Origin of the sequence: Methylopila sp. Yamaguchi (assembly GCF_002897035.1) — a bacterium.
In the GTDB taxonomy this organism is placed as follows: Bacteria; Pseudomonadota; Alphaproteobacteria; order Rhizobiales; family Methylopilaceae; genus Methylopila.
On the sequence record NZ_BAUX01000007.1, the window covers coordinates 57,271 to 114,941 of the forward strand.

50 protein-coding genes (2 of these 50 only partly in view) are annotated in these 57,671 nt (G+C 69.8%); 33 read left to right on the forward strand and 17 right to left on the reverse strand.

Annotated elements, in window-relative coordinates; translation table 11 throughout:
* The 8 genes from METY_RS09795 to METY_RS09830 form a co-directional block, all read left to right on the forward strand.
* Positions 1-165, forward strand: partial view of a c-type cytochrome gene (locus tag METY_RS09795; protein WP_103121208.1) — the end only. It extends 228 nt beyond the left edge of the window; only the last 165 of its 393 coding nucleotides appear in the window; its start codon lies off the left edge, out of view; it ends in the stop codon at positions 163-165.
* A 656-nt stretch (positions 166-821) separates the two neighbouring features.
* Positions 822-3,491, forward strand: coding sequence for a phosphoenolpyruvate carboxylase (locus METY_RS09800; RefSeq protein WP_103121209.1), 2,670 nt, complete (start codon positions 822-824; stop codon positions 3,489-3,491).
* A 31-nt stretch (positions 3,492-3,522) separates the two neighbouring features.
* The gene (locus METY_RS09805) at positions 3,523-4,419 is read left to right on the forward strand and encodes an intradiol ring-cleavage dioxygenase (RefSeq protein ID WP_103121210.1); all 897 of its coding nucleotides are present in this window, start codon (positions 3,523-3,525) and stop codon (positions 4,417-4,419) included.
* Positions 4,420-4,444: 25 nt separating this feature from the next.
* A complete protein-coding gene (locus tag METY_RS09810) occupies positions 4,445-5,587 on the forward strand; it encodes an FAD-dependent monooxygenase (protein ID WP_103121211.1) in 1,143 nt (380 codons plus the stop codon).
* 46 nt (positions 5,588-5,633) lie between these two features.
* On the forward strand, positions 5,634-7,034 hold the full coding sequence (locus METY_RS09815; RefSeq protein ID WP_103121212.1) for a 3-deoxy-7-phosphoheptulonate synthase class II: 1,401 nt from the start codon (positions 5,634-5,636) through the stop codon (positions 7,032-7,034).
* Between the two features lie 29 nt (positions 7,035-7,063).
* Positions 7,064-8,947: a bifunctional sugar phosphate isomerase/epimerase/4-hydroxyphenylpyruvate dioxygenase family protein gene (locus METY_RS09820; protein ID WP_103121213.1), complete on the forward strand. Its 1,884-nt coding sequence runs from the start codon at positions 7,064-7,066 to the stop codon at positions 8,945-8,947.
* A 536-nt stretch (positions 8,948-9,483) separates the two neighbouring features.
* Positions 9,484-9,954, forward strand: coding sequence for an MgtC/SapB family protein (locus tag METY_RS09825; protein ID WP_103121214.1), 471 nt, complete (start codon positions 9,484-9,486; stop codon positions 9,952-9,954).
* A 289-nt stretch (positions 9,955-10,243) separates the two neighbouring features.
* Positions 10,244-12,340 (forward strand): catalase, encoded by a 2,097-nt coding sequence (locus tag METY_RS09830; protein WP_103121215.1) that lies wholly within the window; start codon positions 10,244-10,246, stop codon positions 12,338-12,340.
* 87 nt (positions 12,341-12,427) lie between these two features.
* Here the strand turns inward: METY_RS09830 and METY_RS09835 are convergent, their stop codons facing one another.
* Both METY_RS09835 and METY_RS09840 read right to left on the reverse strand, forming a co-directional pair.
* Positions 12,428-12,640 (reverse strand): substrate-binding domain-containing protein, encoded by a 213-nt coding sequence (locus METY_RS09835; RefSeq protein WP_244593585.1) that lies wholly within the window; start codon positions 12,638-12,640, stop codon positions 12,428-12,430.
* Positions 12,641-12,724: 84 nt separating this feature from the next.
* Positions 12,725-14,062 carry an LLM class flavin-dependent oxidoreductase gene (locus tag METY_RS09840; RefSeq protein WP_103121216.1) on the reverse strand — a complete coding sequence of 446 codons (1,338 nt, stop codon included), beginning with the start codon at positions 14,060-14,062 and terminating at the stop codon, positions 12,725-12,727.
* Positions 14,063-14,764: 702 nt separating this feature from the next.
* Between METY_RS09840 and METY_RS09845 the strand changes: the two genes are divergently transcribed.
* Entirely contained in the window at positions 14,765-15,577 is an 813-nt protein-coding gene (locus METY_RS09845) for a TorF family putative porin (RefSeq protein WP_103121217.1), read from the forward strand.
* A 63-nt stretch (positions 15,578-15,640) separates the two neighbouring features.
* Entirely contained in the window at positions 15,641-15,982 is a 342-nt protein-coding gene (locus METY_RS09850; protein WP_103121218.1) for a DMT family transporter, read from the forward strand.
* Between the two features lie 9 nt (positions 15,983-15,991).
* Here METY_RS09850 and betI read toward each other — a convergent pair whose 3' ends face one another.
* The gene (gene betI, locus METY_RS09855; RefSeq protein WP_244593586.1) at positions 15,992-17,881 is read right to left on the reverse strand and encodes a transcriptional regulator BetI; all 1,890 of its coding nucleotides are present in this window, start codon (positions 17,879-17,881) and stop codon (positions 15,992-15,994) included.
* Positions 17,882-18,130: 249 nt separating this feature from the next.
* Between betI and METY_RS09860 the strand changes: the two genes are divergently transcribed.
* The 5 genes from METY_RS09860 (at position 18,131) to betA (ending at position 24,683) form a co-directional block, all read left to right on the forward strand.
* Entirely contained in the window at positions 18,131-19,078 is a 948-nt protein-coding gene (locus METY_RS09860; protein ID WP_103121220.1) for a choline ABC transporter substrate-binding protein, read from the forward strand.
* Positions 19,079-19,187: 109 nt separating this feature from the next.
* The gene (choW, locus tag METY_RS09865; protein ID WP_103121221.1) at positions 19,188-20,045 is read left to right on the forward strand and encodes a choline ABC transporter permease subunit; all 858 of its coding nucleotides are present in this window, start codon (positions 19,188-19,190) and stop codon (positions 20,043-20,045) included.
* A complete protein-coding gene (choV, locus tag METY_RS09870) occupies positions 20,042-21,271 on the forward strand; it encodes a choline ABC transporter ATP-binding protein (protein ID WP_200819645.1) in 1,230 nt (409 codons plus the stop codon). Before choW ends, choV begins: the two co-directional genes overlap by 4 nt.
* Positions 21,268-22,776 (forward strand): betaine-aldehyde dehydrogenase, encoded by a 1,509-nt coding sequence (gene betB, locus METY_RS09875; protein ID WP_103121222.1) that lies wholly within the window; start codon positions 21,268-21,270, stop codon positions 22,774-22,776. The genes choV and betB overlap by 4 nt, the downstream gene beginning before the upstream one ends.
* 206 nt (positions 22,777-22,982) lie before the next feature.
* On the forward strand, positions 22,983-24,683 hold the full coding sequence (betA, locus tag METY_RS09880) for a choline dehydrogenase (protein ID WP_103121346.1): 1,701 nt from the start codon (positions 22,983-22,985) through the stop codon (positions 24,681-24,683).
* Here the strand turns inward: betA and METY_RS09885 are convergent.
* Positions 24,629-25,087 (reverse strand): winged helix-turn-helix transcriptional regulator, encoded by a 459-nt coding sequence (locus METY_RS09885; RefSeq protein ID WP_200819646.1) that lies wholly within the window; start codon positions 25,085-25,087, stop codon positions 24,629-24,631. The two genes, betA and METY_RS09885, sit on opposite strands and share 55 nt — an antisense overlap.
* An 87-nt stretch (positions 25,088-25,174) precedes the next feature.
* On the opposite strand from METY_RS09885, the gene METY_RS09890 reads away from it, so the two are divergent.
* Positions 25,175-26,029, forward strand: coding sequence for an SDR family oxidoreductase (locus tag METY_RS09890; protein ID WP_103121223.1), 855 nt, complete (start codon positions 25,175-25,177; stop codon positions 26,027-26,029).
* 343 nt (positions 26,030-26,372) lie between these two features.
* Positions 26,373-26,918: a response regulator transcription factor gene (locus METY_RS09895; protein WP_244593587.1), complete on the forward strand. Its 546-nt coding sequence runs from the start codon at positions 26,373-26,375 to the stop codon at positions 26,916-26,918.
* On the opposite strand, the gene METY_RS09900 is transcribed toward METY_RS09895, so the two are convergent.
* From METY_RS09900 to METY_RS09925, 6 genes are all read right to left on the reverse strand, one after another.
* Entirely contained in the window at positions 26,876-29,419 is a 2,544-nt protein-coding gene (locus METY_RS09900; protein ID WP_255400862.1) for an HWE histidine kinase domain-containing protein, read from the reverse strand. The genes METY_RS09895 and METY_RS09900 overlap by 43 nt on opposite strands.
* Before the next feature lie 239 nt (positions 29,420-29,658).
* A complete protein-coding gene (locus tag METY_RS09905) occupies positions 29,659-30,408 on the reverse strand; it encodes an FAD-binding oxidoreductase (protein ID WP_103121226.1) in 750 nt (249 codons plus the stop codon).
* Positions 30,405-31,013, reverse strand: coding sequence for a sulfite oxidase-like oxidoreductase (locus tag METY_RS09910; protein ID WP_103121227.1), 609 nt, complete (start codon positions 31,011-31,013; stop codon positions 30,405-30,407). Before METY_RS09910 ends, METY_RS09905 begins: the two co-directional genes overlap by 4 nt.
* A 68-nt stretch (positions 31,014-31,081) precedes the next feature.
* On the reverse strand, positions 31,082-31,720 hold the full coding sequence (locus METY_RS09915) for a response regulator transcription factor (protein ID WP_103121228.1): 639 nt from the start codon (positions 31,718-31,720) through the stop codon (positions 31,082-31,084).
* A complete protein-coding gene (locus METY_RS09920) occupies positions 31,629-33,164 on the reverse strand; it encodes an ATP-binding protein (protein WP_103121229.1) in 1,536 nt (511 codons plus the stop codon). The genes METY_RS09915 and METY_RS09920 overlap by 92 nt, the downstream gene beginning before the upstream one ends.
* Entirely contained in the window at positions 33,161-33,670 is a 510-nt protein-coding gene (locus METY_RS09925) for a hypothetical protein (RefSeq protein WP_244593589.1), read from the reverse strand. The genes METY_RS09920 and METY_RS09925 overlap by 4 nt, the downstream gene beginning before the upstream one ends.
* Positions 33,671-34,130: 460 nt before the next feature.
* On the opposite strand from METY_RS09925, the gene METY_RS09930 reads away from it, so the two are divergent.
* From METY_RS09930 to METY_RS09990, 13 genes are all read left to right on the forward strand, one after another.
* Positions 34,131-36,023: a methanol/ethanol family PQQ-dependent dehydrogenase gene (locus METY_RS09930; RefSeq protein WP_103121230.1), complete on the forward strand. Its 1,893-nt coding sequence runs from the start codon at positions 34,131-34,133 to the stop codon at positions 36,021-36,023.
* A 156-nt stretch (positions 36,024-36,179) separates the two neighbouring features.
* Positions 36,180-37,025, forward strand: coding sequence for a methanol oxidation system protein MoxJ (gene moxJ / locus METY_RS09935; RefSeq protein WP_103121231.1), 846 nt, complete (start codon positions 36,180-36,182; stop codon positions 37,023-37,025).
* 42 nt (positions 37,026-37,067) lie between these two features.
* Entirely contained in the window at positions 37,068-37,646 is a 579-nt protein-coding gene (gene moxG, locus METY_RS09940; RefSeq protein WP_200819647.1) for a cytochrome c(L), periplasmic, read from the forward strand.
* 109 nt (positions 37,647-37,755) lie between these two features.
* Positions 37,756-38,061, forward strand: a complete 306-nt coding sequence (locus METY_RS09945; RefSeq protein ID WP_200819648.1) for a methanol dehydrogenase [cytochrome c] subunit — start codon at positions 37,756-37,758, stop codon at positions 38,059-38,061.
* 208 nt (positions 38,062-38,269) lie between these two features.
* Entirely contained in the window at positions 38,270-39,325 is a 1,056-nt protein-coding gene (locus METY_RS09950; RefSeq protein WP_244593590.1) for an AAA family ATPase, read from the forward strand.
* The gene (locus METY_RS09955; RefSeq protein WP_244593591.1) at positions 39,322-40,200 is read left to right on the forward strand and encodes a DUF58 domain-containing protein; all 879 of its coding nucleotides are present in this window, start codon (positions 39,322-39,324) and stop codon (positions 40,198-40,200) included. The genes METY_RS09950 and METY_RS09955 overlap by 4 nt, the downstream gene beginning before the upstream one ends.
* 176 nt (positions 40,201-40,376) lie before the next feature.
* Positions 40,377-41,285: a hypothetical protein gene (locus METY_RS09960; protein ID WP_244593592.1), complete on the forward strand. Its 909-nt coding sequence runs from the start codon at positions 40,377-40,379 to the stop codon at positions 41,283-41,285.
* The gene (locus tag METY_RS09965) at positions 41,282-42,448 is read left to right on the forward strand and encodes a vWA domain-containing protein (protein WP_244593593.1); all 1,167 of its coding nucleotides are present in this window, start codon (positions 41,282-41,284) and stop codon (positions 42,446-42,448) included. Before METY_RS09960 ends, METY_RS09965 begins: the two co-directional genes overlap by 4 nt.
* Positions 42,445-43,005 carry a hypothetical protein gene (locus METY_RS09970; protein WP_103121234.1) on the forward strand — a complete coding sequence of 187 codons (561 nt, stop codon included), beginning with the start codon at positions 42,445-42,447 and terminating at the stop codon, positions 43,003-43,005. Before METY_RS09965 ends, METY_RS09970 begins: the two co-directional genes overlap by 4 nt.
* Positions 43,002-43,994 (forward strand): vWA domain-containing protein, encoded by a 993-nt coding sequence (locus METY_RS09975; protein ID WP_103121235.1) that lies wholly within the window; start codon positions 43,002-43,004, stop codon positions 43,992-43,994. Before METY_RS09970 ends, METY_RS09975 begins: the two co-directional genes overlap by 4 nt.
* On the forward strand, positions 43,994-44,527 hold the full coding sequence (locus METY_RS09980) for an SRPBCC family protein (protein ID WP_103121236.1): 534 nt from the start codon (positions 43,994-43,996) through the stop codon (positions 44,525-44,527). Before METY_RS09975 ends, METY_RS09980 begins: the two co-directional genes overlap by 1 nt.
* Positions 44,524-45,489: a YncE family protein gene (locus METY_RS09985; RefSeq protein ID WP_103121237.1), complete on the forward strand. Its 966-nt coding sequence runs from the start codon at positions 44,524-44,526 to the stop codon at positions 45,487-45,489. The genes METY_RS09980 and METY_RS09985 overlap by 4 nt, the downstream gene beginning before the upstream one ends.
* Complete coding sequence (locus tag METY_RS09990; protein ID WP_103121238.1) at positions 45,486-46,502, forward strand: TraB/GumN family protein; 1,017 nt, start codon at positions 45,486-45,488, stop codon at positions 46,500-46,502. Before METY_RS09985 ends, METY_RS09990 begins: the two co-directional genes overlap by 4 nt.
* A 156-nt stretch (positions 46,503-46,658) precedes the next feature.
* On the opposite strand, the gene METY_RS09995 is transcribed toward METY_RS09990, so the two are convergent.
* Both METY_RS09995 and METY_RS10000 read right to left on the reverse strand, forming a co-directional pair.
* Positions 46,659-47,234 carry a TetR/AcrR family transcriptional regulator gene (locus tag METY_RS09995; RefSeq protein ID WP_103121239.1) on the reverse strand — a complete coding sequence of 192 codons (576 nt, stop codon included), beginning with the start codon at positions 47,232-47,234 and terminating at the stop codon, positions 46,659-46,661.
* Complete coding sequence (locus METY_RS10000) at positions 47,231-50,620, reverse strand: acyl-[ACP]--phospholipid O-acyltransferase (protein WP_103121240.1); 3,390 nt, start codon at positions 50,618-50,620, stop codon at positions 47,231-47,233. Before METY_RS10000 ends, METY_RS09995 begins: the two co-directional genes overlap by 4 nt.
* A 225-nt stretch (positions 50,621-50,845) precedes the next feature.
* On the opposite strand from METY_RS10000, the gene METY_RS10005 reads away from it, so the two are divergent.
* Complete coding sequence (locus tag METY_RS10005) at positions 50,846-52,162, forward strand: MFS transporter (RefSeq protein WP_200819649.1); 1,317 nt, start codon at positions 50,846-50,848, stop codon at positions 52,160-52,162.
* A gap of 9 nt (positions 52,163-52,171) precedes the next feature.
* Here the strand turns inward: METY_RS10005 and METY_RS10010 are convergent, their stop codons facing one another.
* Entirely contained in the window at positions 52,172-53,026 is an 855-nt protein-coding gene (locus METY_RS10010; protein WP_160147339.1) for a LytTR family DNA-binding domain-containing protein, read from the reverse strand.
* Positions 53,027-53,190: 164 nt separating this feature from the next.
* Between METY_RS10010 and METY_RS10015 the strand changes: the two genes are divergently transcribed.
* Positions 53,191-54,027: a MipA/OmpV family protein gene (locus METY_RS10015; RefSeq protein ID WP_103121243.1), complete on the forward strand. Its 837-nt coding sequence runs from the start codon at positions 53,191-53,193 to the stop codon at positions 54,025-54,027.
* 166 nt (positions 54,028-54,193) lie between these two features.
* Here the strand turns inward: METY_RS10015 and nth are convergent, their stop codons facing one another.
* A complete protein-coding gene (gene nth, locus METY_RS10020; RefSeq protein ID WP_103121244.1) occupies positions 54,194-54,985 on the reverse strand; it encodes an endonuclease III in 792 nt (263 codons plus the stop codon).
* A 20-nt stretch (positions 54,986-55,005) separates the two neighbouring features.
* Here nth and METY_RS10025 point away from each other — a divergent pair, with 20 nt between their 5' ends.
* On the forward strand, positions 55,006-55,524 hold the full coding sequence (locus METY_RS10025) for a DUF2244 domain-containing protein (protein ID WP_103121245.1): 519 nt from the start codon (positions 55,006-55,008) through the stop codon (positions 55,522-55,524).
* 40 nt (positions 55,525-55,564) lie between these two features.
* On the opposite strand, the gene METY_RS10030 is transcribed toward METY_RS10025, so the two are convergent.
* The 3 genes from METY_RS10030 to dapB all read right to left on the reverse strand — a co-directional run.
* A complete protein-coding gene (locus METY_RS10030; RefSeq protein WP_244593594.1) occupies positions 55,565-56,701 on the reverse strand; it encodes a TraB/GumN family protein in 1,137 nt (378 codons plus the stop codon).
* Positions 56,702-56,798: 97 nt separating this feature from the next.
* Entirely contained in the window at positions 56,799-57,425 is a 627-nt protein-coding gene (locus METY_RS10035) for a 2,3-bisphosphoglycerate-dependent phosphoglycerate mutase (RefSeq protein WP_103121246.1), read from the reverse strand.
* A 121-nt stretch (positions 57,426-57,546) separates the two neighbouring features.
* Positions 57,547-57,671, reverse strand: the 3' portion of a protein-coding gene (gene dapB, locus METY_RS10040) for a 4-hydroxy-tetrahydrodipicolinate reductase (RefSeq protein ID WP_103121352.1). 682 nt of this gene lie beyond the right edge of the window; the window shows 125 of its 807 coding nt (coding positions 683-807); its start codon lies beyond the right edge, outside the window — the gene reads right to left on this strand; it ends in the stop codon at positions 57,547-57,549.

Here is a 57,671-nt window from a genome sequence, read left to right on the forward strand (position 1 = left end):
AAGCGGAGCGGCCTGACCTGGACCGAAGACACCCTCGACCGCTTCCTCGCGAATCCGCAGGGCGTCGTCCGCGGCAACCGGATGCCATTCTCTGGCGTCGGCGACGCCGCCGAGCGCGCGGACCTGATCGCCTATCTGGCGCGTGACGCCGCCCCCGCTCGGTAAGCCGCGCCGCGTAAAGCCGCCAGGCCGCCGCGCCTCCTGAAGCGGCTCCGCAAGCCACGTACACCAATCCGAGAATGTCGCCCACGCCGGCTTCCGACCGACGCGGGTTTCGCTTCGAGCGGTTTCCGCGTCGATCGGCGCAAAGGACGCCGCCCGGCTTCGAGGCGCCATAAGCCCGCAAACGGCGCGGGCCGCGCCGTCCGCCGGCGGCGCTGATACGCAGAAGCTCGCTTGCTTTAATATTGCATCGCACAAAATCTCGAACCCCATGCCCATATGATGAACCGGTTCACCAATCATCAAGCTCAACCGACAGGCACATGGTCATCGAGAGACAATGCGCAGTGCCCCGAGGCAGACTCCGCCGATTACTATGTCATCTTCCTGCATATTTATTGATCTGACGGACAATCAACAGAGTTTCGAAGTAAATGTTAGATTGCTGATGTACGTCGGAAACCTCCCTAGATGACGCCAAAGACCGTTGACGCAGCGCACCATTATGATATCGATTCATTAATGGCTGACGAGGTTGGGCTCGGAGAGGGCTTCCGCTGCAAACGCGGCCTGACGCCTGCCCAAGCTCGCCGACGCTCTGCTCGTGCATCGTTTTCTCGAATACGTCCGCGCCCCCGCCGGTCGAAGAGAGGGACGTCATGTTCGCAACCACCGACACGTCGATCTGGGCCTCCGCTCAAAGCGAGCGCGCCGTCGCGCGCCAACTCGAACCGGCGCCGCACTCCGACCCGCGGCTGTGGCGTGCGGGAAGCACGCCGAGACAGGTCTTGGACGCGCTTTGGGCGTCGTTCCAGCGCGCGGTCAAAGTTCACGGCGAGCTTTCGGCGCCGATCGGCGAGACAGCCACCTCGACGGAAATGCGGTTGAAACTGCTGCTTATGCGACAGCTGCTGATCGACGTGGCGCTGAACGCGCAGTTTCTACGCAATGACCCGAACCGACCGCCCGCCGCCGCGAGCGGAGCCGAACCCATCGAGCTTCCGCTTCGGCTTGAACTTGGCGTGCACTGCCAGGAGACCGAGTATCTCCGGGCCAACGTCATCGAGGGTCAGCAACGGGTGCTTTCCGCGCTCGGCGAGGAGAACGAAACCACCCGCTCAGTGGTCTTGGACGAGGCGCTTGGCGCGCTCTGGGCGGCGCTATGGCGTCAGGAGGACGTCGACCTCGTCACGACGCAGATCCTCTACGCCAACCGCGTCTACGACGCCCTCCCACGAGGTCTCGACCGGGCTCTCGGGGCGCTTGCGGCGGCGGGAGTGCGGCCCAGCCGGCCGGAGCGCTGGTTCGCCGGCTACACATGGCTTTACGGCGACCGCGACGGTCGGCCTTACGACACCAACGCCCACACCGAACGCGTGGCCTTCGCGCTCGAAGACGTTATCCGCAGCAACTACCGGCGCGACGTCGCAGCGCTCCGCGTGGCCTTTCCCGACGAACCGCTGTACGCGGCGTGCCTGCGCAGGCTTGATTCTGGCGATCCGGACGCATTCTCGAGCCCCGACCAGTTCTCCGCCACGCTCCGCGCCAGCGCCCAGGCCTCGGATCGTCGCGTGCAGGATCTCCTGCGGCGCGTAGCGGCCTTCGGCTTCCACTTCCTCAAGGTCGAGTTTCGGCAAAACGCGCTAAAGTTCGAAGAGGTCGTCGACATCATGCTGCCGCCGGCCACGATCGAACGCTGGCTGGGCGAGCGCGTCGCCTACGCCAAGTTGTCCGCGCCCAAGCGGTTGCGCTTGCTGACCGCTCTCCTGCAAGACGAGGATCGCAATCTGCCCGCGCGCATCTGGGAGGACTACTGGTCAGCGACGGAACCTGGCTTCCGCGCCAAACAGGACGCCTACGCCGGCGGCGACTACATCGAGCTTCTCAAGTCGGACCCCGACTACATCCGCGCGCACGACGCCCGAATGACCTACGACTGCCTGCAGATGATCGCGCGGTACGGCGACCGCATGACGATGCACGGCATCGCGGAGCTTGAGGACATAGACGCCGCTCTGGCTCTGCTCTTCCTCTTTGCTGCGGCCGGCGCCCGCCACGCCGTCGACATCGCGCTCCAGCCCGAGGACATGGACGGCGCCGTGGCGCTGGAGGACGCGGTCGCCCGGCTCTACGAAAACCCCGCTTACCGCGAGCATCTGCGCGTCCGGGGCGACGTGCAGTACATCACCTTCGGCCCGAGCGACACCGGCAAGGCCGGCGGCAAGGCGATGCACAAGGCGAACATGAAGATCGCCCGCCGCCACCGGCAGATCGCCGGGGCTTACGGGATCGAGCTCGTTCCGAACATCGTCATCGGCCACGAGCACGCTCGGTGCAACGGACCCCAGGGCGAGATCCTGGAGGAGTACGGGGCGGCCGACGGCGACGTCGTCCGCTATATGCTCTCGGGCTGCATCGAGATGCGTAGCTTTCTGCTTACCCCGCGCTTGGCGGAGCAGTCGATCGCCAACATCCTGACTGCGCAGGGCCTGCGCGCGGCCGAGGCGCGACGCCTTGGGCCGGCCGGGCGCGAGTCGCGCGCGGCGGAGGGGCGCGAGATCGACTGGCTCGCGATCGTCCGGCACTACAAGAGCCGCTTCTTTGACCACCCTTCGCTTCCCGCGCTGCTCAAAGCCGTAGCCCGCTTTGACCTCGTGCGTGCGACCGCGAAGGGCACGCGCCCGCCCACGCGCAATTTTCTGATCAAGGACTTGGAGTCCGATCCGGCCTCGATCCGCGCGATCCCCTGGACTCGCGCCATCATGCTCTGCGGGCTGCACCACGAGCTAATCGGCGCCTCGACGCTTGCCGGTCGGGAGGCGAGCGAACTCGCGGGCCTCGCCAAGGCCGACCGCACCTTCGGCCGTTATGTGAAGAACCTGGCCTACGCCGCGGCCCGCTCGAACCTTGATCTCGCCTGGCGCACCCTGCGCGGGGCGCCTCTGAGCCGGGCCGACATCGAAGCGTTGGGAGCCGAGGACGCGGCCGGCGCCGCCGACCCGGCGGCCGCCCTCCTCGCCTTCGTCCATCTCGAGCACGTCGCCGCCAAGCGCGTCGTCTTCAAGGCGACTCGCGGGCGCGAGCCGGACGACGCCTGGGCCATCCGGACAGACGAGGTGCTCGCGGACTGGCCCGAGCTGCGCGCCGAGGTCGCCTGGAAGGAGGCCGCGCTAGCGCCGTACCACGAAGTCCTCGTGGCGACCCGACGCGATCCGAACGCGCTCTCCCGGAGCGCGATCCACGACCTCTACTCCGGCTACCTGCTGTCGGCGAACACCGACCTGTCATTGATCCATCCGGAGACCGCCCGCGCCCTGAACTGGAGCTGACCGCCGCCGCGCGCCCACCAAGGAGACCGCCATGCAACGCCTCGCTCTGCGCCCGTCCTCCGAACCGGATGTCGACCCCGCCGGCCATCGCATCACCGACGCCGTCGTCGCGAGCTTCGCGAACGCGCCGGACCCCCGGCTCCGGAGCCTGATGACCGTGCTGGTCCGCCATCTGCACGACGCGGTGCGCGAAACCGGGCTTACGATGGAAGAGTGGCGCTTCGCGGTGGACTATCTCACCCGGACCGGCCTCACCTGCACCGGCACGCGCCAGGAGTTCATTCTCCTGTCGGACGCGCTCGGCGTTTCCATGCTGGTGGACGCGATCAACCACGAAGCGGCCGGCGCGACCGAGACCACGGTGCTCGGCCCCTTCTACGTGGCGGACTCGGCCGTGATGCCGCTCGGCGCCGACATCTCGCGCGGCCTTCCAGGCACGCCCCTGCTGGTCGAGGGAACGGTGCGCTCAAGCTTCGGCGGCCCGCTCGCGGGCGCCTCCGTCGAAGTCTGGCAATCCGACGCGGACGGAACCTACGATGTCCAGAAGGACGACGGTGAAGGCTACGCGCTCCGGGCCCACTTTAAGACCGACGGCCAGGGCCGCTTCCATTTCTGGTCGATCACGCCGTGCAGCTACCCTATCCCCAACGACGGGCCGGTCGGCGACATGCTGGCGGCGACCGGGCGCCACCCCTACCGGCCGGCGCACGTGCACTTCCTGATCTCGGCGCCCGGCCACGCGCCTCTCGTTACGCACGTCTTCGCCGAGGGCGACCCCTACCTCGCGGACGACGCCGTGTTCGGCGTGAAGCCTTCACTCGTCCGGCCCTTCGCGCTTCAGCATCCCGACGACGCTCCCGCCGCCCGCCGTGACGGCCGGGCCTGGCGACGTCTGTCCTACGACTTCGCCCTCAACCCCACGCGCTGACCCGCGGCCCGAGGAGGCATTCCGCATGGACGAAATCCTTATCATCGGCGGCGGCATCGGCGGCCTCACGCTCGCCCTCGCGCTTGAGAAGGCGGGAGTTCCGAGCCGCATCTATGAGGCCGCGGCCGAGATCCGGCAGATCGGCGTCGGCATCAACGTGCTGCCCTACGCTACGGAGGTTCTTGCAGGACTGGGTCTCGAGCCCGCGCTCGCCGAACGGGCGATCGCCACCCGTGAGGCCGCCTACTTCAGCCGGTCCGGGGCTCTCATCCACCGCGAGCCGGTCGGCCGCTTCGCCGGCCTCGACGCCCCGCAGTTCTCGATCCACCGGGCGGATCTGGTCGACGTTCTGCTCGGCGCCGTGTGCGAACGGCTGGGCGCGGACCGGATCACGTTGGGCGCCCGCTGCGTCGGCGCGCGGCAGACGGCGGACGGCGTCACGGCGGACCTCGTCGACCGACGGTCCGGCGCGCCTCTCCCGCCCGCGACCGGCGCGGCGCTGGTCGGTTGCGACGGCATCCACTCGACAATCCGGGCCCTGTTTTATCCGGACGAGGCCCCGCCGCGGTACTCGGGCGTCTTTATGTGGCGCGGCGTTTCGCGCGGCCCCCGCCTACTGACGGGGGCGAGCATGGTCCGCGCCGGCGTCACGAGCGTCGGCAAGATGGTCGTCTACCCGATCAAGGACCTCGACGACGGTCGTCAGCTCCTGAACTGGGTGGCGGAGCTGGACCTGCCCGACAGCGCATCCGGCTTCACCCGCGACCGGGACTGGAACAAGACCGGCGACGTCGCTGACTTCGCCCACGTCTACGCCGATTGGCGTTTCGACTGGCTCGACGTGCCTGCGATGATCCGCGACGCGGAGATCGTGCTTCGTTTCCCGATGATGGACCGCGACCCCGTCGACCGCTGGAGCTTCGGCCGCATCACGCTGCTCGGCGACGCGGCGCACCCGATCGTGCCTCTCGGCTCCAACGGCGCCGGGCAGGCGATCCTCGACGCGCGGGCGCTGGCGGACAGCCTCTCGCTCGCGCCGCCGAAAGCCGCCTTCCTCGCCTACGAACGCAACCGTCTCCCGGCCACCACGACGCTCGTGATGTCCGATCGAGCCGGCGTCCCCGACGAGCGCCTGCGCGCGGCGCACGCGCTCGAAGCCGCTTCCTGATCCCCCGATCCCTGCGCTGCAGGGCGCCGACGTGGAGAACGCAGCAATGGCTTACCACTGGTCCCCCGACAGCTGGCGGTCGAAACGCGCGCGCCAGATGCCGACCTACGCCGACCGCGGCGCGCTCGAGCGCACTGAACATGGCCTGAAATCGCGGCTTCCCCTGGTCTCGATCGCCGAGACGCGGCGTCTGAAGTCGCAGCTCGCTCGCGTCGCGGCGGGCGAGGCCTATCTGCTGCAGGGAGGCGATTGCGCGGAGAGCTTCTCGGAATGTGACGCCGAGTGCCTGCGCGCCACCGTCGCCACGCTGATGCAGATGTCGGCGGCATTGACGCTCGGCGCGCTCGCGCCCGTGGTGAAGATCGGCCGCCTGGCCGGGCAGTTCGCTAAGCCGCGCTCGGAACCGACCGAAGTCCGTGACGGCGTCGAGCTGCCTTCCTACCGCGGCGACATCGTCAACGACGCGGCCTTCAGCCAGGACGCCCGCGACGCCGATCCCAGCCGCATGCTCGCGGCCTACGCACAGTCCGCCTCGACGCTGAACCTGGTCCGGTCACTTTCGCAGAGCGCATTGGCGGACTTCACCCGCATGGGCGCGGGCGCCTGGGGCGCAGGCCGCGGCGACCACGACGCCCTCAGCGCGCGTTTGAGCGAAACCGCGGCCTTCATGTCGGCCGCCGGACTGATCGCCGGCCCCGGCCTGCAGATGACCATGAGCGAGATCTATTCGAGCCACGACGCCGTGCTGCTGAACTACGAGGAGGCGATGACCCGCTTCGACGCCGACAGCGGGGACTGGTACGACGCCTCCGCCCACATGCTTTGGATCGGCGAGCGCACCCGCGATCCCGCCGAAGCCCATGTCGAGTACCTCCGCGGCGTCGGCAACCCCGTCGGCCTGAAGTGCAGCGCAACGCTGGGACGCGACGAACTGCTCAAGCTGATCGACATCCTGAACCCTGCGAACGAACCCGGACGGCTGACGCTCATCGTCCGCATGGGCGCGGACGCGATCGAGGCGCGCTTGCCCGCCTTGGTCCGCACGGTGCGGAGCGAAGGCCGCGCGGTGGTCTGGGCGAGCGACCCGATGCACGGCAATACGGTGAAGCTCTCGAACGGCATGAAGACGCGGCCGTTCGAAGCCGTGTTCGCCGAGGCGAGCCGCTTCTTCGACGTGCTCTGGAGCGAAGGCGCGCACCCGGGCGGCCTGCACTTGGAGATGACCGGCAAGGACGTGACCGAATGCACGGGCGGGCGCCGCGGCGTGACCGAGGCGATGGTTCCCGAGCGCTACCACACCGCCTGCGACCCGCGGCTCAACGGCTCCCAGGCCCTCGAGCTCGCCATCGGTATCTCGGAACAGATCAAAGCCGAACGAGAGGCTCGGATGGCGGCGACGACCTACGACAGCCGCCTCCCCTTGCGCTCGGACCCGCGCGTCGCCTGAGCCTTCATCGCACCTGAGGAGAGACCGCCATGTCTGCGTCCCACGTCCTCAAACCGCGTCCCACGTCGATTGCGACGGTCACGCTGAGCGGAGGCCTCCGAGAGAAGCTGATCGCCGCCGCAGCGGTGGGCTTCGACGGCGTCGAGATCTTCGAGAACGATCTCCTCGCCTACGCCGGCTCGCCGCAAGACGTGGGGAAGCTCGCTAGGGATCTCGGTCTTACGATCGTGCTCTATCAGCCTTTCCGGGATTTCGAAGCGACCCCTGGGCGCCTTGCGGCTAACCTCGATCGCGCCGAACGGAAGTTCGACGTCATGCAGCAGCTCGGCGTCGATCTCCTGCTCGCGTGCAGCAACACGCAGGCGGACGCGGTGGACGACGACGCCCGAGCGGCGGCGGATCTTTACGCGCTGGCGGACCGGGCCGGGGCGCGCGGACTGCGGATCGGCTACGAGGCCCTCTCCTGGGGAAGGCGCGTCCGCCGATGGGCGCGCGCCTGGGACATCGTGCGGAAAGCGGAGCACCCCGCCCTTGGCCTCGTGCTCGACAGCTTCCACACGCTGTGCGTCGGCGACGCCTTTCCGGGTCCCGATGAGGCGCCTCCCGGCGACAAGATCTTCTTCGTCCAGTTGGCCGACGCGCCGCGGCTCACGCTTGACCCGCTCTCCTGGAGCCGTCACCACCGGGTGTTTCCGGGCCAGGGCCAGCTGGCCGTCGCCCCGTTTCTGAAAGCCGTCTGCGAGGCCGGATACGCCGGCCCCCTCTCGCTCGAGGTCTTCAACGACAATTTTCGAGCGGCCCCTGCCCTTGCGATCGCGCGCGACGGACTTCGCTCTCTCCTCGCCCTGCAGGACGAAGCGCGTGTCGCCGGCGGCGCGCCATTGCCCGCCGCCGGTACGCACCGCGGCGTCGCCTATCTCGAATTCGCAGTGGACCAGCGCGCCCGCGAAGCGTTCGCCGCGCGCTTCATCGAGCTTGGCTTTGTCCACGTCGGCGCACGGCCGGCGAAGGCCGTCGATCTGTACCGCCAGGGCGAGATCGCCATCGCGCTCAACGCCGACCCTCGCGGCGAAGCGGGCGGGCGCGCCCGCGTCTGTGGGCCGTCGCTGCACGCGATCGGCCTTGCCGTCGACGCCCCCGCGGCGGCTCTGGCGCGTGGGCGGGCGTTCCGCTGCGAGGCCTCGCCCTCCGATGATGGCGTCAGAGACGCGTCGTCCCTCGTCTTACGGACGCCTGACCGCATCCTGATCGAGCTGCTAGGACCCGAGGGCCTCGGGGAGGTCTTGGCGCGCTTCGATCCCATAGAGCAGGACCAGCAGGCCGCCGGTGGCCTCAGGCGCATCGATCATCTGGCGCAGGCGATTCCGCTGCAGGAGATGGACGGCATCGCCTTGTTCCTCACGGCCGTCTTGGGCCTTTCCGCCCAACAGTCGTTCGAAATCGCTGATCCTCATGGGTTGATCGAAAGCCGGGCTTTGGTGAGCGATGGGCGAGCGCTGGCGTTGCCCCTCAACGCGACGAAAAGTGCGGACACCATGACGGGCCGACGCATCGCCCGGCCCGAACGGCCGGCTGTACACCACATCGCTTTCGAAACTGACGACATTTTCGCGGCGGTTCGCTCGATGCGAGCCCGGGGAGCGGCAACCCTTTCAATTCCTCACAATTACTACGAGGATCTTGGGTCACGGTTCACGCTCGACAGCGAGTTTGTAAATCGCCTCGAACGTCACTCCGTCATGTATGACGAGGACGAAACCGGACACTTCCTGCATGCCTACGGCCCCGCCTTCGCAAACGGGCTTTTCTTCGAGATCGTCGAAAGAAAGGGTTACTCAGGATTTGGCGCGCCCAACGCCCCCGTCCGGGTCGCGTGTCAAGCTCATGAGTATGAGCGAGAATGTCCAACTTGAGACCTCCCAGGTCGCGCGATCGCGGATGGCATGGGGCAATCCGACTCTTACTTCCGCTGAACTTGAGCCGTAACGTCATAGCTGCGACGTCACCGCTGCCGCGCGCGCAGCGGCGACATAAGTAAGTTTCGCCGGAGCCCGTCGACGTCAGCGAGACACGGGATCGCGGCCACGGAAACGCCACGGAAACCCGCGAACCGACCGCGAACATGCAGTGGCTCTTAGGTCGACAAATCGTTGCAAAATGAGCAGCTGCAGCGTCGAGGGATACGTTGACATCGTAGGGGTCACAGGTTCGATCCCTGTCACGCCCACCAACAGAATGAGGCGGTTCCGGAGCTTCCGGGGCCGCCTCATTTGTTTCAGACGTAAGGAACCCGCGCGTTCGTTGGCCGGACCTCTCGCGACCTCACGAACGCCTTGGTGTCGCGGCGCTCGATCGCGGAACGCCGCTCAGGCCGCCAGATGCGACGGCGCCCCTGACGAAGTCGTGAGCCCCGCTGTGGGAGCGCTTTGGCGCCCTAAGTTTTCACGTGATGACGGAGCTCACGCCCTTCGAGATCGACGCCGCACTGCGCCTTCTGGCAGCAACAGTGTGCGGCCTCGCCGTCGGCTTCAACCGCGATCTCAAGCAGAAGCCGACCGGGATGCGGACGCTCGGCCTTGTGAGCCTCGGGGCGTGCCTCGTGTCGCTGGCCGGTCTCCAGGCTGACCCCATGCGGTCGGATCCCGACGCGATGAGCCGCGTGGTGCAGGGCGTGCTTCAGGGCGTGATGACGGGCATCGGCTTCATCGGCGCCGGCGTGATCCTGAAGCAGCCGGGAGACGGGACCGTCAGGGGCCTGACGACGGCCGCCACGGTCTGGATCACCGCAGGGCTTGGCGTGGCCTGCGCGCTCGCGTCGTGGACGATCATCGCGCTCGGCGTCGTGCTGGCGCTGCTCGTGCTGATCCTGCCGCGCAAGGTGGCCAAGGCGATCGGCGCGAACTTCGACGACACCGACTGAACGGCGACCTCGCGGCGCTGCGTCCGGCCTCCTTTCTAGAAGCGCCTGCCGCGGGCGTGCGTCGCCTCTCGCCGTCGCACAGTTGGCGCTTTCGCCATCGCGCGTTTGCGGCGCTCGGCCCCTCCGGGCCGCCGCACGGCACGCAATTGGCGCCTGCAGTCTGGAACGTTTCGAACAGCTGAGCGCTTCAGTCCAGTTGGCTCGTTGGAGAGCGACGGCTTCGCTCGGCTGACGAGCCTTGGCTGTCTGACGCCGCCGGCGCGACGTTTACAGAGATGAGGCGGCCAGCATGGCGGACGCAGAAACCACCAAGACCACGATCTCGGCGACGCACCTTGGCGCCGGCGGCGAACTTCATCAGACCGCATCAAGCCCCGGCGCCCGGATCACCACCAATCACGGCGCGCCGATCAGCGACAACCAGAATTCGCTGAAGGCGGGCGGCCGCGGTCCGACGCTGCTCGAGGACTTCGTTCTCCGCGAGAAGATCCAGCATTTCGATCATGAGCGGATCCCCGAGCGCATCGTCCATGCGCGGGGCTCAGCCGCCCACGGCTTCTTCGAGTTGACGGAGTCGCTCGCCGACGTCACGACCGCCAAAATCCTCACCGAAGTCGGCAAGAAGACTGAGGTCTTCACACGCTTCTCCACCGTCGCCGGCGGCGCGGGGTCGGTCGACACGCCGCGCGACGTGCGCGGCTTCGCGGTCAAGTTCTACACCAGCGAAGGCAACTGGGACCTCGTCGGCAACAACATCCCGGTGTTCTTCATCCAGGACGCGATCAAGTTCCCGGACCTGATCCATTCGGTGAAGATGGAGGCCGACAGCGGCTATCCGCAGGCGGCGTCCGCCCACGACACCTTCTGGGACTTCATCAGCCTGATGCCGGAATCGACCCACATGATCATGTGGGCGATGTCGGACCGCGCCATCCCGCGCTCGCTTCGCATGATCGAGGGGTTCGGCGTCAACACCTTCCGCCTGCTGAACGCGGACGGCGTCGCGACACTCGTGAAGTTCCACTGGCGGCCCAAACTTGGCGCCCAGTCCACCTGCTGGGACGAGGCGGTCAAGATCGCCGGCGCCGACCCGGATTACCACCGGCGCGACCTTTACGAGGCGATCTCGGACGGCGCGTTTCCCGAATGGGAGTTCGGCGTCCAGCTCTTCACCCAGGAGGAGGCCGACGCGCTGCCGTTCGACATCCTCGACGCGACCAAGATCATCCCCGAAGAGGTCGCGCCGATCCGCGTGATCGGCCGGATGGTGCTGAACCGAAACCCCGACAACTTCTTCGCCGAGACGGAGCAGGTCGCGTTCCTGCCGACCAACATCCCGCCCGGCATCGACGTGTCGGAGGACCCGCTGCTGCAGGGCCGGCTGTTCTCCTACCAGGACACCCAGCTCTCGCGCCTCGGGACGGTCAACTTCCACCAGCTCCCGATCAACCAGGCGAAGGGCTGCCCGTTCCAGAACTTCCAGCGCGACGGGCGGATGCAGACGAGCGTTCCGAAGGGCCGGGCGAACTACGAGCCGAACAGCCTGTCCGATGCCGGCGAGGACGGCGGCCCGCGGGCCGACCCCAAGGGCGGCTTCCGGACGACGGCCGTCCCGGTCGAGGGTACCAAGGCGCGGATCCGGTCCGAGACCTTCGCCGACCATTACAGCCAGGCGCGGCTGTTCTTCCGGTCGCAGACGAAGCCGGAGCAGGCGCATATCGCGAGCGCGCTCGTGTTCGAGCTTTCGAAGGTGTCGCTCGAGCACGTGCGGCTGCGCGTGCTCGCCAACCTGCAGAACGTGGACGAGGAGCTCGCGACGCGCGTCGGAGCCGGGCTCGCCATGGACCTGCCGGAGAAGGCGAAAGCCGCCGTCGAGCCGATCGACCTCGATCCGTCGCCTGCGCTTCGCATCGTCGGCAAGTATCCGGAGACGCTTCGCGGCCGCGCGCTGGGGTTGCTCGTCACCGACGGGGCCGACGGCGCGATCGTCGACGCGCTCAAGGCGGCGGCCGAGTCCGAAGACGCGAAGGTCAAGATCGTCGCGCTCAAGGTCGGCGGCGTGACGCTGAAGGACGGTCGGAAGCTGAAGGCCGACGCTCAGTTGCAGGGCGCCCCCTCGGTCATCTTCGACGCGGTCGCGATCGTGGCCTCCGAAGCGGGCTGCGCCGAACTTCTGAGGGAAGGCGCGGCGATCGACTTCGCCAAGGACGCCTTCGGCCACCTTAAGGCGATCGGGCATACGAAGGAGGCGCAGCCTCTGCTCGACAAGGCCGGAGTCGAGCCCGACGCCGGCGTGGTCGATCTTGGAAGCGGCGCGGAGGCGTTCCTCAAGCCTGCGCGCACCCGTCAGTGGGACCGCGAACCGAAGGTGCGCATCCTCGCCTGATCGTCGCACACGTCGCGGCGACCCCGGCCTCCGGCGGCGCGCGCCGCCGGGGCTCGTTGTGCGGACGCGGCGAGCCCCGCGAACGAGTTAGCCCGCGTTTGCTTGCCGGGGGGGACGGCAGGACTCGCGCACGACGAGAGAGACCGGCACCCGGACGCAGCGCGGAGGTTCGGTGGTGCGGCCCGTGACGCGGTCGAGAAGCATCTGGGCGGCGTGGCGGCCCATTTCAGCGCGGTCCCACTGCAGCGCGGTGATCGCCGGCGTCGACAGCTCTGCGAGGTCGGAGTCGCCTGTCTGCATCTCGGTGACCTCCTCGCCACGGGCCCCGGGCGCGCGCTGGCTCCGTCGACCGCGAAGGCGTGTCTTCGCCGCTGTCGACGGTCGTTAGAGGGCGTCTCCGGACGCGGGGAACCATCGGTTCTCCGGCCGCGGCAGGCCGAGGTGATCGCGCAGCGTCCGGCCTTCGTAGGCGGCCCGGAAGATTCCGCGGCGGCGAAGCTCCGGGACCACGCGGTCGACGACATCGTCGAGCCCCTGCGGCAGATAGGGGAACATGACGTTGAAGCCGTCGCAGCCTTCCGCTTCCAGCCACTCCTGCATGCCGTCGGCGATGGTCTGGGGCGTGCCGACGAAGGCGAGGCCGGAGTAGCCGCCGACGCGTTGCGCGATCTGCCGGATGGACAGGTTCTCGCGGCGGGCGAACGCGACGATCCGCTCTTGCGAGCTGCGGCTGGCGTTGGTGGCGGGCAGGTCCGGCAGCGGTCCGTCCGGATCGAAGCCGGAGACGTCGTGGCCGAGCATGGTGGAGAGCGATCCGAAGGCGCTGTCGACGTGCACCAGCGCGTCGAGCCGGGCGCGGCGTTCGCGCGCCTCCTCCACGCTATCGCCGACGACGATGAACGCGCCTGGCAGGATCTTGAGATGATCGGGGTCGCGCCCGACGGCCGCCATCCGGCCTTTGACGTCCTTGTAGAACTCCTGCGCCTCGGCGAGCCGGCGCGGCGCGGCGAACACCACCTCCGCCGTCTCGGCCGCGAGCTGGCGGCCGGGCTCCGAGGCGCCAGCCTGCACGATCACCGGCCAACCCTGCGGCGGGCGAGCGATGTTGAGCGGACCCCGCACCGACAGAAACTCGCCCTTGTGGCCGAGCGCCCGCATGCGCGAGGGGTCGACGTAGACGCCGGCCTCGACGTCGCGGACGAAGGCGTCGTCGGCGAAGGAGTCCCAGAGCCCGGTGACGACGTCCACGAACTCCCGCGCCCGCCGGTAGCGGTCGCCGTGCTCCACGTGCTCCTCGAGGCCGAAGTTCAGCGCCGCCTCCGGGTTCGAGGTGGTCACGACGTTCCAGCCGGCGCGCCCCTCCGACAGATGATCGAGCGAGGCGAAGCGGCGGGCGACGTGGTAGGGCGCGTCGAAGGTCGTTGAGGCCGTCGCGACCAGGCCGATCCGCTCCGTCACCGCGGCGAGCGCCGACAGCAGCGTGAACGGCTCGAACGAGGTCACCGTGTGGCTGCGCTTCAGCGCGTCCGCGGGCATGTTCAGCACAGCGAGGTGGTCCGCCATGAAGAAGGCGTCGAACGCGGCCTCCTCCAGACGCTGCGCCATGCGCTTGAGATGGCGGAAGTTGAAGTTCGCGTCGGGCCAGGCGCCGGGATAGCGCCAGGCGCCGGTGTGCAGGCTCACCGGGCGCATGAAGGCGCCGAGCTTCAGTTGGCGCGCCATGCGCAGCGTCTCCTCAGGTTCGGGATCACGCTTACGCCTCCCCGCCCGCGGCCGCCACTGCACGCGAAGCGGGTCTCCCTCCACAGGCGCGCGCGGCGCGGGATTGTGCAGTTGCCCAATTCGTGTTCAAGTCGATGCGCGACTGTGCGCCATCCGCCGCGCCGTTTCCGAATCGCCGCACGCCAAGCGCGTCAGCGATCAGCGGCTTCAGCGGAAAAAGGCCGGGCCCATAGCGACTTGCGGCGCGCTCCGCTCCGCGCGTCCGCCCGAAATACGCGGCCTTCGGGCCGCACGCTTCGTCGTGCGCGAAGACATCTACGGTCCACTCTTAAGATCTGCGACAACACATTGGGCGCGTCGAGCCGGCTCCGGCGGCGGTCGAATGAGCGGAGTGCGATGCAATCGGCTCAGATCTGCGGCGTACACAAACTATTGAACGCCGCCCAATCACGGCTGCGACTTTCGTCACAGGCTCGACAACTTCCGTCAGACGCAGCCTTCGACCCGAGGCGGCAAAGAACAACTCAGATTATCCTCGCCATCCGCAAGGATGAGGCGTCCGGTCGCACTGTGTTCCGAATGTCTCATATCGATGACGATCGTCGTTCGCGAGAACTATCCCCCCTCGCGCCCGGCAGAATTCCGCGGATACTGCGATTGCGAATGGCAGTTCTGTCGAAAACAGTTTCGGGGATTAAGCAAATGATTAAGAACGCGGGGATCGCGCTTGCTCTGGGCGCGTCGTTCGCCCTCGCGGGGGCTGGGCAGGCTTCGGCCGCCGACCTCTCGGCGCCGGAGACCCTTGTCACCGAAGTGACGCCGGTGTGGGACGTCGCTTTCGGCGTCGCCTTCATGAACGACTACCGCACGCGCGGCATCAGCAACTCCGCCAAGGATCCGGCGATCCAGGGCTACGCCGAGCTGCAGGCCTTCGACTGGCTCTACGCGGGCATCTGGGCGTCGAACGTCAACGGCTTCTCGACCGATCCCTCGGCCGAAATCGACCTCTACGGCGGCGTGCGCCACACCTTCGGCGCCCTCACCCTGGACGGCGGCGCGCTGTTCTACTGGTACCCGGGCGAGACCGGCGGCGAGACCAACTACTGGGAGCTGTCGTTCAAGCCGAGCTACGCGATCAGCGACGACCTCGTGATCAGCGGCACGCTGCTGTACGGCTGGGACATCGGCAACGCTGGCGGCGACGGCCTCTACCTGGTGGGCGGCGCCAAGTACACCCTGCCCTTCCAGACCATTCCCGACGTCGCCTTCTACGTCTCGGGCGAGTTCGGCAAGCAGTGGCTCGGCAAGACCGACTCCGGCTTCAACCCGAAGAACTATCTGACCTGGAACGCCGGCGTCGGCGCCACCTACAAGGCGGCGACCCTCGACGTGCGCTACATCGACACCGACCTCAGCAAGAACGAGTGCGCCTTCAACACCGGCGCGCGCGGCTGGTGCGGCTCGACGGCCCTCGTGAAGCTGTCGTTCGACACCGCCTTCAGCAAGCTCAAGTAAGCTTCTAAGAAAAAGGGGGCCGCGCCGGCCGGCGCGGCCCCCTTTTGATGTCTGGAGCCGGCCATGAACGGCGTCCCCGCTTACGTCCTGCTCGCCCTCGCCATCGTCGCGGAGGTCATCGGGACCTCAGCGCTGAAGGCGTCCGACGGGCTCTCGCGCCTTGGGCCGAGCCTGGTCACTCTGCTCGGCTACGGCGTCGCGTTTTACCTCCTCTCCCACGTCCTGAAGACGATCCCCACCGGCGTCGCCTACGCGATCTGGTCCGGCGGCGGCATCGTGCTGATCGCGCTGGTCGGCGTCGTTTGGTTCCGCCAGGCTCTCGACGGGCCGGCGCTCGTCGGCGTCGGGCTGATTCTCGCGGGGGTGATGGTGGTGACGCTGTTCTCGAAGTCCGTCGCGCACTGACGCGGAGCGTCAGCCTGCATCGGCGTCGCAGGCGAGCGTCCGGCGCACCCGCCCGTAGACGCTGGCCCCCGGGTCCAGCCAGTCCTCCTCGGCCGCGGCGAAGCCGCGCCCCCAATCGTTGATCCGGCAGACCGCCGCCTCCGCGTCGCGCGCCAGCCGGCGCGCCCTGGCCACGTCCCCCACGTAGACCCCGAGCGACAACCCCGGCCCCAGCGCTCTAAGCCGCGCCGCGGCGTCGGCGTTGGTCGCCACGCCGCATGTGAGAACGATCGGCGCGAACACGGGGGCGCGCGCGATGGCCATGTCTTCATGGCCGTCGTCGAGCAGCGTCGGCTTGAGGAAGGCAGCACGGCTCCGGGCGCCCGGATCCTCCGCGCGACCGCCGAGCTTCACCCGCGCGCCGTCGCGCCGCGCCGCTTCGATCAGCGCGAGCGCGCGCTCGAGCTGATCGCGCGAGGCCATGGGGCCGACCTCGACCGCCGGATCCATCGGATCGCCCATCGCAAGCGCGGCCATTTCCGCGCGAAGCCGCTCGACGAGCGTTTGACGCGCGGCCTCGGCGACGAAGACGATCGTCTCACTCAGCGCGCGCGCGCGAGCGAACCGCCGCGCGCCGCGCGCGATCTCGAAAGCCGCGCGCGCGACATCGGCGTCATCGGTCACCAGCACCGCAGATTTCCGCGGCGCGTCCGCCCAGCCCACAGAGGGGCCGCCGGCGGCCCGCGCCGCCCGGTCGGCGTCGTCGCCGCCCAGCACTTCGAACGCGCCCTCGGGCGCGCCCGCCTCGCGCGCGATCGCCGCGAGGCGGGACAGGGCTCGGGTCTTCCGCGCCGCGGAGCACGCGACCGCCGTCGCGCCTTCGGCCAGCGCCGGCCCGACGCCACGGCTCGCAAGCAGCAGCGGCGCGCTCCAATGGGCCGGGGCCAGGATGGAGGCCGGCGGGCAGCGGTCCGCCCAGCCGCTCCGGCCGCCGCCGAAATCGACGTGGTCGGCCGCCGGCGCCGCGGCTTGCTCGGCGGCGCGCTCGAAGGCGCGGATCACTCGCGGCAGGTCGTGCGCCTCGACGTCGGCCACCGGGCGACCGGTGTCGCGCGCCTCCAGCCGGGCGATCGCTTTGCGTTCGTCACGCAAGCGCAACGCCACGCGCCGCAGCACCTCGCCCCGCTCCCCGCGCGTCGCGGTCCGCCAGGCGAGGCTTCCGCCCGCGTCCGACGACCTCCACGAGCGGGCCGGCGTGGAGGGCGCCGCGGCTTGCGCGGGGACCGAGGCCGGGCTCGACGCGCCTTCCCGCGCGATCAGAAGGGTGACGAGCTCCCGCACGATCGATCGGGCCTCGGACCCATCGGACCTGACGACTCCGGTCGAGTGCGACTGCAGCCAGAGGCCGTCGATCGTCGCGGCGATGAAGGAGACGGAGATTTCGAGCCGCGCGGGATCCACCAGGGGCCGCAGCCCGTAGCGCAGGTTCGCCCGCATGCGCTGCTGGTAGATCGACTGCACCCGGCGGTAGGGCTCGGAGTGCATGATCTGGCCCCAGAACGCCAGCCAGACGGCGCTGGTGCGCGGATCGAACTCCTCTGGCGCAAGCGCCGACTCCGGGACCGCAAGCACCCGCTCCAGCGGCGTGCGCGCCGCGCGCAGCCGCGCGGCCGTCGCCCGTGCGAGCCTCGCCGCCATGAACCGCAGCGTCGCCTCCAGCAGCCCGTCCTTGTCGCCGAAATAATGCGCGAACAGTCCTTGGCTGACGCCGGCGCGGCGCGCGATCTCGCCGAGCGACGCCGCCTTGAAGCCGACGTCGGACACGGTTTCGATCGTCGCTTCGATCAAATGCCGCCGGCGCTCCGCTTCGAAGCTGCGCATGGGCTCGGACGGCACGGCGGCGGACTGCGGTGGGGCCATGTCCAAAGCATACGACGCCGTTGAACATCTGTTCAACAGCGTTCTGGCAAACGGCTTCGCTTTCCATGCCGTCGCGCCCGCGCTACGCTGCACAGCACAATTTTTGAACAGAATGACGCACCATAAATCAATAATATGGCTGATTTTGCGCCGCAACAGCTCATTTTTTGCTATTGAACGATCATTCAATGCGTTCTAACGATTTAGTCACGCCAGTTGAAGCCCCGTTCACCTTGGAGGGTCTCCGTGATGCGTCTCCGCATGCTTCTGTCCGCGATCTGCGCAGCCGGACTCCTCGGCGGGGCACCCGCCCTGGCGGCCGAGCCGGCCGCCTGCAAGACTGTCCGGTTCGCCGACGTCGGTTGGACCGACATCACCTCCACCACCGCCATCGCGTCACGTATTCTCGAAGGTCTCGGCTACCAGACCAAGACCCAGGTGCTGTCCGTGCCGGTGACCTACGCCTCGCTGAAGTCCAAGGACATCGACGTTTTCCTTGGCAACTGGATGCCGACGATGGAGGCAGACCGCAAACCCTACGTGGAGGCCAAGCAGATCGACGTGATTGGGCCGAACCTGACCGGCGCGAAGTACACGTTGGCGGTGCCGACCTATCTCTACGACAAGGGCCTCAAGACCTTCGCCGACATCGAGAAGTTCAAGGACGAGCTGCACGACAAGATCTACGGCATCGAGCCGGGCAACGACGGCAACCGGCTGATCCTCGGCATGATCAAGGACGGTAAGTTCGGCCTCAAGGGCTTCGATCTGGTCGAGTCGAGCGAACAGGGCATGCTGGCGCAGGTCGACCGCGCCCAGCGGCGCAAGGAGGCGATCGTCTTCCTCGGCTGGGAGCCGCATCCCATGAACACGAAGTATTCGATCAAGTATCTCGAGGGCGGCGACGACGTGTTCGGCCCGAACCTGGGCGGCGCAGAGATCTACACCAACCTGCGCGCGGGCTACGCCGGCGAGTGCCCCAACCTCGGGACCTTCTTCAACAAGCTGACCTTCACACTCGACACCGAGAACAAGGTCATGGGCGCGATCCTGTTCGACGGCATGGACGGCGGCAAGGCCGCCGAGAGCTGGCTGAAGGCCGAGCCCGAGGCCTGGAAGGGATGGCTCGACGGCGTGACCACCATCGATGGCCAGCCCGGCCTGCCGGCGGTGCGGAAGAGCCTCGGACTGAACTGATCCTTTGACCGGGCGGCGCGCTTGATCGCCGCCCGCCGCCCCGAGCCGCCGCGGCGCGCTGGGGTCTCTCCGCCGCAGACATCGCTTCGCCTCGAGCAGAGGACTGCGCATGACCGACTGGCTGACCACGCACAAGATCCCGCTTGGACCTGTGCTCGCGACGGCGATCGAATGGCTGACCGACCACGGCCAGGCGTTTTTCGACTTCATCGCGATCGCGCTCTCGGCGCTCGTCGACGGCCTCACCGACCTCCTGCTGTGGATTCCCGCGCTGATCCTTGTCGCGGCTTTCGCGATAGGGGCCTATGCGCTTCACCGTTCGATCGGCCTCGTCGTCTTCATCGTCCTGTCGCTGCTGCTGGTGATCAACCTCGGCTACTGGGAGGCGACGATGCAGACGCTCTCCCTGGTGATCTGGGCGACGGCGACCTGCATCGTGATCGGCGTCCCCGTCGGCATCGCCGCCGCGCATCGGCCTTGGCTCTACCAGGCGATCCGGCCCGTGCTCGACCTGATGCAGACGATCCCGACCTTCGTGTACCTGATCCCGACCCTCGTGCTGTTCGGCCTCGGCACGGTGCCGGGCGTGATCTCGACGGTGATCTTCGCGCTGCCCGCGCCGATCCGCCTGACGCAGCTCGGCGTCTCGACCGTGCCGGAGGCGCTGCGGGAGGCGGCGCTCGCCTATGGCGCGACCAAGCGGCAGCTGCTGTTCAAGGTGGAGTTGCCGCACGCCATGCCGACGATCCTCGCCGGCGTCACCCAGTGCATCATGCTCAGCCTGTCGATGGTGGTGATCGCCGCCCTCGTCGGCGCGGACGGCCTCGGCAAACCGGTCGTTCGGGCGCTGAACTCCGTCAACATCTCCATGGGCTTCGAGGCCGGCATCGCCATCGTCATCCTCGCGATCATCCTCGACCGCGTGTGCAAGCGGCCCGAGCGCCGCGCCAAGAGGAGGTCGGCATGACCATCCCCGCCGAACCGGGCGTCGCCGCCGCCGCTCCCGCGGCGACGCCGAGCCGCGCCGACAACGCCGTCGAACTGCGCGACCTCGCGATCATTTTCGGCCGGACGAAGGAGGCGCTCGCCCTCGCCGACGAGGGCGCGAACCGCGACGAGATCCGCGACAAGACCGGCGCGATCCTCGGCGCCTACGGGGTCAACCTCGACATCCGCAAGGGCGAGATTTGCGTGCTGATGGGCCTCTCCGGCTCTGGCAAGTCGACCGTGCTGCGCGCCGTGAACGGGCTTAACAAGACCGCGCGCGGTGAGGTGATGGTGCGCCACGAGGGCGCGCTGGTGGACGTCGCGACCTGTGGGCCCAAGACCCTGCGCGACATCCGCCTCAAGACCGTCTCCATGGTGTTCCAGCAGTTCGGCCTCCTGCCCTGGCGCAGCGTGCGCGACAACGTCGGCTTCGGCCTCGAGATCCGCGGCATGGGCGCGGCGGAGCGGCGCGCCATCGTCGACGAGAAGCTCGAGATGGTCGGCCTCTCGAACTGGGCCGACAAGCAGGTGCAGGAGCTCTCCGGCGGCATGCAGCAGCGCGTGGGCCTCGCCCGCGCTTTCGCCACCGACGCCGACATCCTGCTGATGGACGAGCCGTTCTCTGCGCTCGACCCGCTGATCCGCGACAAGCTGCAGGACGACCTGCTCGCGCTGCAGGAGAAGCTGCACAAGACCATCATTTTCGTGAGCCACGACCTGTCCGAGGCGCTGAAGATCGGCAACCGCATCGCCATCATGGAGGGCGGCCGCGTCGTGCAGTTCGGCGCGCCGGCCGACATCATGCTGCGCCCCGCGGACGCCTACGTCGCCGAGTTCGTGAAGCGCATGAACCCGCTGGAGGTGCTGTCCGTCGACGCCGTGATGAGGCCGACCGCCGACCTCACCCGCGCCGCCGGCGCCGTGCTGTTGGACGGCGACGGCGGAGCGGTCGCGCTGACGCTCTGCAGCGAGGGCAAGCCGCTGACGCTGATGATCAATGGCCAGGTCCGGACGATCGGAGCGGTCGACGTCTCGGGCGCCGTCACCCGGCAGGGCGACATCGTCGTGGCGCCCGCCGAGCTGCCGCTCAAGGCCGCGATCGACGTGCGCCGACAGTCGAACTACCCGATCGCGCTCGTCGACCAGCTCGGCCGCCTCGCCGGGCTCTGCGATCACGAGGACATCTACAAGGGCCTGCTGCGATGACCGCCGCCGCGCGCATTCCGTCTCCCGCCGCCGCCTCTCCGCGTTTCGGCCTTCAACGGCCGCACATCGGCGGTGCCTACGTGGACGCCGTCGGCGGCGAGTCCTTCGAGACGGTGAACCCCGCGACGGGCGAGGTGCTGGCGCAGGTGCAGCAGGCCTCCGCCGCGGACGTCGACCGCACCGTGAACGCGGCGGCCGCCGGCCAGAAGGTCTGGGCCGCGATGACCGCGATGGAGCGCTCGCGCGTGCTGCGCCGCGCCGTGGCGCTGCTCCGGGATCGCAACGACGAGCTGGCCGAGATCGAGACGCTCGACACCGGCAAGCCGCTGGCGGAGACGCTCGCCGTCGACGTGGTCACCGGCGCGGACGTGCTCGAGTACTACGCCGGCCTCGCGCCGGCGCTCGAAGGCCGGCAGATCCCCCTGCGCGAGACCTCCTTCGTCTACACGCGCCGGGAGCCGCTCGGCGTCGTCGCCGGCATCGGGGCGTGGAACTACCCGATCCAGATCGCGCTCTGGAAATCGGCGCCGGCGCTCGCCGCCGGAAACGCCATGATCTTCAAGCCAAGCGAGGTGACGCCTCTCACCGCGCTGAAGCTGGCCGAGATCTACGCGGAGGCGGGGCTTCCCGCAGGCTGCTTCAACGTGCTGAACGGCGCGGGCGCCGGCGTCGGCGCGGCGCTCACGGAGCATCCGGGGATCGCCAAGGTGTCGTTCACCGGCGGCACGGCCACAGGCAAGAAGGTGATGGCCTCGGCCTCCGCCTCGACGCTCAAGGACGTCACCATGGAGCTCGGCGGCAAGTCGCCGCTCATCGTGCTCGACGACGCCGACCTCGACCGCGCCGCCGACATCGCGACGGCCGCGAACTTCTTCTCCACCGGCCAGGTCTGCACCAACGGCACCCGCGTCTTCGTGGCGAGGCCGCTCATGGCGGCGTTCGAGGCGAAGGTGGTCGAACGGGCGAAGCGCATCCGCCTGGGCGACCCGCTCGACCGCGCCACCAACTTCGGGCCGCTCGTCAGCTTCGCGCATCGCGACAAGGTTCTGGGCTACATCGCGCGCGGCAAGGCCGCCGGCGCGCGGCTGCTGACCGGCGGCGGGACGCCCGGCGGCGCGCTCGCGCGCGGCGCCTATGTGGAGCCCACGATCTTCGCCGACTGCACGGATGAGATGGACATCGTGCGCGACGAGATCTTCGGGCCGGTGATGAGCCTGCTCGCCTACGACGCCGAGGACGAGGCCGTCGCCCGCGCCAACGCCACAGCCTACGGCCTCGCGGCCGGCGTCGTCACCCGCGACCTCGCGCGCGCGCACCGCGTCATCCACCGGCTCGAGGCCGGCATCTGCTGGATCAACACCTGGGGCGAGTCGCCGGCCGAGATGCCCGTCGGCGGCTACAAGCAATCCGGCGTCGGGCGCGAGAACGGCGTCGAGACGCTGGAGCGCTACACGCAGTGCAAGTCGGTCCAGGTCGAGCTCGGAGACTTCGCCGCGGTGTTTTGAGGTTCGGACACGAGGCTCCCCCTCACCCGGAGGGCTATCGCCTACGACCTCTGCCCGCCGGGCAAAGGTGACGCTCACAGTCGTCGTGGACGGTTCGGACACGGAACGAGACGGCGTCGTTCTCCACTCTCCCCGGTGCGGGGAGGTCGGCCCAAAGGGCCGGGTTGAGGGGAGTTGCGGCGCGGGAGATCACGGGACCAATGATCATGGCCCAAGGCAAGGCCCAGGAATTCGACTACATCGTCATCGGCGCCGGCTCCGCAGGCAACGTGCTGGCGACGCGCCTGACCGAGGACCCGGACGTCACCGTGCTGCTGCTCGAGGCCGGCGGGCCGGACTACCGGCTCGACTTCCGCACCCAGATGCCGGCGGCGCTCGCCTTCCCGCTGCAGGGCCGGCGCTACAACTGGGCCTACCTGACCGATCCCGAGCCGCACATGAACGGCCGGCGCATGGAGTGCGGCCGCGGCAAAGGGCTGGGCGGATCCTCGCTGATCAACGGCATGTGCTACATCCGCGGCAACGCCATGGACTTCGACGGCTGGGCGCAGGCGCCGGGTCTGGGCGATTGGACCTACGCCGACTGCCTGCCCTATTTCCGCAAGTCCGAGACCCGCGACGTCGGGCCGAACGCCTATCATGGCGGCGACGGCCCGGTGTCGGTGACGACCTCGAAGCCGGGGGTCAACCCACTGTTCGAGGCGATGGTCGCGGCCGGCGTGCAGGCGGGCTATCCCCGCACCGACGACCTCAACGGCTACCAGCAGGAGGGCTTCGGCCCGATGGATCGGACGGTGACCCCGAGAGGCCGTCGCTCCTCCACCGCGCGCGGCTATCTCGACCAGGCCAAGGGCCGGCCGAACCTCACGATCGTCACCCACGCCACCACCGACCGGATCCTGTTTTCGGGCCGCCGCGCCGTCGGCGTGTCCTATCTCATCGGCGCGAGCGACGAGGCGACCGTCGCCCACGCCCGGCGCGAAGTGCTGCTCTCGGCGGGCGCGATCGCCTCGCCCCAGATCCTCCAGCGCTCCGGCGTCGGCCCCGCCGCCCTGCTGCGCGAGGTCGGCGCGCCCCTCGTGCAGGACCTGCCGGGCGTCGGCCGCAACCTGCAGGACCACCTCGAGATGTACCTGCAGTACGAGTGCTTGAAGCCGGTGTCGCTGGCGCCGGCGCTGAAGTGGTGGAACCAGCCGAAGATCGGCGCCGAGTGGCTTTTCGCCGGCAAAGGACTTGGCGCCTCCAACCAGTTCGAGGCCGGCGGCTTCATCCGCTCCAGCTCGGAGTTCGCCTGGCCGAACATCCAGTTCCACTTCCTGCCGGTCGCGATCTCGTACAACGGCACCAACGCCTTCGAGGGCCACGGCTTCCAGGCTCATGTGGGCTCCATGCGCTCGCCCAGCCGCGGCCGGATCGCGCTGACCTCCATGGACCCGCGCGCGCACCCGTCGATCCTGTTCAACTACATGAGCCACGACCAGGACTGGCGCGAGTTCCGCGACGGCATCCGCCTGACGCGCGAGATCATGCGCCAGCCGGCGCTCGACCCTTACCGCGGCCGCGAGATCAGCCCGGGCGAGGCGCGCCAGACCGACGCCGACCTTGACGCCTTCATCCGGCAGCACGCGGAGACCGCCTACCACCCCTCGTGCTCCTGCAAGATGGGCGAGGACGAGACGGCGGTGGTGGACGGCCAGGGCCGCGTGCACGGGTTCGAGGGCCTGCGCGTGGTCGACGCCTCGATCATGCCGCTGATCATCACCGGCAATCTCAACGCCACCACGATCATGATGGCGGAGAAGATCGCCGACCGGATTCGCGGCCGGGCGCCGCTCGCCCGTAGCGACGCGCCCTACTTCGTCGCCGGCGACGCGCCGGTGAAGCGCCCGGCGCAGCGGGCCGCCTGACGGCGCGCCGGATCAGCCGCCGCGCGCTGGGCGAGGATCTCCGAGAGGTTGCTCTCGATCCAGTCCGCGAGCGCGTTGACCTTCTCGGCGGCCCCGCGGCCAAGCGGGGTCAGGCTGTACTCGACGTGCGGCGGCACCACCGGCAGGGCGCGGCGCTCCACCAGTCCGTCCTCCTCCAGCGCTTTCAGCGTCTGAGCGAGCATGCGCTCGCTGACGCCGCTCACCCGGCGGCGCAACGCGCTGAAGCGCAGCGTTCCGGACCGGAGCGCCACCAGCGCCAGCACGCCCCAGCGGCTCGTCACGTGCTGCATGATTTCGCGCGACGGGCAGCGCACGGAGAACACGTCGCCGCGCGCCATGCGCTCCTCGAGCGGCGCGCCTGTGAGCAGAGGATCGGTCGCCATGACGCTTACCTTTCTGTGCGTACTTACGAAAAGTAAGCTATTGGCGTAGCAATGCGGACGCAACGGCAAACCTCGAAAGGACCCGTCATGTTCGCCATCACCGGAGCTACCGGCCAACTCGGCCGCCTCGTCATCGAGGCGCTGACCAAGACCGTTTCCGCCGACCGCATCGTCGCCGCCGTACGTACGCCGGCCAAGGCCGCGGATCTCGCCGCCAGGGGCGTCGTCGTGCGCGAGGCCGACTACGATCGTCCCGAAACCCTGGCCGCAGCCTTCGCAGGCGTCGAAAAGCTGCTGCTGATCTCGTCGAACGAAATCGGTCGGCGCGTGGCCCAGCATCAGGCCGCGATCGACGCCGCCCGCGCGGCCGGCGTCGGCTTCGTCGCCTACACCAGCGTCTTGCGCGCGCCCGCCTCCGAGCTCGGCTTGGCCGAGGAGCACCGCCAGACCGAAGCGGCGCTCGGCGCCTCGGGCCTTCCCCACGCCCTGCTCCGCAACGGCTGGTACACCGAGAACTATCTCGCGAGCGTCCCGGCGGCGTTGGCGAACGGCGCAGTCTTCGGCGCCGCCGGCGAGGGCCGCATCGCCGGCGCCGCCCGCGCCGACTACGCGGAAGCCGCGGCCGCCGTGCTGACGCGGGACGACCAGGCCGGCGTTGTCTGGGAGCTCGCCGGGGCGCCGAACTGGACGCTGGCGGACTTCGCGGCCGAACTCAGCCGGCAGACTGGACGGACGATCCCCTACCGCGACCTGAGCGAGGCGGACTACGCCGCGGCGCTGCTGCAGGCAGGCCTCCCTGAACCGGTCGCGCGGCTGCTGGCCGACAGCGACGCCGCCGCGGCGAAGGGCGCGCTCGACGGCCATGGCGACGATCTCCGCCGGCTGATCGGCCGTCCGTCGACGCCGCTCGCGGACAGCGTCGCGCAGGCGCTGAAGGGCTGAGGTCCAAAATCGGAGCGGCGCCTGGTGATTTCGGCGCCGGCGCAATCATCTGCCCCCGTCTCGCGCGCAATGCAACAAGCCACAGCGGCGGAGCGCTACAGCATAGGTAGCGCTTCACCTCGACGTTGCGGACAGGCATCGTGCGCGGAGACAAGTATGTTCCGGGCAGATGAAACTTATCATAATAAAAAAATCAGAAGATCTTGCGCATAGGCTGTCAGATGCGGCTGAGGCGGAAGGCTATACCTTCGAGTTTGTCTCGGACGCGCCGAAAGAGGGCGCGCCGAGCGTCGCCGGCGGACGCGACGTCGCGCTGATCGCCGCGGCGACCGCGGACCCCGCGGTGGCCGATGAGGTGGCGGTGCTGCGGGCGCGGCACCCCAAGCTCTACGTCATCGTCGCCGCCGCGACCGACGATCTCGAGGCTCGGCTGGCCTGTTACGAGGCGGGAGCCGACGACTGCCTCGCGCCGCCGTTCGCGCCGCGCGAGTTCGCGGCCAAGCTGGCGGCGCTCCGCCGCCGCCGTGCGGCCGGCGACCCGATGCCTTTGCTCGCGGGCTACGTCGCGCGGCTCGACGTCGGCGCCCTCCTCCTGCGCGCGGACGGCCGAAGCCGGAGCGTCACCAAGCGCGAGGCGGACCTGCTCGTCCTGCTGGCCCGGTCGGCGGGCGCGTCGGTCGCCCGCGAGGACGTGCTGCGCAAAGCCTGGGGAGCGCCGGCGCGCATGACGCCGAACTCGGTGGACGTCTATGTCGGCTACGCCCGCCGCAAGCTCGAGTTGCTCGGCGCCGACGTCACCATTGAGACCGTCCGCGGCGTCGGCTTCCGCCTCGCGCCGCGCGCGGCTCAGGCGACGGGAAGCGTCTCGCGGAGCGACCGCTCCTCATAGGGCTTCGGGATGATCGCGACGTCAGCGAACCGGTCAGGAATAAAGACGCCTTCGCCGTAGCCGGTGGCGAAGATGAACGGCATGCCGAGCTGCTTGAGGTGATCGGCCAGCTCGAAGCTGGTCTCCCCGAACAGGTTCACGTCGAGTATCGCCGCGTCGAAGGCCATCAGCGAAAGCGAGCGCCGCGCGTCGAGCACGCTCGCGGCGACCTCCACCGTCGCGCCCGCGCCCTCCAGCGTGGTCTGCGCGTCGAGCGCGATCATCATGCTGTCCTCGACCAGCAGGAGCCGCTTGCCGCGCAGGTTCGCCACGACGCGCGGCAGCGGCGCCGCCTCCTCGCGCCAGGCGATCTCGGTCGCATGGCCCGGCGGCAGCCGGAAGGTGGCCCGCAGACCTTCCGCGTTGAGCGCCAGATGCGCTTCGCCCTTCAGCTCGAAGGGGATCGTCTGCTCGATCACCGTGGAGCCGAAGCCGCGGCGCGTGGGCTTTTCGACCCTCGGCCCGTTCCGCTCCGCCCAGCTCAGCTCGAGCGCGCCGGAGGGAAGCATGGACCACGCGATGGCGATGCGACCCGCCGGAACGCTCAGGGCGCCGTACTTGGCGGCGTTGGTCATCAGTTCGTGCACCACAAGCGCGAGCGCCTGGTACGCGCGCGCGTCGAGCTTGACCTCGGGGCCGCTCAAGATCACCCGCTCGCGCACGTTGGAGGTCCAGGCGAGGGCCTCGGCCTCGAGCAGTTGCCGGAGCGGCGCGGAGCGCCATCCGGACTGGATGAGCTGATCGTGCGCGAAGCTGAGCGCGCGCACGCGTCGTTCGATGTCGAGGGTGAAGCTCTCGACTGACGTCGCGCTCGACCGGCTCTGGCGCACGAGCGAGCTGATCACCGCCAGGATGTTCTTCACGCGGTGGTTCAGCTCTGCAATCAGTATTGCCTGCTTCTCCTGCGCCGCAACCCGCTCGCGGTGGATCATGTCGGCGCGCCGCAGGATCACCTCCAGCAGCGAGATCCGGAGGGCGTCCGCAATCTGCCTTTCGCCCTCCAGCCACGGGGCGGATCGGCCGCGCACCAGTTCGCTCCAGGCCTCGAAGCTCTTCCGCGGGCTGATGCGCCCTCCGGCGGCGTTGGGCTCGGCCGGCTTGTTGGGATTTCCGCCCCAGGTCAAGGTGCGCACCAGTTCGCGGCGGAACAGCAGGACGAAATCGGCCGGAAGCCGGGAGAACGGAATCGCCAGCACGCCGGCGACCGCTTCGGCGTGCTTGTGGGCGTTCGGCAGAGAGCTGGCCAGATGGTCGGTCACGAAGGCCGATCCGTCCCCGCGGGCGGCAAGGAAGCGGATGATCTCGACGAGGCCCTCCTCCGGCGGCACGTCGCCGACCGTCTGGAGCTTGCCGTCGGACCACACCGCAAGGCCGTCGCAGGGGATCATGGCGCGCAGCTGGTCGCTGAACTTCGCCAGATTGTCGAAGATCGTGTCTTCCGGCGCCATGGTCGCGAGAAGCGTGTCGAGCAGCTCGCGCGAGCGGGCCGTGTAGCGGAGAGTCTCCTCCTGCTCGCGGGCCTCGAGCTGGATCGACAGCACCTGGCCGAACAGCTCGATCGCCGCGCAGACCGATCCGCTCAGCCGCCGCGGCGCGTCGTGGTGGCATGCGATCAGCCCCCAGAGCTCGGTCCCCCGCATGATCGACACCGTCAGGGTGCCGAGCGTGCCCATGTTGCGCAGGTACTCGATGTGGAGCGGCGAGACGCTGCGCAACGTGGCGAGGCCGAGATCGACGGGACTGCCATCCGCCCGCAGCGCCGGCACGAGCGGGCTCGGGACATAGTCAATGTCGGGAATGAGCCGCAGAAACTGCCGCTTATAGAGCGCGCGCGCCTGGGCCGGGATGTCGGACTCGGGATAGCGCAAGCCGAGATAGGGCGAGAGATCGCCGCGCAACGCCTCGGCCGCCACCTCGCCGGAGCCGTCCTCCAGGAATTTGTAGACCATCACCCGATCGTAGCCCGTCACGCTGCGCACCTGCTGGGCGGCGAGCGCGAGGAAGCGCGGGATGTTCGGCGAACGCTTCAGGCTGCCGATCATGGCGCGCACGAGCGTGCTCGGGTCGACGAGGCCGGTGTCCGCAATGTCGCTCGAGGTGAGCTCGATGAAGGCGAGATTGTCTTGCGCGTGGACGGCCACGTCGCAGCGACCGAGCGCCGCGAGGTCGGTCTCGCGCGCCGGCAGCCGCTCCGGCGTGCCGGAGATCATCGCGACCTGAAGCGCGTTGCGGGCGTCATGGATCAACTGCGCGGGGAGCACGGCGGCCAAAGGCTGGCCGATAAGCTCCTCGATCCCGTTCAGCCCGAGCGCGGCCGGCGCGTTGGCCGAGACATGGCTGACGATCCACGCGGGCAGCGCGCAGGCGATCAAAATCCCATGCGGCTGGATCGATCCCGGGATGTGGATCGGCTCGCGTGCGCAGGTCGAGAGATCGACGGCACTGGGGTCGACGGCGTTCAGGGTCGCCGCCTGCGGAGCAAAAGGGCCACGCGATGCTCTTTCCGGGCGCTAAAGGCGCCTTCTGATTGCGGGATGCGGCGGATGCGCGAACGTTCAAAGGTCGCCGCCCATGTTAGGACGGCAATCTGCCACCGTGGGCGGCGACACCCTATGTCAAATGACATTGACCGTTCGGAACTGCTTTTCCCTGCCCCGTCGCGATTTCTTTCAGGTCCCGCGGTAATCTGCAACCACAGAGATCATCCGCCGTATCGCTCCGTTCGCACGGAGCCCGGCGGCGCGCCTCCCGAGAGCGCCGCCTCGGCGGCCGCGTTCACGAACGCGTTCGAGCCGCAGACGAACACATGCCGCGCGGGCCCGGGCCATCCCGCAGTCGCCGCCCGGACGGATGCGGCGTCCACCCGCCCGGCGCGATCAAACGGTCCATGAGCGGACTCACGCGACAGAAGGAAAAGGATCCCAAGCGAGGGATCGGCCGCAGCCAGCGCCAGGAGCTCCTCGCGGTAGGGCGCCTCGGCCGCTGTGCGGGCGCCGAGCAACAGCGCCGCCGGCGTCCGATCGCCGCGCGCGGCGCGATGGCGGACCATGGACATCAGCGGCGCGACGCCGGAGCCCGCGCCGATCAGCAGCAGCGGTCCACCGTCCTCGACCGACCAGACGAAATGGCCGCCGATCGGCCCGCGCAGATCGATCGCGTCGCCGACCTCCGCCACCTCGTGGAAAAAGGGAGAGACCTCGCCGTCGTCGAGCTTCTCGATCGCGAGCTCCAGCCGATCCGGCGTCTCCGGCCCGGAGGCGATCGAATAGCTGCGCCGGGCCTGGTAGCCGTCGGGCGCGGTCAGGCGCAGATCGACGTGCTGGCCGGCGCGGAACCGCAGCGGCGGGTCCAGGCCCAGCACGACGCGTTTCACCCGGGGCGTCAGCGGCGCGGCCTCGACGATCGTCGCCGAGCGCCAGCCGGAGATCCGAGGCGCGTCTGCGAGGCTCACGCGTCGTCGTCGTAGCGCTGCTCGCGCCACGGGTCGCCGTACATGTGGTAGCCGCGAAGCTCCCAGAAGCCGGCCTCGTCGCGCTCGGTGAACTGGAGCCCGCTCACCCACTTGGCCGACTTCCAGAAGTAGAGGTGTGGCACCAGCAACCGCGCCGGGCCGCCGTGGTCGGGCGTGAGCGGCGCGCCGTCGTAGGCCGTCGCGATCATCGCCTTGCCGCCGACAAGATCCGCGGTCGGCACGTTGGTGGTGTAGCCGTCGAACCCGTGGGCCAAAGTGAAGCCGGTCGGCGGCGCGAGACCGACGGCCGCAAGGACGTCGTCGATCAGCACGCCTTCCCAGGCGGTGTCGAGCTTCGACCAGGTGGTGACGCAGTGGATGTCGCGAACGTAGGACGTCCGGGGCAGCGCGGAGAACTCCTCCCAGCTCCACTTGGCGACCGGCCGCGGACCGACCTTCAGCGTGAACGACCAATCCGCCAGCGCGATCTTCGGCGTCGGACCTGCCGACAGCACGGGAAAGTCCGTGGTCAGCGCCTGCCCCGGAGGGGTGCGCGCCGCGTGATCGTCCGGCGTTCTCCGCCCCGTGAAGCCGCGCGTCGCCATGAGGTCCGCTCCCGCTGTTCCGGCCTCATTCTGGTCCGCGCTCCCTGCGCCGCGCAAGACGCGAGGCGTCAGCGCGCCTCGAACCCGGCTCCGCTCAGCACCGCCTTGCGGACGAGGTCCTGCAGGGTGGTGACCTTAAGCTTCTCCTTCAGGCTGGAGCAGGTGTTGGCGACGGTCTTGTAGCTGACGCCGAGCGCGTCCGCGATCTGGGCGTAGGACTTGCCCTCGCCGAGCAGCGCCAGAGTCTGCAGCTCACGCGCCGTGAGATCGCTACGCTCCGCCCGCGCCCGCGATCCGAGCAGCGCGACCTGCACCGCCATGTCGTGGGCGATGTAGGGCTGGCCGCGCCGCACCTTCTCGATCGCCTCGAGGAAGGTCCGAGGCCCGGTGTCCTTGGCGAGGAAGCCCGTCGCGCCGGCCTTGAGCGCCCGGCTGGCGATCACCGGGTCGCCATGCATGGAGAACACGAGGATTGGCGTGTGGTCGTCGTGGACCCTGAGGCGCTTGATCAGCGAAAGGCCCGCGAGACCCGCCCCCCGGATGGCGAGGTCGACGATGATGAGTTCGGGTTTGGCGCGGCGGTAGAGCTGGAAGCCCGCGAGCGCGGTTCCGGCTTCAAGCACCTCGCCGAACCCCGCGTCGAGCAGCACGCGCCGGCAGCCCTCCAGCACGATCGGATGATCGTCGATGACAAGGGCGGAACTCATGACGGGCATCCTTGCGGGCGGGGGAGGCGACGGGAACGAGCGGCAGCGCGACCTCGAGCGTCGCGCCCCCGGGCCGGGAGTGCAGGCGGAAGCGTCCGCCGAGCGCCTGGACGCGCTCGCCCAGACCGACGAGACCGAAGCCTTCGCGCGCGCCGTCCGCGACGCCGGCGCCGTCGTCGCGGACCGAGATCAGCACCGCGGGCTCGCCCCGGGCGTCCGGTTCCTCGCTCAGCCGCACGTCGACGCGCGAGCAGGCGGCGTGGCGCAGGGCGTTGGTCACGCCCTCCTGGACGCAGCGATAGACCGTGAGGTCCACCACCTCGCCGTAGCCGGCCTTCAGCCCCTCGGCGTCGAGGGCGAAGGCGCGATCGGGATGCAGCCGCTCGAAATCGGCGATCAGCCCGCCGACGACGTCGGCCAGCGGAGCCTCACCGAGGGCGATCGGGCGCAGGCTGCGCAGCAGCCGCACGTTCGCGCTCGAGAGCCGCTCCGACAGCTCGATAACGGTTGCGATTCGCTCGCCCGCCTCCGGGCCGAGGGCGCCGGCCGCCACCCCCGGCGCGACCGCGCGCTCGAGCGAATCGAGGTTGGCGCGCAGGCCGAACAGGCAGGGGCCGAGCTCGTCGTGCAGCTCCTTGGCGATCCGCCGGCGCTCGTCGTCCTGCAGGGTGATCATGCGCCAGGACAGCCGCGCGTTGGTGGCGCGCTCGGAGCCCAACGCCTCGGCCAGCCGGTTGAAGCGGTCGGTCAACGCCGCGAGCTCGCGGCTCGCCGGCGTCGGCAGCGGACGGTCGAGCCTGCGCCGCTCGAGATCCGACAGTCCCTGCGCCAGCGCGCCGAGCGGCGCGAGCACGCGGGCGAGGGCTGCGGCGAACACCGCGAGGCCGAGCGCGTTGAGCGTGACGAACAGCGCGGCGAGCGACAGCAGGTCCTCCCAGACCTCGGCGATCTCGTCCGCCGCCTCGCCGTGGATGACGACCTCGCCCTCGCGCTCGCCGTCGATGAGCACGGGCACGACGCGCCGCTCCGGCGGCGGGGCGATCAGCGCCGCGAACCACGCCGGCGGCTCATCGCCCTCGCCGTGCGCGCTTTGGGCCGGACGGGTCGCCACCTCGCGGCCGGCCTCGTCATAGACCACGATGCGCACGTGCCGGACGCCGGGGAGGGCGACCTGCACGTCCGCGATCGAACGCAGCCGGCCGAGATCGCGCTGCAGGCGGATCAGCGTCTCCCGCACGAAGGGCTCGGCGATCTCGAGCGAGGCTGCGATCTCGACTCGCGTCGCCTCGCGCGCGTTGATGACGGTGACGACGCCGGCGGCGAGGCAGCAGGCGACGTCGATCGCCGCGACGACGCCGAGGATCCGGAGGCGGAGCGAGCGCGCGGCCGGCGCCGGGCGCGCGAAGGCGGCGAGGCGGGCGAAACGGACGGTCTGTTCGCTCACGGGGCGCCGTCGCCCTCCCGGGCCGTCGGCAGCGGCTGACGGCGAAGCGCCGCCACCGCCTGCTCCCGGCTTGCGCCGCCAAGACGGGAGGTGACGTAGTGCTGGCAAGTTTCTCCGAAGCCGGCGCGCTCCTGCTCCGCGCCCTCCGCCACCGCCACCATGTCCTCGATCACGGCGCGCGGCGAGATCGCGACTCCGCGCTCGCCCAGCATCTCCTGCACCTGCACCGCCCGGTTCGCGATCATCCGCGGGGCCTCGGTGAAGCGGTGGTCAGCCTCCGCGATCAGCCCGCCGATGACGGCGACCTCCGGCGCGTCGGGCGCCACGTCGCGCCTGGCCTCCCGGCTCGCGAGCCAGCGCGCCAACGACACCTTGTCCCTCACTTCGATCCAGCGCCGCTCATGCAGCGGCTGCTCGCGCGTCAGCGCCGCGACCACGTCGCGCGGGGGCGCCTCCGTGGCGGGCTCGTCGCAGCCGGTGAGACAGATGATCGCACCGATCGACACGACGACAGCTATTCTCTTAATAAGTGAATATTGAGACATGCTTGTTTTTACTGCCGTTTCGCCTCGAAAATGCGGCTAAACGTTGGTCTAATGCACGGTTAGCAGCGTCGCCACCCCGACGAAAGCCGCGCGGTCGTCGCACCACGCGGAATGCCTCACTTCCCTTAGAGAACTGAGGTTCCTTCAGTTTTGAAGGCTTTCCCAAGGCGGCGCGAGGCTTGCCGTCGCTCGGTAGGCGCACAGGGAAAACTTCCCGTCCGATTTTTCCATATTCGCCAAAGACAGTCGTCGCGTCTTCGGAAAGAGTTGCGCCGCTGCAGAACGCAAGAAGCGCTCCAGGCGCCAAGTAAAAGGCGGCGAACCTCAGGGATTGTCGGCCTTATGCGCGTCGCAGCGCGCCGCGGAGACGTCCGGCTCAGGGCGGCCCGCACCTCAGAACGGGAAACGCAAGGGGTTTCACATGATCAACCTTCGAACGTCCGTGTCGGCGTTCACGCTCGCGGCGACCGCCGCGGTCGGACTGGCTGCGACGACGCTTCCTGCGTTCGCCAACGACAAGCTCGTCGAGCTGTCGAAGAGCGATGCGAACTGGCCCATGACGGGCAAGAACTACAGCGCGCAGAACTATTCACCCGCCAAGCAGATCACGACCGAGAACGTCAAGCAGCTGAAGCCGGCGTGGGCGTTCTCCACCGGCGTGCTGCACGGCCATGAGGGCACGCCGCTCGTCATCGGCGACAAGATGTTCGTGCACACGCCGTTCCCGAACACCACCTTCGCGCTCGACCTCAACGAGCCGGGCAAGATCGACTGGCAGCACAAGCCCAAGCAGGCCCCGACGGCCCGCGCGGTGGCCTGTTGCGACGTCGTGAACCGCGGCCTCGCCTATTGGCCGGGCACCGGGAACGGCGACGCGCTGATCCTCAAGACCCAGCTCGACGGCCACATCGTGGCGCTGAACGCCGAGACGGGCGCCGAGGTCTGGAAGATGGAGAACTCCGACATCAAGGTCGGCTCCACGCTCACGATCGCGCCTTACGTGGTGAAGGACGTCGTTCTGGTCGGCTCCTCGGGCGCCGAACTTGGCGTGCGCGGCTACGTCACCGCCTACGACGTGAAGACCGGCGCCCAGAAGTGGCGCGCCTACGCCACCGGTCCGGACGAGGACATCAAGCTCGCCAAGGACTTCAACAGCAAGAACCCGCACTACGGCCAGTTCGGCCTCGGCACGAACAAGACCTGGGAAGGCGACGCCTGGAAGATCGGCGGCGGCACCAACTGGGGCTGGTACGCCTTCGACCCGGACACCAACCTGTTCTACTACGGCTCGGGCAACCCGGCGCCGTGGAACGAGACCATGCGTCCGGGCGACAACAAGTGGACGATGACCATCTGGGGTCGTGACATCGACACCGGCGAGGCCAAGTTCGGCTACCAGAAGACGCCGCACGACGAGTGGGACTACGCCGGCGTCAACGTGATGATGCTGTCGGAGCAGAAGGACAAGCAGGGCAAGCTGCGCAAGCTGCTGACCCATCCGGACCGCAACGGCATCGTCTACACGCTCGACCGCGAAGACGGCACGCTCATCTCGGCCGACAAGCTCGACGACACGGTCAACTGGGTGAAGCAGGTCGATCTGAAGACCGGCATCCCGGTCCGCGATCCCGAGTTCGCGACCCGGATGGACCACAAGGCGACCGAGATCTGCCCGTCGGCCATGGGTTACCACAACCAGGGCCACGACTCGTACGATCCCGAGAAGCAGCTGTTCTTCATGGGCATCAACCACATCTGCATGGACTGGGAGCCCTTCATGCTCCCGTACCGCGCCGGTCAGTTCTTCGTCGGCGCGACCCTGTGGATGTACCCCGGCCCGAAGGGCGATCGTCAGGGCTTCGAAGGTCTCGGCCAGATCAAGGCGTACAACGCCATCTCCGGCAAGTACGCCTGGGAGAAGATGGAGCGCTTCGCGGTGTGGGGCGGCACGCTCGCGACCGCCGGCGACCTGGTGTTCTACGGAACGCTCGACGGCTTCATCAAGGCGCGCAACTCGAAGACCGGCGACCTGCTCTGGAAGTACCGCCTGCCTTCCGGCGTGATCGGTCACCCGATGACCTACACGCATGACGGCACCCAGTACGTCGCCATCTACTACGGCGTCGGCGGCTGGGCGGGCGTCGGCCTGGTGTTCGACCTGACCGATCCGACGGCCGGTCTCGGCGCGGTGGGCGCGTTCAAGAACCTGCAGAAGTACACCCAGATGGGCGGCGGCGTGCAGGTCTTCTCGCTCAACGGCAAGAACCCCTACGACGACGTCAACGTCGGCGAGTGGGTCGGCAAGGGCGGCTGATCCGCCCTCGCCTGAACGACAGAAGGCTCCGCCGGCGGGACGTTCCGCCGGCGGACGCCGCCAAGACCTTCCACCGCACGATCGACGGCTCAAAGAGGACGCCCCGGCCCGCACGGCCGGAGGACAACACCGTCCCGGCCGCTGGGAGAGACGATCATGAACCACCGCTTCGCCGGACAGGCCCGCGCCGCGCTGTTGTCCGCAGCCGCCCTTTTCGCCCCCGTTTCCGCGGCGTCCGCCGCCGAGCCTCCGCTCCGCATCTGCGCGTCGAGCGTCGAGGCCCCCTACTCGATCGCCAAGGCCCAAGGTTTCGAGAACAAGATCGCCATCGTGCTGGCCAAAGCCATGGGCCGCGAGGCGCAGTTCGTCTGGTCCGACAAGCCGGCTATCTATCTGGTGCGTGACCTCCTCGACAAGAACGCCTGCGACGTGGTGTTCGGCGTCGATTCCGAGGACGAGCGGGTGCTCGCCACCAAGCCCTACTTCCGCACCGGCTACGTGTTCGTCACTCCCGCCGACAAGCCGGAGATCGGCTCGAGCTGGGAGGACGCGGCGAAGCCCGAATACAAGACCTTCGCGGTCCGGTTCTCCACCCCCGGCGAGCTCATCGTGAAGCAGGCGGGCAAGTACGAGGACAACCTCTCGTACAATCTCTCGCTGGTGAACTTCGAGGACAAGCGGAACCGCTACACCCAGGTCCCGGCCGACAAGCTGGTGAACGAGGTGGTGAACGGCGACGCGGACGTCGCCATCGCCTTCGCCTCCGACGTGGCGCGCTACGTCAAGGCGTCGTCGAAGCCGCTGCGCATGACCATGATCCGGGACGACTTCAAGCGCTCGGACGGGCTCAAGATTCCCCTGCACTTCGACCAAGCGATCGGCGTCCGCAAGGACGACGCGGGGCTCCTCAAGGAGCTCAACGCCGCGATCGACAAGGCGAAGCCCGAGATCGACGCCGTCCTGAACGACGAGGGCGTTCCCTCGCTCCAGCCCAACGGCTGAGGCGACGTCGATCGCCGACTTCAAAAGGTGAGTGAGTTTCTAATGATCAAACGCAACCTGCTGATGGCGGGGCTCGCCGTCGCCGCGCTGGGCTTCGGCGCGCTGGGCGCCCAAGCCGCCATCGAGCTGCACAACACCGTGACCGGCGAACCGCTGAACCTCGACGACGCCGGCCCGGAGGGGCGCGACACCGAGGCGTTCAAGCAGTTCCTCGAGACCGGCAAGAATCCCTACAACAAGGAACCGAACTGCCTCGCCAACGGCGAGCAGCTGTTCCTCAGCATGTGCTCGGGCTGCCATGGCCATGTGGCCGAGGGCAAGATCGGGCCCGGCCTCAACGACAACTACTGGACCTATCCGGACAACAACACCGACAAGGGACTGTTCGAGACCATCTTCGGCGGCGCGTCCGGCCAGATGGGACCGATGTACGGCGCGGTGAACCCGGACCAGATGCTCCAGATCATGTCCTGGGTGCGCCACCTCTACAAGGACGGCCCCGAGGACGCGAAATGGCTGGACGACGCCGAGAAGGCGAACTTCAAGCCCTACGACGGCCATTCGCACGCGCCCAAGCCGGACCCGGCGAAGACGCCCGAGGCCTGCAAGCCCAGCGAATGACAGAGATCTCCGCCGGCGGGCCGGCGCGGGACGGGGCGCGCACGCGGCCATAAGCGGGCCGCCCCTCGGTTGGAAAAACTGCCTGCAACACCTCAAGGAGGATCAGCTCATGAAGATCGCCGCTCTCGGACGGGTCGCCGTCGCCGCCGCCATCGCCTCAGCCGCGCTCGCCGTTCCGGCGCTCGCCTACGACGGGACCAACTGCAAGGAGCCCGGCGTGTGCTGGGAGCCGAAGCCCGGCTATCCGGCGAAGAACGAGATCAAGGGCTCAAAGTACGACCCCAAGCACGACCCGAAGGAAGTCAACAAGCAGTCGGCTTCGATCCAGGCGATGGAGGAGCGCAACAAGAAGCGCGCCGACAACTTCGCGAAGACCGGCAAGTTCGAATACGACGTCTCCAAGATCGGCAACTAACCAGCCGGAACGTCTGATCGACGCCAATCCCGTGCGGTTCGAGCGCGTTCGGACCGCTCCCTCTCGTCGTCGGGGCGGGTCTCTCCGGCCGCCCCTTCGGGATGACGACAAACCTGACGGCCGCCGGCGGCGGGGCGAGGTCTTGAAAGGCTTCTTCCCGCGCGGCGGCCGCCTTTTCCCGGACGCGAACCCGTAAGGTCCGACCCGCATGGCGCACCCCTCGATCGCCGGCATCCGCAACGAACCCGCCGGCGCCGCTTCGCTTGAGCGCTGGCGCGAACAGGCCCTCGCCTTCGAGGCGGAGGTCGGCCGCGCGGTCGTCGGCCAGCCGCATGTGGTGCGCCTGCTGACCATCGCGATCTTCGCCCGCGGCCACGTGTTGCTCGAGGGCGACGTCGGCGTCGGCAAGACCACTATTCTGCGGGCCGTCGCCCGCGCTCTCGGCGGCCCGTTCGAGCGGATCGAGGGAACGGTCGACCTGATGCCGACCGACATGCTCTACACCGCCTTCGTGGACGACGCCGGCAAGCCGCGCGTGGAGCCCGGCCCGGTGCTGCACCACGGCGAGAACCTCGCCGTGTTCTTCTTCAACGAGATCAACCGCGCCCGCCCGCAGGTGCACTCGCTGCTGCTGCGGCTGATGGCCGAGCGCAGCGTCACCGCCTTCGGCAATGAGTGGTCCTTCCCCCACCTGCAGGTCTTCGCCGACCGCAACCGGGTGGAGAAGGAGGAGACCTTCGAGCTGCCCGCCGCGGCGCGCGACCGCTTCCTTATGGAGATCGGCGTCGAGACGCCGACGGACGTCGAGACCCGGCGCGAACTGGTGTTCGATCCGCGCTTCCACGACGTCGACCGGCTGATCGGGAGCCTCAAGGAAGGCGTGCTCGACCACCGCGGGCTCGGCGAGGCCGGGCGCGCGATCCAGGAAACGATCACCACCAGCCCGACGCTGGAGACCTACGTTCTGGCGCTGTGGGACGCGATCCGCGCGCCGTTGAGCGTCGGGATCGCGATCGACGGCGTCGACATGGCGCGGTTGATCCAGGGCGGCGGCAGCCCGCGTGGCGTCGGCGCGCTGGTGCGCGCGGCACGGGTGCGCGCCTGGCTCGAAGGCCGCGCTATGGTGCTGCCGGAGGACGTGCGGGCGGTGTTCAACCCCGTCATGGCGCACCGCATCTTCCTCGATCCGATCTACGAGGCGCGGCGCGACCGCATCGTCGCGGCCCTCTGCGCGCAGGTGTTCGAACGGACGCCGGCGCCATGAGCCCAGCGCCGGCCCGCGACGGACCTCCACGGTTCGATCTGCCGTACCGGCTGTTCGGCCGCGCGCGGGGCGTCTCGCCGGGCGGCCACAAGGCGGTGGGCCAAGGCGCGAACGGCGCCTTCCTGCGCCACGCCTCCTTGCTGGAGCAGCCCGACGCCCGGCGCATCGACATGCGCGCCTCGCTGCTCGATCCGTTCGGCGGCCTCAAGGTGCGCCGCTTCGAACACCGCGCCCGCATCGACGTGTTCGTGGCGCTCGACCTCTCCGGCTCCATGTCCTTTCGCCGCGACGGCGAGGGCGAGGATCCCGTGGCCGACCTCTGCGCCGCGATCGCCCACGCCGCGATCCGCAGCCATGACCGCTTCGGGCTGATCGCCGCAGGGCCCGAGCCCCGCGCGGAACTTGGCGTCCGGGCCACCGCCCGGCGCGGCGTGCCGGACGAGCTCTGGCGGCGGCTGAGCGCGGAGCCCGGCGCGGGCCGGGGCTCCGGCGGGCTGCGCGCTGCGGTCGAGGAGCTGCCGCAACGGCGCGCGCTGGTGTTCGTGGTTTCGGATTTCCTCATGCCGCAGGCCGAGATCGAGGACTTGCTCGGCGCGCTGTGGCGCCACGACGTCGCGCCTGTCGTGGTGCGCTCGAGCGCGGTCGAGGCCCCGCCCCCGCGTTTCGGCTTGGTCGAGACCCGCGACCTCGAGACCGGCCGCCGCCGCCTGCTGGTGATGCGCCCTTCGTTGCGCGACAAGTGGATCGCCCACGCACGCGCCCGCCGCGCGGCGCTCGACGAGTCCTTCCGCCGCTTTGGCCGACCCGCTTTCGACCTCGTGGACCGGTTCGACCCTGACGCCTTCGCCGACCACCTGCTGACGGGGGGCGCGTGATGGACGGGCCCTATACGTCAGAAAGGCGAGCCCCCCTCACCCGGCCCTGCGGGCCGACCTCTCCCCGCAGGGCAGAGGCGAAGGCAAGGCTTCGCCAAGATCTCAGTGGGCGCTCTGGGGCTGCCGCTGCGCACCTCTCCCCCGCGGGGAGAGGTCGGAGGGCGTTAGCCCTCCGGGTGACGGAATTTGCGGGGTCCGCCGCTCTCGCCTCCCTCCTCATGACCGGCGCCGCGGCGGCCCAGGTGCGGGGCGCCGAAACCTTCGGGCCGCGGCCGTTCGGCGTGCTGCTCGGCGACGTGTTCACGCTCAAGACCTACGTCGACGTCGACGCGGGATTCCAGCTCGACCCGTCGTCGCTGCCGAAGGTCGGCCCGGTCTCCTACTCGCTCGACCTGCGCAGGATCGACGTCACGGACGGGGCCGCGCCCAACGGCGGCGTCCGCTACCAGATCACGGCCGAGTACCAGACCTTCTACTCCGCGCTGGAGACGAAGGAGGAGACGGTGCCGCCCTTCACGCTCGCCTTCGCCGACGGCGGGGGCAAGCGCGCGGAGGTCCAGGCCGGGCGCTGGAGCTACCTCACGTCGCCGCTCCGTCCGATCGCCAGCGTTTCGGGCGAACAGCAGTATGGGCTCCGGCCCGACGCGGAGCCGCATGCCATCAGCTTGCGCCGCGCCCAGATCCTCACAGGGCTCGCCGGCGGCGCGACGCTGTTTGCGCTGGCGCTGCTCGCCTGGAGCCGGGCGTGGCCGCCCTTCCACCGCAGGCCGGCGCGCCCCTTCGCGACCGCCGCCCGCGCGGTGCGCAAGGCCGCCGGCGCGGGCGAAGCCGGCTGGCGCGCCGCGGCGCTCGCGCTCCACCGCGCCTTCGACGCAGCCGCCGGCAAGCGGCTGTTCGGCGACGACGTGGCGGCCTTTCTCAAGACGCGGCCGGCCTTCGCGCGCCACGAGGCGGCGATCGCCGCCTTCTTCGACGCCTCGCGCCGCGCCTTCTTCGGCGAGGGGGCGAACGCCGCCGCGGCGCTGCCGCCGGAGCAGCTGACCCGGCTCGCCCGCGACCTCGCCCAAGCCGAGCGCGCCACATGACGGGGCTGGGCTTCGACCACCCCTGGGCCCTTCTGCTGCTGCCGCTCGCGCTGCTGCCGTTCCTGGTTTCGCCGCTGCGGCTGTCGGGCGTGCCGTCCTCCGAGGTCGCGCCGGAGGACACGCTGTCGCGCGTGGTCGGCGCCGGGCTCGTCGCCTTCGGGGCGCTGGCGATCACGCTGCTCGTCCTCGGCCTGTCGGGCCTCCACCGCCGGGACCATGTGGTGGAGCGCACCGGCGTCGGCGCCAACATCGTGCTTCTGATCGACCGCTCGTCGAGCATGGACTCGACCTTCGCCAACCGACGCCCAGACGGGGCCGAGGAGTCAAAGTCGGTTGCCGCGCGCCGCCTGCTGACCGACTTCGCCGCCCGCCGCCCCGCCGACCGGGTCGCCGTCGCCGCCTTCTCGACGGCGCCGATGCTGGTGATCCCGATGACCGACAAGCACGACGCCGTGCGCGCCGCGATCGGCGCCATCGACCGGCCCGGCCTCGCCCACACCGACGTCGGCCGCGGCCTCTCGCTCGCCTTCTCGATGTTCGACGAGACCTCGACCGAGACCTCCCGCGCCATCGTGCTCGTGTCCGACGGCGCGGCGGTGATCGACCGCCGCGTGCAGGACGCGCTGCGCGCCGCCGCCGCCCGCGATCCGATGCGGCTCTACTGGCTGTTCCTGCGCACCGCGGGCGCGCGCGGCATCACCGACCGCCCGCCCCCCGGCGACCCGGACAGCCCGCAGACCTATCCCGAGCGCCACCTCGACATCTTCTTCAAGACGCTCGGCCTGCCCTACCGCTCGTTCGAGGCGCGCAGCGCCGCCGAGGTGTCCGACGCCATCCGCGAGATCGACCAGCTCGAGCAGCGGCCCACGCTCTATTCCGAGACCATCCCGCGGCGGGATCTGGACTGGCTGTGCTACTGGGCCGCCGCCGGCGCGCTGCTGCTGCTGCTCGGCGCCAAGCTCAGCGAGCGCCGACTGGAGGACTGGGAGGGGGAGGCCATTCGGACCGCCACGTCGCCTCTGCGTCATGCCCGCGCCTTCTCGCGGGCATCCACGACTTCGGCGTCGAGCTCGAAGGAAAAAGTCGTGGATGCCCGCGCGGGCGGGCATGACGGCGCGCGTGTCCCGAATGGAGCGACGTCGGTTCGGAGGGCGGCGTCGTGACGCTCGGAACGCTCAAGAGCGCGCTCCCCCCTGCCCTTCTGCTCGCGGCGCTGGTCGCGCTCGGGGTCGCTGGCTGGCGGCTCCATGAACTCCGGCAGGAGCGGGCGGTCATCCAGGCGCTGGCTGAGAACCACGACGTCCAGCCGGCGGACGACGCCAGCGGCGCCGTGCTTTTCGCGCGCGCCCATTACCTGCTGATCCGCAACCGGATCGACGAGGCGCAGGGGTTTTCCGGCCGCATCGCCGAGCGCGGCGGGCCGGAGCTTGCGGCGCGGTTCCACTACGACGTCGGCAACGCCCGCGTGCGCCGGGCGCTCGCCGCCATGGACGCCAGCAAGATCGACCAGGCGATCCCGGAGGTGCGGCTCGCCAAGGACGCCTACCGCGAAGCCCTGCACGCCGACGCCGAGCTGTGGGACGCCCGTTACAACCTCGACGTCGCGATGCGGCTTGTGCGCGACTTCCCCGAGCTCGAGAGCGGCGAGGAGGAAGAGGTGAAGGCCCAGCCGAAGAAGCTCTGGACCGACCTGCCGGGCCTGCCGCGGGGGCTGCCATGACGCGGCGGAGCCGGCGGCCGGACTGGCGCACGCTCGCGCTCGGCGCCGCGCTCGCGCTCGGCGTCGTCGCGGCGCTGCAGCCGGAGGCGGAGGCCGAGCGCCCGACCTACGACGTGGTCGCCTTCGTCGACATCACCGGCAGCATGAACGCGCGCGACTACCGCGACGCCAGCGGCCGGCCGCAGAGCCGGCTGGAGGCGGTGAAGACGCGGCTCTCGACCGCGGTCGGGCGGCTGCCCTGCGGCTCCAGGATGGGGCTCGGCGTGTTCACCGAGCGGCGGGTGTTCCTGCTGTTCGAGCCCATGGACGTGTGCCGGAACTACGGCGCCATCGCCGGCGCGATCGCAGGGCTCGATTGGCGCATGGGGTGGGAGGGCGACAGCCGGGTGGCCTCCGCCGTGTTCGCGGCGCTCGACATGCTGGCGCCGATGAACGCCGACATCGTGTTCCTGACCGACGGCCAGGAGGCGCCGCCCATGCGCGCCGACATGCCGCTCGAATACGCGGGCGAGAAGGACAAGGTGAAGGGGCTACTCGTCGGCGTCGGCGGGACCGAACTCGTGCCCATCCCGAAGCACGACGATTTCGGCCGCGAGACCGGGTTCTACGCCATGGAGGACGTGCCGCAGGCCTCGCGCCTCGGGCCGCCGCCCACCGGCGCCGAAAACCTTCCCGGCTACAACGCCCGCAACGCCCCCTTCGGCGAGATGCCGGCCGGCGAAGAGCACCTCACCTCCGTGCGGGAGGTCTACCTCCGCGATCTCGGCCGAATGACCGGGCTCGGCTACGCCCGGCTCGACCAGCCCGACGCGCTGGCCCAGGCGATCGCCGCCAACGCCCGGCCGCGGCCGGTCGCGGTCGCCGTCGATCTCTCGCCCCTTCCCGCCGCGGCGGCGCTTCTCGCGCTCGTCGCGCTCTACGGCGTTCCGCCGCTCGCCCGGTTCGGGCGACGGCGCGCGCCGCCTCATGCCTCCAGGAGTTTCAACTGATGCTGTCACGCAGGACCGCCGTCGCCGCACTCGCCTTGATTCTGGCGGCGCCCGCCTATGCGCATGGCCCGACGCCCCAGAAGGTCGATCAGAGCGTCACGGTGAAGGCCGATCCCGCCAAGGTCTGGGCGCTCGTGAAGGACTTCGGCGCGATCCAGTCCTGGCACCCAGGCGTCGAGAAGAGCTCGGCCACGGGCGCCGCCGCCGGCGCCGAGCGCACGCTCGCGCTCAAGGGCAAGCCCGGCGAGATCGTGGAAGGGCTCGACGAGGTCGACGAGGCCAAGAAGAGCATCTCCTACCGCCTGTCCGGCGAGGCCGGCGAGACCCTGCCGGTGAGCTCCTACTCCGCCGCGATGATCGTGACGGCGAAGGACGGCGGCGCCGAGGTGAAGTGGGAGGGCCGCTTCTACCGCGCCGACACCTCGAACGAGCCACCGGAGGGCAAGGACGACCAAGCCGCGGTCGACGCCATGACCGCCTTCTTCAAGACCGGCCTTGAGGGGCTGAAGGCTAAGGTCGAGGCGGGCGGATGATCGCTCCGCGCGCCCTGCTCCGCGCCGCCGCCGTCGCGCTCGCTCTCTCGGGCGGGGCCGCGGGAGCCGCCGCGGCGGACGTCCCCGTGCTCGCGGTCGTCTCTCAGACGGCCGCGACGGTGACCTTCCTGCCGATGGCGCCGGGCGGCGAGAAGGGCGAGGAGGTCAAGATCGGCGAGGCCCCCGCCGCGATCGGCGTCGGGCCGGACGGCCGCTCGCTCTACGTCACGCATCCCGATCTCGGCCGGGTCACCCTGCTGGACGCCGTCACCCGGCGGATCACCTCGATCTTCCAGGTGAAGGGCCAGCCCTTCGGCGTCGCCGCCACCGACGAGCACCTCTACGTCTCGGACTGGAGCCGCAACAGGGTCCACCGGCTCGACGTCGCCACCGGCGCCTTGACCGGCGAGGTCGAGGTCGGCAAGTCGCCGGCGGCGCTCGTGATGACCAAGTCGGGTGCCCGCGCCTATGTGGCGAACCGCGAGAGCGACAGCGTGAGCATCGTCGATCTCAAGACCATGACCGCGACCGGCGAGATCAAGGTCGGCCGAGCGCCCTTCGCGCTGGCGCTGGCGCCGGACGAGCGCCGGCTCTACGTGGCGAACGTCCAGAGCGGCGATCTCTCGGTGATCGACCTCGAAAGCGGACAGGAGCTGAAGCGCGTCCCGGTCGGCCGCATGCCCTACGGCGTCGCGCCGACGCCGGACGGGACGCAGGTGGCCGTGACGAACCAGCAGGACGGCGCCGTAGCGCTGGTCGACGTCAAGACCTTCGAGGTGAGGGCCAAGGTCAAAGTCGGCCAGTACCCGGAAGGAATCTGGCTCGCGCCGGACGCGAAGACCGCGGCGGTCGCGAACTGGTTCGACGACTCGGTCTCCCTGATCAATCTTGCGACCGCCAAGGAGCTCGGCCGGGTGACCGTGCCCGCCGGCCCGCGCTACCTTGCGGCGCTCGCACCATGAGGCGCGCCGCTTCGCGCCTCGCGAAGCGGCTCTGCGCGGCGCTCGCCGCGTCGCTTTTCGGACTGGCCGCCGCTGCGGCGGCCCCGCTCGCCTGCCAGGGGACCGATCTCGTCGGAAAGATCCGCGACGAGGACCCCGCGGCTTTCGCGCGCTTCGAGGCGGCGGGGCGCAAGACGCGCGACGCCGAGGGCCTGCTGTGGCGGGTGGAAAAGGAGGGCGCCGCGCCGTCCCACCTGTTCGGCACCATCCATCTTTCCGACGAACGCCTGAAGCCCCTGGCCGCGCCGGTCACGGCCGCGCTCGCGTCGGCGAGCCTCGTGTTGATCGAGCCCCGCGAGATCGCCGACCCGCAGGCCGCCGCCATGGCCCGCGAGGTCGCCGGGCGGAGGGCGGTGCGCCCCGGCGGCGACGCGCTGTTCCGAGTGCCGGCAGGCGACCGCCTCGCCGTGATCAACCTGCTCGCCGCCCGCGGCGTCCCGGAAAACACCGCGCAGAAGCTGGAGCCGTGGTTCCTCGCCATGCTCGCCGCCGCCCCGAGCTGCGAGATCGCCCGCATCGACGAAGGGATGCTGAACGTCGATCAGTTGGTGGTCGAGGCCGCGCGGGCGAAGGGCATTGGGGTCGAGGGGCTTGAGGACGTCGATGAGCAGATGGCGACGCTCGCCGCCGTGCCGGAGGCGCTCGCGGTGAGGGTGCTGGTGGACGCCGCGCGGCTCGGCCCCGGCTTCGCCGACTGGATCGAGACCATGGTCAATCTCTACCGCGACCGCCGCATGGGCTTTCTCGCCGCGGCCGTGCGCGACGCCGACCTCGGCGGCCCGCGCATGCGCACCCAGTACGACTACCTTGAGGCGCTGCTCGGCGAGCGCAACGCCCGCATGCACGAGCGCTCCCGCTCCGCCTTCGCCGCCGGCGGCGCCTTCATGGCGGTCGGCGCGCTGCACCTCGCGGGCGACGACGGCCTCGTCGAGCGTCTCCGCCGCGACGGCTACCGGGTCACGCGGGCCTGGTGAGGGGCGGTTGGAGCCGTCGTGCGCGAAACGAGACGCAGCTTTCGAGGCCGCTCCCCAGCATGAAGAGGTTTGAGACAGGAAGGCCAACGGCCAAGATCCCCCCATGCTGAGGAGGCTCGAAGGGCCGTCTCGAAGCACGCACCACCTCGTCGCTGCTCACATCCGCGCGCCCACCGCCGCCAACACCGCTCGCGTCACCTCCTCGGCGTAGGCGGAGGGCGGCTGGGGCAGCCGTCTGTAGAGCCGGAAGATCGCAGGCTGCACCACGAGGCCGAGCGCTAGCGCGCTGACCAGCGCCACCTCGCCCTGCGCGACCTCGCCCCGCGCCATGGCGTCGGCGAGCGTGCGGGCGAGCGCGGCCACCACGTTCTCGGGCGCGTCCGCGGCCATGCCGCCGAGGTGGTCGTGCTGGGTCACGAGCACATAGGCGAAGGCGTCGGGGTCGGCGTCGAAGGCCGCGTAGAAGAAGCGCACCAGCGCGGCGGCCGTCTCGGGAAACGGCCGGGCCTGCGCCCGGATCTCCTCGACGCCCGCCGCGAAACCGCCGTAGCGCGACAGGAACAGCGCGCGGGCCAATTCCTCCTTGGAGGCGAAGTGGCGGTAGAGCGCGCCCTCGGTCACGCCCACGGCCTTCGCGATGTCGCGGGTGGAGGTCCCGTCGACCCCCTTCTCCGCGAACAGCGCGAGCGCCGCCGCCTCGATCCGGGCGCGGGTGTCGGCCGCGCGGTTCATGCCGCGTCCTCCGCAGGCTCCGCGGCCAGCGCCTTCACCGCCACGTAGTCGGTCTTGCCGGAGCCGAGCAGCGGCAGCTTGCCGAGCGCGCGGATCTCGGCCGGCGCCGCCAAGTCCGGCAGGCCGGCCTCGCGGACCGCCGCCTGCAAGGCGCGGCGGTCGGCGCCCCCTTGCGTCGTGAACAGCACCACGCGCTCGCCCTTCCGCGCGTCCGGCGCGGTGACGGCGGCGTGGGTGGCTTCAGGCCAGAGCGCGCGCGCGACGTCCTCCACGGCGCCGAGCGAGACCATCTCGCCTGCGATCTTGGCGAAGCGCTTGGCGCGGCCCTTGATCGCCACGAAGCCGTCGGCGTCGATCGCGACGATGTCGCCGGTGTCGTGCCAGCCGCCCGCTGGCGGCTCCAGCACGCCGGGGTTTTCGGCGCGGAGATACCCGGCCATCACGTTCGGCCCACGCACGTGCAGCCGCCCGCCTTCGGTCACGCCTTGGACCGTCTCCAACCGGTGCTCGATACCCGGCAGCAGCCGGCCCACCGTCCCGGCGCGGTTGAACATCGGCGTGTTGACCGCGACCACCGGAGAGCACTCGGTGACGCCGTAGCCCTCGAGGATGCGCAGCCCGAACTTCTCGCCCCAGACCTTGCGGGTCTCCGGCTTCACGGCTTCCGCGCCCGCCACCACGAAGCGCAGCGAGCGGAAGTCGTAGGGGTGGGCGGTGCGGGCGTAGCCGGCGAGGAAGGTGTCGGTGCCGAACAGCACGGTCGCGTTCGACGCGTAGACCATCTCCGGTACGATCCGGTAGTGCAGCGGCGAGGGGTAAAGGTAGGTGCGGACGCCCGAGACTAGCGGCAGAAGCAGGCCGCCCGTGAGCCCGAAGGCGTGGAACACCGGCAGCACGTTGAACACGGTGTCGGCCGGGCCAAAGTCGATGCTGGCCGCGACCTGCGCCACGTTCGAGAGCAGGTTGCGGTGGGTCAGCACGACGCCCTTCGGCGTCCCCTCGGAGCCCGAGGTGAACAGCACCGCGGCCGGCGCGCCGGGGTCGCCCGCAGGCGCCTTGCCGCTCGCGAGCAGGCCCTTCAGCCGGTCGAGCGCGCCGATGGTCGATCGGACGTCCTCGAGATAGACGAGCCGCGCGACCTCGCCCAGCGCCGCCTCCTCCTTCTGCAGCCGTCCCTTCTCGATGAAGGCGCGCGACGTCAGCACGAGCTTCACCTGCGCCGCCGCGCAGGCGGAGACCAGGTTCTTGGGGCCGGCCGAATAGTTCAGCATGGCCGGCACCCGGCCGGAGCGCGACAGGGCGAGCAGCGTGACGGCGACGCCCGCCGCGTTCGGCAGCAGCACGCCGACGGCCTCGCTCGACGTCGTCTGCGCGTCGAGCTTCGCCCCAAGCGCCGCGGCGCCGGCGAGCAGCTTGCGGTAGCTGAGCTTCGTTCCGAGCGCGTCCTCGACCGCGAGACGACCGAAGCCCTCCGCGCGGGCGGCGGCGACAACGGCGTCCGTCAGCGTGCGGTCCGTCGGCGTGGTGTCGAGGGCGGTCTTGGCCATCACGTCGGTCAGCGCGGCTCCGGCGGCGCGGCGGCGTTTGCGGCCGACGAGGTTCTTGTCCACCTCCAGCATGACGGGCGGAAGAATGGTCACGACCACCTTGGGGAACAGCCGCCTCCGGATCTGCCGCGAGGTGAGATAGGAGGCCGGCGAGCGGTCGAGGCCTTCGATCCGCACCGGGATCACCGGCGCCTCGGCCTTGTCGGCGATCAGCGCCGAGCCGTCGTAGATCTTCATCAGCGAGCCGGTGACGGTGATGCGCCCCTCTGGGAAGATCACCAGCCGGTTGCCCTCCTTCACGAGGTTGATCAGCGCGCGGGTCGCGAGCGGCTTGGTCGGGTCCATCGGGAAGGCGCGCACCATCTTGAGCAGCGGCCGCACCCACCAGCGAGTGGCGATGCCGCTGTCGATCGCGAAGACCGGATCGTCGGTCAGGAGCGACATCACCATGGGCGCGTCGAGCAGGCTGGTGTGGTTCACCGCGATGACCGCCTTGGGGCCGGCCTTCTCGAGGTTCTCCATGCCCCGGACCTCCACGCGGAACAGCAGTCCGAACAGCAGATGCACCGCGTCGCGCAGCAGCGAGCCGGGCAGCGTGCGCCCGAGCAACACGGCGGCGGCGAGGTTGGCGACGCCAAGCACGGCGAGGATCGCCGGGGTGGTCAGTCCCGCGGCCTGAAGGCCGAGCACTGCCAGCGAGGCCGCCACGATGAAGGCGGAGTTCAGCACGTTGTTGGCGGCGACCACGCGGGCGCGGCGCTCTTCGCCCGCCTCCGCCTGCAGAAAGGCGAAGGCCGGCACCACGAACAGGCCGCCGGCGGCTGCGAACAGCACGAGGTCGGCCATGATCCGCCAGTTCGCCGGCGTCTCGAGGAAGGCGAACCAGCCGAGCCGGGGGTCCGCCGCGCTCGCGCCGAAGGTCGCGAGCGACAGGTCGAGCGCGGCGAGACCGATCAGCACGCCCGCGACCGGCGTCAGCGCGAGCAGGATGCGCCGGCCGCTGAGGCGCGCCGCGACCAGAGAGCCCGCGGCGATGCCGACCGTGAACAGCACGAGGAAAAGCGTGACGACGCTCTCCTGGCCGCCCACCACGTCCTTCACCAGCGGCGGGATCAGCGCGAGCGTGACCGCGCCCACCGCCCAGAACCAGCTGACCGCGACCGAGGCGATCCACGCCCGCGGCTGGCGCTTCAACTCGCCCAGCAGCCGGAACGTGCTCTTGAAGACGTTGCGCTCGATCGCGAGATCCGGCGCGCGCTCGCCTGTCGGCGGGATCAGCGTCGCGCAGGCGTAGGCCGCGGCGGAGACCAGGAGCGTCGTCGCGGCGATCGCCCAGGGGCTCGCCTCGGCGATCATGACGCCGCCGCCCACCGTGCCGGCGAGGATCGCGAGGAAGGTCGCGGTCTCGATCAGCGCGTTGCCCGAGACCAACTCCTCGCGCGTCAGGTGGTCCGGCAGCACGCCGTACTTCACCGGCCCGAACAGGGCGGAGAGCACGCCCGTCAGGAACAGCGCGACGAACAGCAGGGGCGTCGAGGCGAGGATGAAGCCGAGGCCCGCGATCGCGGCCACGACGATCTCCGCGAGCTTGGTGCGCCGGGCGACCAGCGCCTTGTCGTAGCGGTCCGCAAGCTCGCCGCCGAGGGCCGAGACGAGGAAGAACGGCAGGATGAACAGCGCGCCGGCGAGCGTGACCAGCATCGGCCCGCCCGAGCCGCCGACATGGAACAGCAGCAGGATCGCGAGCGCGTTCTTTACGAAGTTGTCGTTGAACGCAGCGAACAGCTGGCACCAGAACAGCGGCGCGAAGCGGCGGGTGCGGAGCAGCGAGAGCAGCATGGGACGCCCCTAGGAAGGAATGTATGTAAACATTCACTCACAATTCGGGGGCCGTCAAGGGCCGGGACGCTCCGGCGCCGCGGCGGCCGCCGATCGTCTGACGAAGACGCCGGCCGGAAACGATTGTGCATCTTGAGCCGGAGCGGTAAGGACGCGCCTTCGCCGTACGATCCCACGTTTCCAGCGCGCGATGTCTTGCGCGCCCGAAGTCGAAAGCCTCCGCCCGTGACGTCGTCGCCCGCTCCCAGGAACTCCCCCGCCCGCGTGCTGTTCGCGAGCCTGATCGGCACGACGATCGAATTCTTCGACTTCTACATCTACGCGACCGCCGCGGTGCTGGTGTTCCCGAAGCTGTTCTTCCCGACCAGCGACCCGACCTCCGCCGTGCTGCAGTCGTTCGCGACCTTCGCCATCGCCTTCTTCGCGCGGCCCGTGGGCGCGGCGATCTTCGGCCACTTCGGCGACCGCATCGGCCGCAAGGCGACGCTCGTCGCGGCGCTGATGCTGATGGGCCTCTCCACCGTCGCGATCGGCCTGCTGCCGACCTACGCGGCGATCGGCGTGGCGGCCCCGCTGCTGCTCGCGGTCTGCCGGCTCGGCCAGGGCCTCGGCCTCGGCGGCGAATGGGGCGGCGCGGTGCTGCTCGCGACCGAAAACGCCCCTCCCGGAAAGGCCGCCTGGTACGGCATGTTCCCGCAGCTCGGCGCGCCGATCGGCTTCATCTGCTCGGCCGCGAGCTTCCTCGCGCTCGACGCGTTCCTCACCGACGAGCAGTTCTTCTCGTTCGGCTGGCGCATCCCCTTCGTCGCGAGCGCGCTGCTGGTGTTCGTCGGGCTCTACGTGCGGCTCAAGATTCACGAGACGCCGGCGTTCCAGAAGGCGCTCGACAGCCATGAGCGCGTGCGCGTGCCGATGCTGACGGTGCTGAAGAACCATACCGGCACGCTGATCCTCGGCACGGTCGGCGCCACCGCGACCTTCACGATCTTCTACCTGATGACCGTGTTCGCGCTGAGCTGGGGCACCTCGGAGCTCCACTTCACCCGCGGAGCCTTCCTGCCGCTTCAGATGATCGGCATGGTGGTGTTCGCCCTCACCATCCCCCTCGCGGCCAAGATCGCGGACCGCGTCGGCCGCGACGTCGCGCTGATCGCGGCGACGGTCGCCATCTTCCTGTTCGGCTTCGCCTTCGAGCCGCTGTTCACCGAGGGCCACGTGCTGACGGTGACGCTGTTCCTGTCGATCGGCCTCGGGCTGATGGGCTGCACCTACGGGCCGCTGGGCGCCGCCCTGGCGGAGCTGTTCCCGACGGCCGTGCGCTACACCGGCGCCTCGCTGACCTTCAACCTCGCCGGCATCCTCGGCGCCTCGCCCGCGCCTTACGTCGCGACCTACCTCGCCAAGACCTATGGATTGGCTGCGGTCGGTTGGTACCTGTCGGCGATGGCGGCGCTGACCGGCCTCGCGCTTATCGCGGTCGCCCGGCGCGCCCGCCGCGGCGCGGCCGCGCTCGCCGCCGACGCCGCCTCGCTCGCGCGCTGAGCCGCCGTTTCAGCCCTCCAGACGGCCGGGGGCTCCGAACGCCGCCTCGATCGAGCGGAGGTGGCGCTGGGAGACGGGCGCGACCAGACCGTTCGCGAGCCTGAGCCGCCCGGCGCGGCCCGCGCGTTCGAAGCCCTCGACGCTGTCGGCCGCGACCCACCATGATCGGTGCGACTGGACGCCGACGGTGGGCGCCGTCTCCTTCATCGCGTCGCCCAGACGCATCAGGACCAGCGCCGAACCGCGGGTGGTGTGGACCCGCACGTAATGGTCCTCCATTTCCAGGCAGACGATCGGCCCCCGGAGATTGGCGGGCAGCCGGTCGGTCAGCGGGCTCCACAGAGCAACGGACGCCGGCGCCTCTTCGGAGGTGATCGACAAGGCGTCGGGCGCGGCCCGCGGCGCCGAGATCTGCGGAAGCGGGCTCCACTCACCGTCCGTCACGCGCGGCGCGACGGCGGGCGCCGCGGGCGGCTTCAGGATTCCGTCCGCGAGGATCAGCACGCCGAGACCGACCAGCGCGATCTTCCAGTACATGTCGAGGAGTTCGTCGACCGTCGCCTCAAACCCGCTGAGCGCGGAGGTCGCGGGGGCGGTGACCAGAAGCATTGGCAGCGACGCCGCGCACGCCACGAGCGCGCGCCGGCGCCAGACGCCGCCCTCGCGGTAAGCGCGCAGTCCGCGGAGCGGCAGCTCCACGAGCGACGCCGCCAGGAACCAGCAAGCCAGCAGGCCCGCCCAGTAGCCGAGCGCCGCCAGGAACGGCGATTCGTCGGTGCTGAAGGGACCGATCACCGCGAAAGCGACCCCTAACGCCATCGCGAGGGCGAGCTCGACCGCCCTCTGCCGCAACCAGTCATCCATCGGAATCGTCGCGCATTCACGCATCGTGAACGTGCCCCCGTCTGGTTTTCCAACACCTTCACGAAGCGATCGGCGTTTTGGCGAAACGACGCTCGCACGCCACCGAACGCCGGATCATAGCCCTCTGGTCGCCCGGTCCGGTCGGCGGCGGAAGAGGTAGCGTGATGAAACCACTGCTGACGTGTTCGAGTTTAGCGGCGATTCTGGCCGGGATCTGGGCGCCGACGGCGCACGGCGCAGATATTTCGACCGAGCCTGCGGCCGAGGTCGCCCCTGTTCCGAATGAACGCGTCTTTTCGGCGTTCCTCGCGGCTGGCGCCGCCTTCGTTCCGGAGTACGAGGGCTCCGACAGCTACGACATCAAGCCGTTCGCGATCGCCAACCTGACCTGGCGCGGCGTCGAACTTCAGGTCCGGGGAACGCAGGCGCGGCTCGACGTCTTGGCCGACAGCCCGTGGGACGTTGGACCGATCGTAAGATATCGGGGCAAGCGCGACGACGACGTGTCCGGCCCCGTGAAGCGGCTGGACGAGATCGACGCCGCCGTGGAGGCGGGCGGCTTCGTCGGCTACCGGTTCGGCGGCGACGCCAAGGGCCAGGGCGAGATCGGCCTCGAGGCCTCGTTCGTGCACGACGTCTCGAACGCGCACGACGGCTTCCTCATCACGGCCGGGGTGTCCTACGCCGCGCTCCGCTGGGGCCCCGCCTACGTCAACGTCGACGCGCAGACGACCTACGGCAGCAAGTCGTTCAACCGCACCTATTTCGGCGTCTCGCAATCGGAATCCGCCGCGTCGGGACTGCGCGCCTACCGTCCGGACGCCGGCTTCAAGGACCTCAGCGCCGGCGTGACCGCCGGCTACCAGTTCACCGAAAGCTGGGGCGTGCTCGCGCGGGCGGGCGTCACCCGCTACGTCGGCGACGCGGCGGACAGTCCGATCGTCAAGGACGGATCGAAGACCTCCGGGCTTCTCGGGCTTGCCGTGTCCTACCGGTACTGAACCGATGGCGGCGTCGTCCGAGCCCTGAGCGGCTCCGACGCCTCCGAGAGGATCGGGCGGGCGTGGTCCGCGCCCCGCGTCCCCCACGGCCGCGCGCCGCCCGATCGCCCGACGGCCGCCGAACCTTCGGCAGCCGTCGGAGCGGAAAAGCGCCCTCCCAACCGGCTCAGCCGGGCGGAGGAGTCTTTGGCTCGAACGGGCAAAGGTCCGCGATCAGGCAGCGGTAACACTCGGGCTTCCGGGCCTTGCAGACGTAGCGGCCATGCAGGATCAGCCAGTGGTGGGCGTGCCGGCGGTAGACGTCGGGCACGGCGGCCTCGAGCCCCAGTTCGACCTCGAGCGGCGTCTTGCCAGGCGCGAGCTGGGTGCGGTTGCCGACGCGGAACAGATGGGTGTCGACCGCGATTGTCGGCTCCCCGAAGGCGGTGTTCATCACGACGTTCGCGGTTTTGCGCCCCACCCCCGGCAAAAGCTCCAGCGCGGCGCGCGACGGCGGCACCGCCCCGCCGTGCTCGGCGATCAGGCGCTCGGACAGCGCGATGACGTTCTTCGCCTTGGCGCGGAACAGGCCGATGGTGCGGATGTGCTCGCGCACCCGCTCCTCGCCGAGCGCGACCATGGCCTCGGGCGTCGCGGCCTCGGCGAAGAGCCGGCGCGTCGCCTTGTTGACGCCAACGTCGGTCGCCTGCGCGGACAGCACCACGGCGACGAGCAGCGTGTAGGGGTCGACGTACTCCAGCTCGCCCTTGGGCTCGGGATCTTGCGCGTGGAAGCGGCGGAAGATTTCTTCGACGACGTCCGGGGGCAGGCGTTTCGCGCGCCGCGGCTTCGTCGTCTTCGCGCGAGCGACCTTGGCGACGCCGACCTTGGCGACGCCGGCTTTGGCCCGCGGCCTGGCCGGAGCGGCCTCGGGGGCGGGGTTCTGAGAGGCGGCGGCGGGCGGCTGGCGGGGCGGCATCCCCGCGTTATACTGAAGCCATGACGCCGGACGCCAGACCGCAGCGCGCGGTCGAAGACCCGGTCTTCGACGCCGAGATCACGCCGCACCGCTCCCTTGGTCCGCGCGGCTTCGCGATCCTCATGGCCGCGTTCGGGACGGCGTCGCTTCTGCTCAGCATCCCGTTTTTCCTGATCGGCGCCTGGCCGGTGGTGGGCTTCTTCGGCCTCGACGTGGCGCTGCTGTGGCTCACCTTCCGCATCAGTTTCGCGGAGGGGCGCGCCTGCGAGAGGATCGTGCTCACCTACCTCGAGCTCGTTATCCGTCGCGTCACTCCCAAAGGGGTCGCCCAGGAGTGGCGGTTCAATCCGTCCTGGGTCCGGCTCGAGAGCGAGACTGACGCTGACTTCGGCATGACGCGGCTGGCGGTGCGCTCGCGTGACGCGTCGATCGACGTCGCCCGGGCGCTGTCGCCGCACGAGCGGGCCGAGTTCGCCGACGCCTTCGGCGCGGCGCTCGCCGCCGCCAAGGCCGGTCCCCGGTTCGCCGACGAGCGCTGAGCCTGCGCCGGGTTTCCCCAGCCGGCCCACTCTCGCCGCGTCACCAGATCCGCGTGACCATGAAGCCCGAGCTTCGGATCATCTCCACCAGACCGTTCGGTCCCGGCAGGTGAAGCGCGCCAACCGCGAGAAAGGCGTCGCCCTCGGCGATGATCGGCAGCGCCCGCTGCAGCATGGTGACGTTGCGGCGGGTGATGAAGGCGGACAGGAAGTCGGCGTAGCCGTCGGCGTCGAACATCCCGGCCCAGGCCGGCCCGCGCATGGCGAGGAGATAACCGATCCGCCGGGTCTGGTAGAGGCCGGAGATCGTGCTCTCGATGTCTTCCGGGCGCGTGTTCCGCTCGGCGGCGTCCCGCAGCATCCGGAGGGCGACGCCGTCCGGCACCGAGGCCAGCGCGTCGACCTGCTCGATCGGCGTCTCCAGCGCCACCACCTCGGCGCCCTGCTCGTGCGCCATCCGCTCGATCCGCGCGTCGGCGGTCTCGGGGTCGGACCGCTGGATCGGCGCAGCGCAGTTCGACCGGGACAGGGCGAGCGCAAGGTACCAAGGGTTCAGCTGGTTCGCGACCGAAGCGGGGATGCCGGCGCGGGCGATGCGCGCCTCGACCGCCGGGCGGACGTGCTCCGGCAGCAGACGCAGCGTGTCGCCGCCCGGGCGGAAGGAGCGATTGGCCACCAGCCGGCGCAACTCTGAGGCGACGCGCTTGGTGCTCGCGCCCGGCAGCTCGATCGCGACGATATGGGAGCGCGCGAGCGCCCGCAGCACGAGGTCGTCAAACTGCTTCGCCTGATCGTCGGACGAATGCATCGTGCCGAAGAGATAGGAGACCTTGGCGCCCGGCCGTTCGACGCGCCACAGCAGGCCCTGGCCGTTGACCACGCCGCGCGCCGCGTCTTCGAAGGTCTCGAAACCGGCGGGGTCGCTCGCCTGCAGCGACTTGACGAGATCGACCCCGGAGCACGGCTCGAGCTGGGTCGCGGCGCTTGTCAGCGCCTGGGCTGCGTCGCCGGAGCGTACGGAACCAACGTCCGGCGCGGTTCCACCGGCGCGTGCGGACGGCGCGAGGAGAGCCCCTGCGACAAGGACAAACGCGGCGATCGCGGCCCTCGCGCTGCGCGCCAGACCCGCCGAGCAAACCGAAACTTCGAGCCGAGCAGCCGAAGACGACGTCGCCATGAGGGTAGGATGGGGCGCCGGGCGCCCCACGCCAATCACTTCTTTGCTGGCGCAGACCAGCTCCGCCGTTTTCGACGGCCCTCGGCGCGCGGACGCCTTAGAGGCCGGCGCCGAGATCCTTCACCGACGCGATCGTCGAGTCGGCGTTCATGTCGTAGATGATCGGGGCGCCGGTGAAGAGCTCGCGCTGCAGCAGGGCGTCGGGCGTCAGGCGCTCGAGCACCATGATCAGCGCCCGCAGCGAGTTGCCATGGGCGGTGACCAGCGTCTGCTCGCCGTTCAGCACCCGTGGCAGGATCTCGGCGACGAAGTAGGGCAGCGTGCGGGCGACCGTGTCGCGCAGCGACTCGCCGCCGGGCGGCGGCACGTCGTAGGACCGGCGCCACATCAGAACCTTCTGCTCGCCCCAGGTCTTCCGAGCGTCGTCCTTGTTCAGGCCGGTCAGTTCGCCGTAGTCGCGCTCGTTCAGCGCGGCGTCCTCGATCACCGGCACGGAGCGGCCGCCGAGTTCGGCGAGAATGAGCTGATTGGTGCGCTGGGCGCGCTGGAGCTTCGAGGTGAAGGCGACGTCGAACGTCATGCCCGCCTCCTTCAGCCTCCGGCCCGCCGCGGTGGCCTCCGCGAGGCCGCGTTCGGTGAGCCCCGGATCCTTCCACCCGGTGAACAGATTCTTCAGGTTCCACTCGCTCTGGCCATGACGCACGAGCACGAGTCGACGTTGCATGCGAGAGAGCTCCTGGAGAAAGCCGGCCCGCCGAGCGGCGGGACCGCGGGAGGGCCGCTTGAGGCGTCGTGGGACCCTTTAGCGCACCCCTTCGACCTTTGCACGAAGCTTTCGCGCGGCTTCAGGCCTGCTGAAGGCCAAGCACGTCCGCCATGGAATAATGCCCCGGCTTGCGTCCGAAGCCCCACAGCGCGGCCTTCACGGCGCCACGGGCGAAAATCATGCGGTCTTCGGCGCGGTGGACCA

Coding starts and splice junctions, on each gene's coding strand:
- METY_RS09800 (WP_103121209.1), top strand. CDS start 822: ATGTTCGCAACCACCGACACGTCGATCTGGGCCTCCGCTCAAAGCGAG.
- METY_RS09805 (WP_103121210.1), top strand. CDS start 3,523: ATGCAACGCCTCGCTCTGCGCCCGTCCTCCGAACCGGATGTCGACCCC.
- METY_RS09810 (WP_103121211.1), top strand. CDS start 4,445: ATGGACGAAATCCTTATCATCGGCGGCGGCATCGGCGGCCTCACGCTC.
- METY_RS09815 (WP_103121212.1), top strand. CDS start 5,634: ATGGCTTACCACTGGTCCCCCGACAGCTGGCGGTCGAAACGCGCGCGC.
- METY_RS09820 (WP_103121213.1), top strand. CDS start 7,064: ATGTCTGCGTCCCACGTCCTCAAACCGCGTCCCACGTCGATTGCGACG.
- METY_RS09825 (WP_103121214.1), top strand. CDS start 9,484: ATGACGGAGCTCACGCCCTTCGAGATCGACGCCGCACTGCGCCTTCTG.
- METY_RS09830 (WP_103121215.1), top strand. CDS start 10,244: ATGGCGGACGCAGAAACCACCAAGACCACGATCTCGGCGACGCACCTT.
- METY_RS09835 (WP_244593585.1), bottom strand. CDS start 12,640: ATGCAGACAGGCGACTCCGACCTCGCAGAGCTGTCGACGCCGGCGATC.
- METY_RS09840 (WP_103121216.1), bottom strand. CDS start 14,062: ATGGCGCGCCAACTGAAGCTCGGCGCCTTCATGCGCCCGGTGAGCCTG.
- METY_RS09845 (WP_103121217.1), top strand. CDS start 14,765: ATGATTAAGAACGCGGGGATCGCGCTTGCTCTGGGCGCGTCGTTCGCC.
- METY_RS09850 (WP_103121218.1), top strand. CDS start 15,641: ATGAACGGCGTCCCCGCTTACGTCCTGCTCGCCCTCGCCATCGTCGCG.
- betI (WP_244593586.1), bottom strand. CDS start 17,881: ATGGCCCCACCGCAGTCCGCCGCCGTGCCGTCCGAGCCCATGCGCAGC.
- METY_RS09860 (WP_103121220.1), top strand. CDS start 18,131: ATGCGTCTCCGCATGCTTCTGTCCGCGATCTGCGCAGCCGGACTCCTC.
- choW (WP_103121221.1), top strand. CDS start 19,188: ATGACCGACTGGCTGACCACGCACAAGATCCCGCTTGGACCTGTGCTC.
- choV (WP_200819645.1), top strand. CDS start 20,042: ATGACCATCCCCGCCGAACCGGGCGTCGCCGCCGCCGCTCCCGCGGCG.
- betB (WP_103121222.1), top strand. CDS start 21,268: ATGACCGCCGCCGCGCGCATTCCGTCTCCCGCCGCCGCCTCTCCGCGT.
- betA (WP_103121346.1), top strand. CDS start 22,983: ATGGCCCAAGGCAAGGCCCAGGAATTCGACTACATCGTCATCGGCGCC.
- METY_RS09885 (WP_200819646.1), bottom strand. CDS start 25,087: ATGGCGACCGATCCTCTGCTCACAGGCGCGCCGCTCGAGGAGCGCATG.
- METY_RS09890 (WP_103121223.1), top strand. CDS start 25,175: ATGTTCGCCATCACCGGAGCTACCGGCCAACTCGGCCGCCTCGTCATC.
- METY_RS09910 (WP_103121227.1), bottom strand. CDS start 31,013: ATGGCGACGCGCGGCTTCACGGGGCGGAGAACGCCGGACGATCACGCG.
- METY_RS09915 (WP_103121228.1), bottom strand. CDS start 31,720: ATGAGTTCCGCCCTTGTCATCGACGATCATCCGATCGTGCTGGAGGGC.
- METY_RS09930 (WP_103121230.1), top strand. CDS start 34,131: ATGATCAACCTTCGAACGTCCGTGTCGGCGTTCACGCTCGCGGCGACC.
- moxJ (WP_103121231.1), top strand. CDS start 36,180: ATGAACCACCGCTTCGCCGGACAGGCCCGCGCCGCGCTGTTGTCCGCA.
- moxG (WP_200819647.1), top strand. CDS start 37,068: ATGATCAAACGCAACCTGCTGATGGCGGGGCTCGCCGTCGCCGCGCTG.
- METY_RS09945 (WP_200819648.1), top strand. CDS start 37,756: ATGAAGATCGCCGCTCTCGGACGGGTCGCCGTCGCCGCCGCCATCGCC.
- METY_RS09950 (WP_244593590.1), top strand. CDS start 38,270: ATGGCGCACCCCTCGATCGCCGGCATCCGCAACGAACCCGCCGGCGCC.
- METY_RS09955 (WP_244593591.1), top strand. CDS start 39,322: ATGAGCCCAGCGCCGGCCCGCGACGGACCTCCACGGTTCGATCTGCCG.
- METY_RS09965 (WP_244593593.1), top strand. CDS start 41,282: ATGACGGGGCTGGGCTTCGACCACCCCTGGGCCCTTCTGCTGCTGCCG.
- METY_RS09975 (WP_103121235.1), top strand. CDS start 43,002: ATGACGCGGCGGAGCCGGCGGCCGGACTGGCGCACGCTCGCGCTCGGC.
- METY_RS09980 (WP_103121236.1), top strand. CDS start 43,994: ATGCTGTCACGCAGGACCGCCGTCGCCGCACTCGCCTTGATTCTGGCG.
- METY_RS09985 (WP_103121237.1), top strand. CDS start 44,524: ATGATCGCTCCGCGCGCCCTGCTCCGCGCCGCCGCCGTCGCGCTCGCT.
- METY_RS09990 (WP_103121238.1), top strand. CDS start 45,486: ATGAGGCGCGCCGCTTCGCGCCTCGCGAAGCGGCTCTGCGCGGCGCTC.
- METY_RS09995 (WP_103121239.1), bottom strand. CDS start 47,234: ATGAACCGCGCGGCCGACACCCGCGCCCGGATCGAGGCGGCGGCGCTC.
- METY_RS10000 (WP_103121240.1), bottom strand. CDS start 50,620: ATGCTGCTCTCGCTGCTCCGCACCCGCCGCTTCGCGCCGCTGTTCTGG.
- METY_RS10010 (WP_160147339.1), bottom strand. CDS start 53,026: ATGGATGACTGGTTGCGGCAGAGGGCGGTCGAGCTCGCCCTCGCGATG.
- METY_RS10015 (WP_103121243.1), top strand. CDS start 53,191: ATGAAACCACTGCTGACGTGTTCGAGTTTAGCGGCGATTCTGGCCGGG.
- nth (WP_103121244.1), bottom strand. CDS start 54,985: ATGCCGCCCCGCCAGCCGCCCGCCGCCGCCTCTCAGAACCCCGCCCCC.
- METY_RS10025 (WP_103121245.1), top strand. CDS start 55,006: ATGACGCCGGACGCCAGACCGCAGCGCGCGGTCGAAGACCCGGTCTTC.
- METY_RS10030 (WP_244593594.1), bottom strand. CDS start 56,701: ATGGCGACGTCGTCTTCGGCTGCTCGGCTCGAAGTTTCGGTTTGCTCG.
- METY_RS10035 (WP_103121246.1), bottom strand. CDS start 57,425: ATGCAACGTCGACTCGTGCTCGTGCGTCATGGCCAGAGCGAGTGGAAC.